We start from the raw sequence: 57,491 nt of genomic DNA on the forward strand, positions 1-57,491 counted from the left end.
CAGTCCACGTACGGCGACGGCTCATCCACGTGCAAGGTGGCCGGCAACACCCCGTGTCGCAAGGCCATCACCATCTTGATCACACCGGCCACACCCGCAGCAGCCTGCGTGTGCCCGAGGTTGGACTTCACCGAGCCGAGCCACAACGGAGGCCCATCCGTCCGCGCCTGCCCGTACGTCGCCAGCAACGCCTGCGCCTCGATCGGGTCACCCAACCGCGTGCCCGTGCCGTGCGCCTCCACCGCGTCCACCTCGGACGCCGACAACCCCGCCTGACCCAACGCCTGCCGAATCACCCGCTCCTGCGACGGGCCGTTGGGCGCGGACAGGCCGTTGCTCGCCCCGTCCTGGTTGACCGCCGAGCCACGCAGCACCGCAAGGACCCGGTGCCCGTTGCGCCGCGCGTCGGACAGCCGCTCCAACAGCACCAGGCCGACGCCCTCGGACCAGCCCGTCCCGTCCGCCGACGCGGCAAACGCCTTGCACCGGCCGTCCGGGGCCAATCCGCCCTGGCGGGAGAACTCGCCGAACATCCCGGGGGTGGCCAGCACGGTCACCCCGCCCGCCAGCGCCAGCGAGCACTCACCCTGCCGCAGCGCCTGCGCCGCCAGATGCACCGCCACCAGCGACGACGAGCACGCCGTGTCCACCGTCACCGCCGGGCCCTCAAGCCCCAGCGCGTACGAGATCCGGCCCGCCGCGACGCTCGGCGTGGTGCCCGTCAGGAGGTGGCCGTCCAGCCCGTCGGTCGGTTCGTGCATCCGGGGCCCGTAGTCCTGGGCCGTCAGCCCGACGTAGACGCCGGTGGGGCTGTGCCGCAGCGCGCCGCTCGTGACGCCGGCCCGTTCGAACGCCTCCCAGGCGCACTCCAACAGCAGCCGCTGCTGCGGGTCCATCGCCAGCGCCTCACGCGGCGAGATCCCGAAGAAGGCCGCGTCGAAGCGGTCGGCGCCGTCGAGGAATCCGCCCTTGTCCGTGTGGCTCGTGCCGGGGCCCGCGGCTGCCGGGGCGAAGAGTCGCGACAGGTCCCAGCCCCGGTCCGTCGGGAAGTCGCCGATCACGTCCCGGCCTTCGGCCACCAGGTCCCACAGCGCCTCCGGAGTCGCCGCGCCCGGGTAGCGGCAGCTCATCGCCACCACGGCCAGCGGCTCCGCGGGGTCGGCGGTGCGCAACGTCGGCTCGTCGCCTCCGACCGGCTCGGGCCCGCCCGTGATCAGCTCGCGCACCCGGTCCGCCGCGGCCCGCGGTGTCGGGTGGTCGAAGGTGAGCGTGGCGGGCAGCGCCAGCCCGGTCGCCGTGCTCAGGCGCTCACTCAGTTCGGCCGCGCCGAGCGAGTCGAAGCCCTGCTTCTTGAAGCTGGTGTCGGCGGCGACAGCGCTGGCCGACGCGTGCCCAAGGACCGCCGCGGCCTGGGAGCATACGAGTTCGAGCGCGAGGCGGGACTGCTCCCCCGGGCCCAGTTCGCAGAGCCGTCGGGCGAACGGGGAGGAGCCGGGCACCGGCCGCGTGGTGCCCGGCTCCGGCTCGGCGTGCGCGACGGGCACCGGGGCACCCGTGCCGGCGTCGGCACCGGCACCGGGGGCCTCTGCGGTGGCGTCGGCCGGGTGCTCGGGCCAGTGGCGTTCGCGCTGGAAGGCGTACGTGGGCAGGGCAACGCGCCGTCGGGGCCCGCCGCGCACCCGGCCCCAGGCCACGTCGTAGCCCCGCACCCAGAGTTCGGCGAGCGCGGTGTGCACCGTTTCGTCCTCGGAACGGCCCCGGCGCAGCGCGGCCAGTGCGGTGGGCCGCGCTCCGCGGGTTGGCCGGTCGGCTCCCGTGGTGGGCAGGCACTCGCGGACCATGGCCGCCAGCGGCCCGTCGGGGCCGAGTTCGAGGAAGGTCCGGGCGCCGGCCTCGGTCGTCGCCCGGACGCCGGCGCGGAACCGGACGGTGCCACGGGCGTGTGCCGCCCAGTAGTCGGGGTCGGCGAGCTGTCCGGGGGCGGCCGGGCGGCCGGTCACGTTGGAGATGACGGGGATGTGCGGTTCGGTGAACGCCAGGCCCGCGACGACCGCCCGCAGTTCGTCCAGGACGCCGTTCATGTGCGGGGAGTGGAAGGCGTGGCTGGTGCGCAGGACGTTGGTGCGGCGGCCCCGGGTCCGCCAGGTCGCCGCCAGGTCGTGCACGGTGTCGCGGTCGCCGGAGACGACGACGGACGACGGTCCGTTGACTGCGGCGAGGGACACGGCTGTTTCGTGCCCGGCGAGCAGTTCGGCGGCTTCGTCCTCGGTCGCCTGGAGCGCGGCCATCGCGCCGGGCGTGCGGACGGACTGCATCAGCCGGCCCCGGGCGACGACGAGGGCGCCGGCGTCGGCGAGCGGGAGTGCTCCGGCGACGTGGGCGGCGGCGATCTCGCCGACCGAGTGCCCCATGACCTGGCCGGGATGGATGCCGAAGGACTCCATCAGTCGGTGGAGCGCCACCTCGACGGCGAAGAGTGCGGGTTGCGCGTAGGCGGTGTCGTGCAGCGGCGCGTGCGGGCCGGTGCCGAAGACGACGTCGCGCAGCGGCCGGTCGAGCCAGGGGTCGACGGCGGCGAACGCCTCATCCAGGGCGGCGGCGAACACGGGTTGTGCGGCTGCCAGTTCGCGGCCCATGCCGAGTCGCTGGCTGCCCTGGCCGCTGAAGAGGAAGACCAGTTCGACCGCGCCGGGGGGCTCGTCGGGGGCCTCTGCGCTGACGATCCCGGTGCCGTGCTCGCCCCGTGCGCAGGTCGCCAGGCGGTCCGTCAGCTCGGTGGTGCCGCGGCCGACGACCACGGCGCGGTGCGAGAGCGGTTCGCGCGTGGTCGCGAGCGCGTGTCCGACGTCCGCGGGGTCGAGTGCGGGTTCGGCGGCGACGCGGGCGCGCAGTCGGTCGGCCTGGGCGTACAGGGCCGCCCGGCCGCGGCCGGACAGCGGCCAGGCGACGACCGCGGGTGCCGGGGTGTCGTCGCCGGTGGTATCGGTGCCGGGCGGGTGTTCCGTACAGCTCGGGTCGTACGCGTCGGACGGGGCTTTCGGCGGGTTCACCCAGCCCGGTGCCGTGGTTGCGGTCGCGGGGAGCACGGGGCACCAGAGGGGGCGGGCCGCGGCGGGCGGGGCCTCGGCAAGCACCAGGTGGCAGTTGGTGCCGCCCATGCCCAGGGACGTGACGCCGGCGACCTTCCGCCGTCCGGCGCCGGCGTCCGGCCAGGCCGTCAGCGCACGCGGCACGTCGAGTCCCAGCGCGTGCAGGGGTATGCGGGGGTGCGGGGTCTCGAAGTGGAGGCTCGCGGGGATGCGGTCGTGTGCCAGGCTCAGCGCCGTCTTGACCAGGCCGGTCACTCCGGCGGCGCCTTCCAGGTGTCCGACGTTGGTCTTCACCGACCCGACGAGCAGGGGGCCGGCGGTGCGGCCCGTGCCCAGTGCGGCGCCGAGCGCGGCGGCCTCGATCGGGTCCCCGACCGGCGTTCCGGTTCCGTGCAGTTCGACGTACTGCACGTCGTCCCGTTCGGTGCCGGCGCGGCGGTGCGCCAACCGGACGACCTCTTCTTGTGCCGCCGCGCTGGGGACCGTCAGGGCGCCGGACGAAGCGCCGTCCTGGTTGACGGCGCTCCCCTCGATCACGCAGTACACCGGCGATCCGTCGCGCATGGCGGCGTCCAGCGGCTTGAGGAGGACGAGCGCGCCGCCCTCGCCGCGCACGAAGCCGTTCGCCCGGGCGTCGAAGACGTAGGAGCAGCCGTCCGGGGACAGTCCGCCGAAGCCGGTGGCCGCCGCCGTGCTCTCCGGGGCGAGGATCAGGTTGACGCCGCCCGCGAGCGCGGTCTCGCAGCCGCCGCGGCGCAGTTCCTCGCAGGCCAGGTGGATCGCGGCGAGCGAGGAGGACTGGCCGGAGTCGACGGCGACGCTCGGTCCGCGCAGGTCCAGGGCGTACGAGACGCGGTGCGCCACGGTCCCGCGGTGGACGCCGGTCATGGCGTGACGGGCGCCGGCCTTCCCGGCGCGGGCCAGCACCGGTCCGAACGCGTCCCACATGGCGCCGACGAAGACGCCCACGCCGCGGCCCGCGAGTTGCCCGGGTCGGCTGCCGGCGTCCTCCAGCGCCTCCCAGGCCAGTTCCAGTACGAGCCGCTGCTGCGGGTCCATGACGGCGGCTTCGCGCGGCGGGACGCCGAAGAAGGCCGCGTCGAAGGTGTCGACGCGGTCGAGGAACCCGGCGCGCGGCGCGTCGTGGGCGTCGGCGCCCCACTCCGCGCGGCGGCCTTCCGGCAGCGGGCCCACCGCACAACGCCCGTCCGCCAGCAGGTTCCAGAGTTCGGCCGGGCCTCCCGCCCCGGGCAGCCGGCACGCCACACCCACCACCGCGATGGACATCCCCGTCGTCACCTCGACACCCCAGCTCGGGTAGGAGTCTCCTGAGTGGCCCCATCCTCAACAGGCGCCCTTAAGCCACACCAAAAACGACCCGGTGGGGGCGGGCACCGGCCATGGGAGTGTCCGATGGGCGGGCCGGCCGTCGGAGACGTCCCCGTTCAGGGGAATCATCCGGCTTCGCCGCATATTCGTACGGGGAGGGCGAAGGATCGCGGGTGGAGGGGCGTCGTGTCGCCCACGCGCCCCGAGGACCGATCCTTCAGGAGGCTTTCGTGATCACGAGGAAGGCGCGGGTGTCGACGCTGGCGGCCACGGCCGCCGTGGTGCTCGGCTGCGTCGCCGCGCCCGCGACAGTGTCGGCGCCCGCGGCCGTGGCCGCACCGGCGCGGGCCGTGCTCGCCGTACCGCCGCAGCAGACGATCCCCGAACTGGAGCCGGGCGGGCCGGCCCGGCGGGTGACGTTCCCGCCGGACGGGCGGGTGCGCCGCGGACCGGGCTACGTCGACGTGGAGGCGCCGCCGTACACCAGGATCGTCAAGCTGGACACCAACTGCGACTCGGTGGGCTGCACGTCGTCCGTCGACCCCGACGGGCTCAGCGCGAGCGGGTACTACCCGGGGAGCCGGGTCACGTTCTCCCGGCCCATCACCGTCGACGTGGCCGCGGACTACGACGCGCCGTTCGACGGCGGGTACTTCAGCGGTTCGTTCACCCTGCTGGGCGAGACGCAGCCGCTGACGGTGCGGATCCTGCCCGCGCGCTGAGCACGCGGGAGCCAGCGTCCACCGGTCGCTCAACGGCGTCGGCGCGGTGCCCGAGCGCCTTGACGGCCGCCATCAGCAGCTCGTGGGTCTCGTCGTCGGCCGCGACGACGAGCCCGCGCCCCGCCGGGCCGAGCGGTGCGCCGTCGATGCCCGTGACCACGCAACCGGCGGCGCGGCACAGCGCGATCGCGGCGGCGAAGTGCACGCTCTCCGACAGGTCGCCGCCGTCCGTGACGTACGCGGCGCGCCGACCGGCGGCCACCCAGGTCGCGGCGAGCGACGAGGAGACGACCCGGGGGCGGAAGCGGGCGGTGAACTCCGGGTGCGCCAGCAGTTCCACCGCGCGGAAGCCGGGGGCGTTCGGGAAGGGCGGGTCCAAGTTGACGTCGACCAGCCGCGAGAGGGACGACGGCTCCAGGGGTTCGGTGACGCCTGCCTGCCGTACCAGGGCGGTCGTTCCGTCCGTGTGGAAGACCTCGCCGGAGAAGGGGTCGGCCACCGCTGCGGCGCCGCCGCGCAGGGCGACGTTGACGGCCACGACCTTGGTGCCCACGGCGTAGTTCAACGTGCCGCACAGGGGGTCCACCAGCCACTGGCGAGCGGTGTCGGCGGCGCCCTGTTGTCCGCCCTCCTCGCCGAGCACCGCGTCCTCGGGCCGGGCGCTGCGGATCACGTCGAGGATCGCCTTCTCGGCGTCGACGTCGGCGGCGGTGGCGAAGTCGCCGGCGCCCTTGTCGATCCGGTCGAGCTGCTGGCCGTACAGGTCGCGCACCACGTCGGCGCCGGCGATCGCCGCGGCGATCGCGAGCTCGACGTCGTCGGAAACCCCACTCGAAGTGATCATGCGCAGCAGCGTACCGTCGGGGCCGACGTCGCCGGGCCGGGTGGCGTCGGCCCCTCGGTGTCGCCTCGCTCGGTGTCAGCCCGCGCCCACTCCGGCCCGCTCCCGCAGCCGTGCGCAGGTGCTGTTGAGGAGCCGGGAGACGTGCATCTGGGAGATCCCGAACTCCTCGGCGATGCGGCTTTGCGTCAGCCCTTGGAAGAACCGCAGGTAGAGCAGGCGTCGCTCCCGCTCGGACAGATCGCCCAGGAACGGTTTCACCGCTTCGCGGTCCACCACCGTCTGCAGCGCCGGATCGGGCCCGCCGAGCGTGTCGGCCAAGGTGGCGCCGGGGCCTTGCCGGCCGTCGAGTGCCAGTTCGGCGTCCAGGGAGAGCGCCGTGTGGGCGTGCAGGGCGGACAGCCCCTCCCGTACGTCGCACACCGCCAGTTCCGTGCGTTCGGCGATCTCGCGCACGGACGGCTCCCGGCCCGACTGGGCCAACTCCTGGTACACGGAGCGGACGCGCCCCTGGAGCTCCTGCGTACGGCGCGGCACCCGCACCGTCCAGCTGTGGTCGCGGAAGTGGCGCCGCACCTCCCCCGTGATCGTCGGTACGGCGTAGCTCTCGAAGGGCGCCCCGCGCCCGGGGTCGTAGTGGTCGACCGCCTTGACCAGGCCGATGGCCGCGACCTGGCGCAGGTCGTCCAGCGCCTCACCGCGGTGGCGGTAGCGCCCGGCGATGCGGTGAGCCATCGGCAGCCACGCCCGGACGACCTGCTCGCGCAGCACCTCGCGCTCCGGACCGTCGGGGAGGACGGCGAGACGGCGCAGCTCGGCGCTGGTGTCGGGAGCGTCGTGGTGGGGGTGTCGACCATGTCGGGGGTGCCGGCCGTATCGTTCACGAGGTGCGCTCATCACTGCTCCGGGGCTGCTCCGGGGATCGTTCGCACCGCGGAGAGCGCGGGTGCCGCTCCGGCCCGGGTGGGCCCGGCAGGCGCCGGCCCGCGTCGACGGGCGGCGGCGGATGCCTGAGCGTCGACGGCGTACGCCTGCTAACACCACCCTGACAAACTCCTCCGGCTCCCGCATCCCCGGCCACCGGTCACCCCCGCCGCCGGTGCGCCGCTGGTCAGAGGACGACGGCTTCGCCGACCAGCAGCCGGACGGCTGCGGCGATCGCCTCCGCGTCGATGCCGGCGTGCCGCAGCTGTTCCTCCGGGGTCGCCGAGCCCGGCATGGTCCGTACGGCGAGCCGCACCAGCCTCGGCTGCGGACGTCCGTCGGCGAACGCCTCGGCGACGGCGTCCCCGATGCCGCCCTCGGGCCGGTGGTCCTCCACGGTCAGCAGGCAGCCGGTGTCGTCCGCGGCCTGCTGGAGGGTCGCCGTGTCGAGCGGCTTGACGGAGTACAGGTCGACCACCCGGACCCCGATGTCCGCGGCGGCGAGTGCGTCGGCGGCGCGCAGCGCCTCGTGGACGGTGACCCCGGCGGCGACGACTGTGACCCGGTCGCGGTCCCCGGCGCGCAGCACCCGGCTGCCGCCGACGGGGAAGTCCTCGTCCGGCCCGTACAGGACCTCGGTGGCGCCGCGGCTGGTGCGCAGGTACCCGATGCCCGGCAGGTGGGCCATCCGTCCCACCAGTCGGGCGGCCTGGTTGGCGTCGCAGGGGTAGAGCACGGTGGAGCCGTGCACGGCCCGCATCATGGCCAGGTCCTCCAGGCCCATCTGCGAGGGGCCGTCCTGTCCGATGGCGACTCCGGCGTGCGATCCGCAGAGCTGGATCCCGGCCTCGCTGACGGCGGCCATCCTGATGAAGTCGTGGGCCCGGGTGAGGAAGGCGGCGAACGTCGCGGCGAACGGCAGGTATCCGCGGGCCCGCATGCCGACGGCTGCGGCCACGAGTTGCTGTTCGGCGATGTAGCACTCGAAGTAGCGCTCGGGGTGCGCCCGGGCGAAGTCCTGGGCGCGCGTGGAGTCGCCGACCTCGCCGTCGAGGACGACGACGTCGCCGCGGGCCGAACCGAGCGCGGCCAGGGCGGCGCCGAAGGCGTCCCGGGTCGCGACCTTCTCCCCCACGTGGTAGCGGGGCGGGTCCACGTCGCCCAGCGGGATGGCGGGGCGGGCCGTCACGGGCGCCGGCTGGGCGACGGCGACCCGGGCGGAGCGGACGCCGCCCAGTTCCTCGATCGCCCGGTCCGGGTGCGGCAGCGGTTTGCCGTGGAAGCCCTCCTGGTCCTCGACCTCGGCGACGCCGCGGCCCTTGTGCGTGCGGGCGACGACCGCGGTGGGCCGGCCGGTCACGGCGGCGGCCTCCTGATAGGCGGCGTCGATCGCGGCGACGTCGTGGCCGTCGATCTCGACGGTGTGCCAGCCGAAGGCGCGGAACTTGCGTGCGTGCGCTTCGAGGTCCCACTCCTCTCGGGTGGGTCCACGCTGGCCGAGCCGGTTGACGTCGACGACGAGGGTCAGGTTGTCGAGGCGTTCGTACGCGGCGTGCTCGGCGGCCTCCCAGACGGATCCCTCGGCCATCTCGCTGTCCCCGCACAGCACCCAGGTCCGGTAGGGGACCTGGTCCAGCCGCTTGCCGGCGAGCGCCATGCCGACACCGACGGGGAGTCCCTGTCCCAGGGAGCCGGTGGCCACGTCCACCCACGGCAGTCGGGGCGTGGGGTGTCCTTCGAGGGGGCTGCCGTCGTGGCGGAAGGTGAGCAGTTCGCCTTCGTCGATGACGCCGGCGGCCCGGTAGAGGGCGTACAGCAGCGGTGACGCGTGCCCCTTGGAGAGGATCAGCCGGTCGTTGCCCGGGTGGTCGGGCCGGTCGAAGTCGTAGCGCAGGTGACGGGCGAGGAGCACGGCGGCCAGGTCGGCGGCCGACATCGAGGACGTCGGGTGGCCCGACCCCGCCGCGTCGGCCGCGCGGACCGCGTCCACCCGCAGCTGCTGCCCCAGTTCCACCAGTTCCTCGTTACCCATCGTTCGCTCCTCCCGGGGCCGGACCCGGCCGGTGGTCACGGAGAGTCGCCCCGGCTCGGGCTCCTCCGGCCCGCGTCGGGTGCCCCTGGGGGCCGGGTCCAAACCCGGTGGCCCGCCCGGGCCACCGGGGTGGGGGCGTCGGGGTCAGGAGTCCGGCGCCGACCAGGTGCCCAGGGACATCTCGGCGGTGATGCCGGGGCCGAAGCCCGCCAGCATGCCCTGGTGGCCGTCGAGCGCCGACTGTTCGTCGAAGAGCCGGGACAGGGCGTCCAGGACGACGGCGCTGGCGATGTTGCCGTACTCGGTGAGCGTGGCGCGGCTGTGTCGGAACGCCCCGGGCGGCACGTCCAGGAAGCGGCACAGGTCGTCCAGGATCCGCGGCCCGCCGGCGTGGATGATGTAGAAGTCCAGCTTGCTGGCGTTCCACTGGTGGTCGTCCGCCAGGGCGCGCAGCGCCGGGCTGAGCGGCTCCATGGTGCCCGGGACCCGCTTGTCGAGCTGGAAGTGGAAGCCGGTGGAGCGCACCGCGTACGAGATCCAGTCCTCGGTGTTGGGGATGAGGTACGAGCTGTTGCGCTCCAGGCTCATCCCGTTGCCCCGGTCCCCGCGGACCACCGCGGCGGCGATCCCGTCGCCGAACAGGCCGTTGGACAGCAGCGATCCGACGCCCATGTCGATGGGCTGGTAGCACAGCGAGCAGAACTCGCAGGCCACGATGAGGACGTTGGTGCCCGGGTAGGCGGTGCAGAAGTCGTGGGCGCGGTTCACGGCCGCGCCGCCGGCCGCGCAGCCGAGTTGGGCGATCGGCAGTTGTCGGGTGTCGGTGCGAAAGCCCATCCTGTTGATGAGCCAGGCGGTGAGGGAGGGCATCATGAAGCCGGTGCAGGAGACGTAGATGATCAGGTCGATCTGGTCCGGCTCGACTTCGGCCTGTGCCAGTGCGCGGTCCACCACTGCCGGCACCCGCGCTTTCGACTCCGCCTCGTACAGGATGCTGCGCGAGTCCAGTCCGGGGTGCTTCAACACCTCGTCGATGGGCTGGATCAGATGTCGCTTGCGCACTCCCGTGTGCTCGATCAGCCGGAGGACGAGACCCAGTTGCGGGTGGTCGCCGTGCAGCTGCCGAGCCAGCTCCAGGGTCTCCTCGTTGGTGATGATGTGCTCGGGCACTGCTATGGCCGGTTTGCACAGTACTGCCATGGGATCTTCTCCTAGCGGAGGTGGGCCCCACGTAGAGCCTCGACCGGGGGTGGCGTCTGCACCGCCCGGCGGCGGCCGTAACAGACGGGAAGCCGTTGGGCTTCCCGTGACGAATGCGGCTGTCCGGCCGCCGGGATGGGGTGTGTGCCTTCGCTACCGGATTCGCCGGGCGCAAGGCGGGGGCGTTTGCCGCTCACTCAATTTACGCCAGGCAGGTGACGACCGCACCTCGATCCCCACACCCCGGCTGACCGGCCGTGATGTCCCGTCGCTTCACCAGGTGACGGGCAGCCCCAGCGGATAGCGCCAGATCGAGGTGGTGTTCCATTCCACTTCTTCGGCGGGCTTCGCGAGTGCGATGTCGGGGAACCGCTCCAGCAGCGACTTGAACGCGGTCTCGATCTCGGCCTGGGCGAGCGGTGCGCCCAGGCAGTGGTGGGCGCCCCAGCCGAAGGTCATGTGGGACGGGGTGGTGCGGTCGAAGTCCAGTTCGTCGGGGCGGTCGAACTTGAGCCCGTCGCGGTTCGCGGTCAGGTACGAGACGTGCACGATGTCGCCCGCGGGGATCGTCACCCCGCTCAGCTCCACGTCCTCGGTGGCCACCCGGGGGATGCCGACGCCCTTGCGGAACGGGATGAAGCGCATCAGCTCGTTGATGGTCTGGGAGAGCTTCTCCGGGCTCTGCCGGAGCGCTGCGCGGGCGTCGGGCCTGGTGAGCAGGGTGTAGGAGAGGTTGCCCAGCTCGTAGGTGGTGGTGTCCTGACCGGTGATCAGCAGGACCATGGCCATGACCGTGAGCTCGTTGTCGTCGAGGAGCTCGTCGCCGTCGCGGGCGGTCGCCAACACGCTGATCAGGTCGTCACCGGGGTCGGCGCGGCGGCGGGCGGTGAGGTCGGCGAAGTAGGCGCGCAGGTCGGCCTTGGCCCGTACGGCGTTGGGCCGGTTCTCCGCGGTGACGTTCATCATGGTGCGGGCGTGGGCGCGCAGTTGGTCCTTGTCGCCCTGGGGGATCTCCAGGACCTCACAGATGGTGATCAGGGGCAGCGGGTGGGCCAGGTGCGTCATCAGATCGGCTTCGGCCCGCTCCTGTTCCATCCGGTCCAGGAGCTGGTCCACGGCGCGCTGGATGTGCGGGCGCATGCGATCGATCTGCTCCGGGGCGAAGCCCTTGGACACCAGGCTGCGCAGTCTGCTGCTGGCCGGCGGGTCCATGACGTTGATCGCCTCGTCCTGGACGATCGGCTCCGGCGTCATCCGGGGGAAGTCCCGGCCGATCACGGCATGGCGGCTGAACCGTCGGTCGGTCGTCACGGTCCGCACGTCGTCGTAGCGGGTGACGAGCCACGCCTCGCCGTCCCCGTAGGGCAGTCGGATACGGGCGACGGGCTCCTCGTCCAGGAACCGTCTGAGCGTCGGATCGAAATCCAACGCCTCGGCGTAGTCGAAGGGGCAGTAATGCGCGTTGGCGTCGGTGGACATACGGATCTCCGGGTCTGGTTCACGGAACTGAGCCGGGGGCGGCCGTCGGGACGCAACATCGCTACCCGCCCCGCCGTCGGACGCCCGGTGCGTGACCCCTTTGCCCGACGACGTTCATCCGTTCCGCGCAAAGCGGCTGCTCGCAGCGATCGCCCGGACGGGTTCGACTGCGGCGGGACGGGCTGGGCGCCGAGCTGATCGGGGTCGGGAGGCCGTCAAGGTTCCGCAAGTGCGTACGGTTTCGGCCACGCGGGCGGCGGCCGATTCCCACCGCGGGGGTGCGGACCGTGCAACGAGCACGTCATGGGACCCACCGAAAGGCGACTGCAGGTGTGTCGGAAGCACACTCCCGCCCACTTGATAACTGGTGGGTAATTTAATGGGCCTACGCCCGCTTGCCGGCCGTGTCAAGACATGGCTATAGCAAGGAAATTTCGCCTAAGCGGAGCCGACCCTACCTTCGAGAGCGCGGACCGTCAACGCCTTGTCTTCCCGCTCCGCCCCGAGTATTTTCGCCCGCCATACCGGCCGGGTAATTCCCTCGCGTTGCACATGCTGAAATGGCTCAAAAGTTGGGATGGGGGATGGTGGAGCCCAAGCCTCCTGTGCTTATCTGAGGTGGAACCGAGCAAGACCCCGAGCACAGCACACCCGCACACAACGCTTTCCGTGCGTGACGCCGTATGCATTCTCGCTTTTCCGAGGGAGGGTTCGTGGTCGCTGTTCAGGTCCTTCGGCGGGCAATGCGAGTTACGCGCCTGTCCCGCTCCGCCCGTAAGCAGCGTCGAATACGGACTCCGGAAGAGGATTTCCAGAAGCGGGACGAGACCTTATTACGTGCCGCTTTCATGGTGTCCAGCACCGGGGACTGGATATTCCGGTTCGCCTTACCCGTACTGGTGCTGCAACTGACCGGCTCCGCGGTCTCGACGGCGCTGACCTACGCGGTCGAGTTCATCCCGTTCGTGGTCATCGGACTGTTCAGCGGGGTGGTGGCCGACCGGTCCGACCGACGGAAGTTGATGATCGCGTGCGACGTGGTCTCGGCACTGTTGGTGACCGGGGTCGGATTCCTGTGCCTGACCGACCCGCCCGCGTGGCTGGTGATAGTGGCGGCCTTCCTCCTGGGCTGCGTCAGACCGTTCTCCTTCCCCGCCTTCCAGGCACTCATCACCGAGCGCGTCGCACCGGAGCGACGGGCTTCGATGAACGCCTGGGTGCAGAGCGCGGACGGCACCCTCGCCCTGTTGGGTCCGGTGGCCGGCGTCGCCGTGGTCACGCTGCTCGGCCCGACCGTGGCGAGCTTCGCCAACGCTACCTCGTTCACCCTGGCCTCCCTCCTCATATGCGCGACCAGCGTCACGCGGGCGGGGCCGCGACTGCTGACGTCGCTCGGCGCGGCCTGCCGCTCGCTGGTGCCCGACTCCCTGGCAGCACTGCGGCTGATCAAGACGGACCGTTCGATGCTGTGGGCCACCGCCCTGCTCACCCTGAGCAACTTCACCTTCCCCGCGGCGGCGGCCAACCTCGTCTACATCGTGGCCGGACCGGACGGCGACGTCCCCGCGTCGCTCGCGTTCGTCTCCGCCGCACTGGGGCTCGGCGCCGTGCTCGGTGCCGTCACGGCGCCCGCCCTGTTGCGCAGGTTCTCACCGGGGGCGCTGATGGCCGGTGCGATGGCCGTCAAGGCGCTCGCCCTCGCCGTACCGGCGATCCGGCCCGGAGTCGGGTCCCTCACCGCGTGCTGGTTCGTGGTCGGGGTGACGACGTCCGTCTTCATCGTCCCCTGGCGCACCTATCGACAGGCCGCGGTGGACAACGACTTCCTGGGCCGGGTGGTCGGGCTCCAGCGCGCCATTCCCTTCGCCGCCATCCCGGTCAGCTCGCTCGTCGGCAGTTGGCTGGTCGTCGAGTTCGGACCCGCGGCGCTGTTCGGCGTCATAGCCGTCGTCCAGTTCTTCGTATGGCTCGGCACTCGGTTCTCCCCGCTCGGCAGGGCCGATTCCACCGACGCCACCAGGGGGCAACCGCCAGCAGTGCCACGGGCCAGGCCGGCGGCCGAGAAACACCCCATGAATTCCCACTGACGTCGAGTCAACCACAGTCTTTCCAACGGCACGTCCAAGGGCGAAGCCCTGCGTTCAGCGAGTCATTCCCCGTACATGGAGAGGTGTGAGGGTCGGATGCCATTATCTTTCGAGGGCAACGGCACGGTCTCGGCACAGCGTGCGCAATTCGCCGACTCCGGCTATCTCGTCCTGCCCGGTCTCTTGCCCGAGTCCCTCGTCGAGCGACTCGTCCCCGAGGTGGACCACTGGATCGACGCGGGGCTGCGCACCCGCTCCATCGCCGCCTGCGTCGATCCGGGCCCCGACGACGATCCGCCCATCATGGAACTGGAGCTGCCTGCACACGGCGAACTCCTCACCCACGAACCGCTGTTGGAGGCAGTCGGCGATCTGATGGGGGCGTCGTTCGTCTTCCACCACCTGCACAGCGCCCGGCACGACCCCGGGGCGCCCGGCAAACCCTGGCACCACGACTACGAGCCCAACGACATCGGCGACCCGAGCCTGTTGATGGTGCACGCGCTGCACTACCTCGGCGGTCTCGACGGCACGGTCGGCAACCTCACCGTGCTGCCCGGCTCGCACCGCGACGAGCTGCGCGCCCGGGCCTCGTACGCCGAACTCGGCACCGCCGAACTGCCCGGTGAGGTGGTCATCGACCGGCTGCCGCCCGGCTCGACCGTGCTGGTGAACTCCCAACTGCTGCACGCCCGCAGAGCCGCCCCGAGCCCACCGGGTGCCACCACCCGCTACTTCGTCGACGCGTCCTACTGCCAGACGGGCGCCCGCTGGCGGCCCGTGAAGCCGTACTGGCGACACATGCTCGCCACGGCCCGCGCCCTCGAACTCGACGGCGGACGGTGGCCGGAGCTGTTCGCGGAACGCCACTTCACCGAGTACGCCCGATCGGCGTGAGGAGGGAACACTGATGGAGATCCTCGCTCCGGTCGCCTTCGACGAGGTGCGCGCCGACTTCGACCGCGACCACCCCGTGGCCCGCGACCACGAGGCCAACACCAACCAGGACGCCGTGGACGCGCTCGCCCTGGCCGACCGCACCTTCGGCGGCTGGTCGAAGGTGCGGCTGGGCCACGACGAACTGCGCACGGTGATGCTGCCGTGGCACCTCAGCGAAGGCGGCGGGCGCGAGCTCGTACCGCGCTCCGGGCGCACGATCGGCCAGGCGGCGGACCTGCTGCGGGCGCACGCGGCCGAGTTCGCCGCCGCCAACCCGGTCTGCCAGGCCAAGCTCGACCGCTTCCGCACCGGCCCGTTCACCTCCGTCTACCTCAGCACCCGCGCGCTGCCGCACGACGACTACGCGGACCTCCCCGCCGACACCGCCCCGTACCACCTCGACGGGCTGCACCGCCTGCTCGCCTGGGAGCTCTCGGGACGGCTGGCGAAGGCGGGCGGGCTGACGGTCCTCATCGCCGGTGACCTCACCCCGCTCGCGCCGACGGCCGCGGGCGACGGCGCGTCGCAAGCCACCACCGGAGGCCAACGCACATGACACCAGCCACACCCGCCACATCTGCCACACCGGCGTCGGCTGTCCGTACGTCCCTGCCCGACCTGCTCGTACGCAACTGTCTGACGCATCCGCAACGGCCGGCGCTCAGCGACGGAGTCCGCGCCTTCGACCACCGTCAGCTCTCCGCCGCGGTCGACCGGATCGCGTCGCGCCTCGCCGACCTCAAGACCGGCCGGGGCGATCGAGTGGCACTGCTCGGCCCCCGGGACGCCCGGATGTGCGTCCTGCTGCACGGCGTGCTGCGCTCGGGCGCCACGGCCGTGCTGGTCGATCCCGGGTGGAGCCCCCGCGACGTGCGCCGGCGCCTCGACGCGGTCGCGGTGAGCCGCGCCCTGACGACGGCGTCGGACGTGTGCGCCCCCGAGCCGTACGAGAGCGAGTACGTCGACGTCGACGCGCTCGCCGCCGACCACCCGCCGAGCGACCCGAACGACCCGAACGACTGCGCCGTACGGTCGCAGGCTCCGCGGTGTGCGCCGGAGGACATCGCGTACCTGTCGTTCACCTCGGGGTCCAGCGGGGAGCCGAAGGCCGTGGCGGTCACGCACGCCAACGCCGTGCACTACGCGTTGGCGCTGCGCGACCGGCTGGGCCTCACCGAGGCGGACGCGCCCCGCGTCGCCCACGTCACCACGCTCGCCGCCGACCTGGGGCACACCTCCTGGCTGCTGGCCCTGGCGACCGCGGGCGCGGTGCACGTCGTCCCCGACGCGCACACGCGCGACCCGGAGGCGTTCTGGTCCGCCGTGCGCGCCGCCGGCGTGTCCGTGCTCAAGACCACCCCGTCCCATCTGACGGCGCTGCTGGCCGGACGGCCGTCGGACGCGCCGACCCTGGACACGGTCGTCCTCGGCGGCGAGGCCCTGCCCCGGTCGCTCGCCGTGGGCCTGCTCCAGGACGAGGTCGCCGCCCGGGTCGTCAACCACTACGGGCCGACGGAGACCACGGTCGGCGCCACCTGCTTCCTCGCCTCGTCGGTGGCCGAGCTGCCGGCCGACGAGCCGACGGTGCCCATCGGCACCCCGATCGGCGAGGTCGAGTTGCGGTTGCTGCCCCACGACCCCGAAGCGGGAGAGGGCGAGCTGTACATCGGCGGGAAGGGGGTGAGCGCCGGCTACTTCGGGCGGCCCGACGAGACGGCGCTGCGCTTCGTCCGCCGCGCGGGCCGGTTGGCGTACCGCACGGGTGACGTGTGCCGCCGCCGGCCGGACGGGAACCTCGTCTTCGTCGGGCGCTCGGACCGCCAGGTGAAGGTCCGCGGCTTCCGCGTCGATCCGGTCGAGATCGAGCGCGCCATCGAGGAGTTCCCCGAGGTGGCGCAGTGCGCGGTGATCGTACGGGCCACTCCCGCCGGCAGCCAGTTGCTGGCCGCGGTACGCCTCGGCGCACCGCGCGACGAGGGCGCCGCGCTCACCGCCCTCACCGGTCATCTGCACGACCGGCTGCCGAGCTACTCGGTGCCGCAGCCGATCCTCGCGCTGCCCGACTTCCCGTTCGGCGCCAACGGCAAGCTGGACCGGGAGCGGCTGGGCGCCGTGGTGTCCGAGCTGATCGCGTCGCGGGCGCGCACCGCGCGCCACGAGCCCACCGCCCCCGAGCAGTCAGTGGACCGGACCACGACGCCGCTGGGCCACGCCATCGCCGAGTTGTGGGCGGATGCGCTGGGGCTGTCGCTGGTGGATCCGCACGCCGACGTGCTGAGCCTGGGCGGGGACTCCATCCTGGCGATGCGGACGGTCGCGTTCCTGCGCAGACGCGGCCACCGCGTCGCGTTCGAGGACTTCTACGAGCACCCGACGCCCGCCGGGCTGGCGGCGGTGGCCGCCGCCTCCCTGCGGTGTCCCCAGCCGCGGGCGGACACGGCGACCGAACTCCGTCAGCTCGCCCCCGCACAGCGGTGGCTGCTGCGGCAGCCGGTGGACGACCCGCGGCACTGGAACCAGTCGGTGGTGCTGCGGTGTCGACGAGGGGTGGACGCCGCGGCGCTGGGCGTGGCGGTCACGGCCGTGCTGGAGCGGCACACGGCGCTGCGCCGGCCGCTCGGCCCGGCCGGTCCCGGCCAGTTGCGGCCGGTGGGCGAGCTGGACCCGGTCAGCCACTCCCGGCTGGGTCCCGACGACGCCCCGTCCGAGACGGTCGGGACACTCTGCACCGAGTTGCACCGCAGCCTCGACCCGGAGGCCGGGCGTCTGCTGCGGGTGCACCTGTTCTCCGGTGCGGCCGGTGTCGAGGACCGGCTGGCGCTGATCGCGCACCACCTCGTCGTCGACGGACTGTCCTGGCGGATCCTGCTGGACGACCTGGCCGCCGCCTACCGGGCCGCGCTCCTGGGCAAGGGCGCCGACCTGCCGCCGACGGCCGACTTCTACGCCTGGGCCGCGAACGCGCCGTCGACCGCCGTCGAGCACCCGGCGGTCGCGCCCCGGCTGCCGGTGGACGACGCCACCGGCGGCACCGAGCCGGCGACCCTGATCTGGTCACTCGACGAGGCGGCGACGGGCCGGCTGGTCGAGCGGCACGGCCGCGCCCAGGGGTTGGAAGCCCTGCTGCTGTCGGCGTTCGCCGACGCCACGGCGGCCTGGAGCGGCGAACGGCGGCTCGGCGTCGAGGTGGAGACCCACGGCCGGGAGCTGACCGGCGACGACGGGCAGTACCTGGACACGGTCGGCTGGTTCACCGCCGTCAAGTGGCTGGGCGTCGACGCGGCCGACGGCCCGCGGCGGCTCTCGGACGTCGAGGACCTGGTGCGACGGGCCCCCGAGCTGCCGATGGACGTCGAAGGGGTGCGGCCCGAGGCCGGCTTCAACTTCCTGGGGACCTTCCGGTTGCCCGACGAGCCGTCCCTGGAGTGGACGGTCGCCGACGAGCAGGCGGGCGCGGCCCGCTGCTCCAGCGGGGACTCGCTCTACCGGCTCCGCCTCACCGCCCGGATCGTGGCCGACCGGCTGGTGACGGACCTGGTGTACGCCTGGCCGCGGCTCTCCCACGACAGCGCGGAGCGGATCTTCGCCGCGTTCTCCCGTGCGGTGGCCGCCGCCGCGGACGCCGCGCCCGCGCGGTACGTGCGGGCGGAGGTGTCGACCTCCGGTCAACTGCTGCACGCCGGCACCCCGACCGTGCGCGGGGGGTGGCGGGTGGCGCGCGAGCCGCTGCCGGTGCTGCTGACGGGGGCGACGGGCTATCTCGGCGGGCACGTGCTCGGCGAGTTGGTCGAGCGCGGTGCGCGGGTGACGTGCCTGGTCCGTGCGGAGAGCGACGCGGCGGCGGTGCGACGGCTGGACGCCGGTGCGGCGGCGGAGGTGGTCGCCGGCGACATCACCGCGGAGGGCCTCGGCCTCTCCCCCGCCGGGCTCGCCCGGGCCCGTACCGCCCGGGTCGTCGTGCACGCCGCCGCCGACGTCCGGCTGGTGGCCTCGCCCGTCGAGTTGGAGCGGACCAACAACGCCGGTGTGCGGCGGCTGCTCGACTGGATCGACGTCCACGCGGCGGGCGCCGCCCTGCACCACGTCTCCACGCTGGCCGTCTCGGGCGGCGTCGCGGGACCGGCGCGCCGGTTCAGCGAGGCGGACCTGCACATCGGGCAGGACTTCCGCACTCCGTACGAGCGGGTGAAGTTCCGGGCCGAGGAGACGGTACGGGCCTGGGCGGCGTCGGGCCGTCAGGTCTTCGTCCACCGCAGCGGCCACATCGCGGCCCACAGCCGCACCGGCGCGTTCCAGCGCAACGTCGGGGACAACCGGATCTATCAGACCGTCCGCGGATACGTGTCGGCCGGTGCGGCGCCGAGCCGGCCGTCGACCACGTTCGAGTTCTCGTACGTGGACACGGTGGCCGCGGGCATCGCGGCGATCGCGACCCATCCGCACGCGGCGCCCGGCGTCTACCACGTCGAGACGCCGCACGCGGTGGCCCACGACGACCTGGTGACGTGGATGGTCCGGCACGGCTATCCGATCCGGCTGGTGGACGACGCCGAGTTCGCCGCGGCGCTGGCGCGGGCCGAGCAGCACCAACCGACGATGGCCGGGCTCGCCTCCACCTGGTCCCAACTCGAAGACCGTCGGGTCGTCTTCGACGGCGCCTGGACCCGGGGCGTGCTGGACCGGCTCGGAGTGCGGTTCGCCGAACCGACGGCCGAGTGGTGGTCGGCCGCGCTGACGTGGGCGACCGATGTCGGTTTCCTCCCGACCTCGGTCGCCTCCGCCACCTGAAGATGCCCCTCCCGAGAAACCCTCCGCTCCCTTGAGGAAGTCAGGAAGTGACGCCATGCCCCAGCTCTCCCCGGTGCTCAAGCAGGCCACGCCGGTGCTCGCCACCCGTGGTGCGGGGATGTACCTCTACGACGCCGACGACCGCCGCCATCTGGACTTCACCGCCGGCGTCGGCGTGACCAGCACCGGCCACTGCCATCCGCGGGTGGTCGAAGCCGTGCAGCAGCAGGCGGGGCGGCTGATCCACGGGCAGTACACGACGGTGCTGCACGACCAGTTGCTCACGCTGACCGACCGCCTCGGCGAGGTGCTGCCCGACGGCCTGGACTCGCTGTTCTACGTGAACTCGGGCAGCGAAGCGGTGGAAGCGGCGCTCCGGCTCGCCCGGCAGGCCACCGGCCGGCAGAACGTGATCGTCTTCGACGGCGCCTTCCACGGGCGGACCATGGGGGCGGCGGCGCTGACCACCGCCGGTACCCGCTTCCGCGCCGGGATCGGCCCGTTGATGCCCGGCGTCGCGGTGGCACCCTTCCCGCACGCGTTCGCGCTCGGGCTGAGCGACGAGGCCGCCGTCGAGCACGCGCTGCGCGGACTCGACCACGTGCTGGCGACCGTCAGCGCGCCCGCCGAGACGGCGGCGCTGTTCGTCGAGCCGGTGCTGGGCGAGGGGGGTTACGTGCCGGCGCCGGTCGGGTTCCTGGAGGGGCTGCGGGAGCGTGCCGACCGACACGGCATGCTGCTGGTGGTCGACGAGATCCAGACGGGCTTCGGCCGTACGGGGAAGTTCTGGGCGCACGAGCACTCGGCGAGTGTCGTCCCCGACGTGGTGATCACCGCCAAGGGCCTGGCCAGCGGCTTCCCGCTGTCCGCGATCGCGGCTCCCACGGAGCTGATGGGCCGCGCCTGGCCGGGCTCGCAGGGCGGTACGTACGGTGGGAACGCCGTGGCCTGCGCCGCTGCGCTCGCCACGCTCGACGTGATCCGCGACGAGGGTCTGGTGGCCAACGCCGCCGAGCAGGGGCACCGGCTGCTGGACGGGTTGCGCAAGGCCGCGGCGGACTCTCCCTCGATCGTCGACGTGCGCGGGCGCGGGCTGATGGCGGCCAGCGAGTTCGCGCACCCCGACGGCTCTCCCGACGCCGCCACGGCCCAGCGCGTCCAGCGCGCCTGCGCCGAGCGCGGACTGCTGCTGTTGACGTGCGGCGTGCACGGCAACGTCGTCCGGATGATTCCGGCGCTGATCGTCACGGCCGAGCAGATCGACGAGGCGCTGGCGCTGTGGTCGACGGCCCTCGCATCGGCGACCGGGTGAGCCCGCGCCCCGGCACGCGCACGTCCGCACCTGCACCACCTGTGAGAGGAGTGATCGCACCATGACCGGAGCCACCATCGGAGACGTCGGGTGGACCAGCGAGTACCTTCAGTCCACACCGGGCGTGTGGTCGATGTCGGTGTCCGACGAGGACCGGCGGCTGCTGTGGGCCGACGCGAGCGCCCGGCGCTGGGACGCGGGCGGGGCGGCGCACGCCGCCGTGCGCGGGTTCATCCGCAGCAGTCTGGACGCCGTGGGGTTCGTGAACGTACGCAACCTCATGTCCCCGGCCGCCTCCGAGGCGGAGTTGAGCTCCGCCCTGACGTACGTCCTCGCGGAGGTGGGCACCCCCGTTCCGCAGAACGCGCGGGGCGACCTGTGGACCGTGCTGCGGGACCGCGACGGTGACGGAGCCACCGCGCTCGGCTTCCACTGCGACACCTGCGACCTGCTGTGTCTGCTGTGCCTCCAGCCGGCGGCAGACGGCGGCGGCGTGACCAAGCTGGCCAGCGCGCGGCACGTGCAGGACATCATCGAGCGCGAACGGCCGGACGTGCTGGAGCTGTTGCGGCAGGACTGGACGTTCGACCGGACCGGTCGCGCCGGCGAGCAGATCGTCGTCAGCCCCATCCTGTTCACCCAGGACGACGGCACGGTGGGCTGCTACTACCAGACGCGCACGGTGCGTTCGTCCGCCGAGCTCGACCCGCGGCGGCTCGGCGCGCTCGACTTCCTCGACGAGGTGCTCTACCGGCCGGAGATCGCCTTCGGGCTGCACCTGGAGGCGGGCGATCTGCTGATGATCCGCAACAGCCGGGTGCTGCACGGGCGTTCGCCGTACGTCGACGAGCCGGGCCCGGCGGCCCGTCGGGTTCTGCGCGCCTGGATGGCCGAGCGATGAGCGAGGGGGGCAAGCAGCGGTCGAAGATCGGCCTGGTCACCGGCGGCGGGAGCGGCCTGGGCCGGGCGGCGGCCCTCGCGCTGCTCGACGACGGCTGGTCGCTGGCGCTGGCCGGGCGGCGCAAGGAGACGCTGGAGGAGACCGCGGCGCTGTCCGGCGCCGGCCCCGACCGGGTGATCGCGGTACCCGCCGACATCAGCGACCCGGCGCAGGTGACGGCGCTTTTCGAAGCCGTGCGCGGGCACTTCGGCCGGCTGGACCTGCTGTTCAACAACGCCGGTGCGGCGGTGCCGCGCAAACCGGTCCCGGAGGTGGACTTCGAGGACTGGAGCCGGGTGATGGACACCACCGTGACGGGCACGTTCCTGTGCGCGCAGGAGGCGTTCCGCACCATGCGCGACCAGTCGCCCCAGGGCGGTCGGATCATCAACAACGGCGCGCCGTCCGCCCATGCGCCGCGTCCGCACGCCATCTCCTACACCACGGCCAAGCACGCGGTGCTCGGGCTGACCCGGGGACTGTCCCTGGACGGGCGCCCGTATGGGATCGCGTGCGGGCAGATCGACGTGGGCAACGTGACTCCGGTCGACGGCAGCCCGCAGCCGGCCGCGATGCAGGCGGACGGGTCGAGGGCGGTGGAGGCGACGATCCCGGTGGCGCGCTTCACCGAGTCGCTGCTGCTGATGGCGTCCATGCCGTTGGACACCAACGTGCAGTTCCTGACGGTGCTGCCGACCACGATGCCGTACATCGGGCGGGGGTGAGTCGCGCTCCTCCTGCGGTTCGTGGGCGGTGCCGGTCCTTCCGGCACCGCCCACACGCACCTCCTGGGGTACATTGATCGAGCACTGGAACAACGTTCGAGTGACACGATCGACGTTCGGGCAGATCGTGCTGCCCCGCCGCCGTACCGCACAGGAGGAACCCGTGAAGCTGGTCATCTTCGGCGCCAACGGACCGACCGGCCGCCTGGCCACCCAACAGGCGCTCGCCGAGGGCCACTCCGTCACCGCCGTGACGCGTCAGCCCGACGCGTTCCCGCTGAGCGGCGCCCGGCTGCGGGTGGTGGAGGCGGACGTCCTGGACGCGACGGCGGTGGGCCGTGCGGTGGCCGGCCACGACGCGGTCATTTCCACCGTGGGCGCCTCGTACACGAAGGAGCCCGTGACCGTGTACTCGCAGGGCGCCGCGAACGTCATCGCGGCGATGGAGGCGCACGGCGTGCGGCGGCTGGTCTGCGTCAGCTCCATCGGGGCCAACTACGTGGACGCCCCCGGAGAGGCCCTGGTCTTCCGCAAGGTGATCGTTCCGATGCTGCTCAAGATGGGGCGCACGCTGTACGAGGACGCGGGCCGGATGGAGGACCTGGTGCGCGCCTGCGACCTGGACTGGACGATCGTGCGCCCCTCCGGGCTCTTCGACGCCGAGGAGACCACGGACTACGTCGTCTGCCACGCGCGGCACCCCGGCTGGTTCACCTCCCGCCGGGACCTTGCGGACGCCCTCGTGCGGGAGGCCGTCGACGACCGCAGCGTCCGCGCCTCCGTCGAGGTCATCACCACCGAGGGCACCCCGCGGTACATCAAGGTCTTCCTCAAGGAGGCGCTGGGGGTCGGCAGCGGTCGGTGAGCCGCGGGCAGCGGACCGCGGCGCTGACGGGATCAGGGCCCGTGTGACAAGGTGGGGCCCCGCAGTCGAGAGTCCAAGGAGCGTACGTGGACAGCAGCCAGCCGCCGGAGCCCGTGGTCGCGCACTTCGGCGACGAGGGGATGCGACGGTACTCCGAGGCGGCGCTGGCGGAAGCCGTGCTGCCGCAGGAGGAGGCGCGTGCCGCGCTGGTGGCCACCGGGGTACCGGTGGCCGTCGCCCCGTACTTCCGGGCGGTGCCGCGCGGCGAGCCCACCACTTTGCACGGCCATGCCGTGCGCAGCGGCGCACCCCTGCCGCCGGCCCAGTTGGGCCGCTGGCTGCTGTTGGGGGACGACCGGGGGGCGCAGCTGTGCGTACGACCCGACGGCGCCGTGCAGGCAGTCGTGCTGTCCGAGGTCGTCCCCGACATGTACGTCAACTCCTCGGTCGCCGCGCTGAACGGCTCCCTGCTCGCGCTGGACCGGGCGCTGCCGCGGATCGTCGCCGCGGACGGGCTGGAGCGGGCCGCGGCCGTGTTCGCCGAGCTGAACGAGCACCTGCGGGAGCTGGACGCGCCCGCCTTCGCCGACCGGGAGAGCTGGTGGCCCCGGGTCCTCGACGACCTGCGGCACACCCTGAACTTCCCCTTCTCCGCCGCGTTCGAGTTCCGCACCCCGAGCGGCGGCACCGAGATCGTCACGGACACGGCGGGACCGGGGCAGCCGCACCCCGAGGAGCAGCTCTGGCAGCGGCTGTCCACCTCCGGCGTCCGTCCGCAGCAAGTGACGCGGATCTACTGCGAGTTGGAGCCCTGTCTGATGCCGGGCCACTACTGCGCGGTGTGGATGCAGGAGCTCTTCCCGCACGCCCAGTTCACGCACAGCCACGACTACGGCGTCACGGCGCAGTCGCGCGAGGAGGGGTTCAAGGAGTTGATCGTCGCCGCCGCCCGGCAGGCGCGCGACGGTCAGTAGGGCCGCGGCCGGCCGGCTGCCCAGGGCGCAGGGGCGCCGGGTAGGGTGGGGCGCACGGGTCCGCCGAGAGGTGGCGGGCCGGCTGGTTCGTTGTTTTGGTGTGGAGGTGTGGTGTGTTGTTGAAGGGCAAGGTCCTGCGGTTCGACGAGATCCGTGGATATGGGTTCATCGCTCCCGACGACGGGGGCGACGACGTGTTCATGCACGCGAACGACCTGGTGGACGAAAAGTACCTCTACCACGACGGCAGTGTCGTGGAGTTCTTCCTGGAGCACGGTGAGAAGGGGCCCAAGGCGTCCCAGATCCGGCTCATCCACCAGTCCACGGCGCGCAAGCTCACGCGGACGGCACCCGAGTCGCGGGGTCAGGACATGTCGGCCACGTTCCGCAGCGAGTCGGACGACGAGTCCGACGACGCTGCCGAGTTCAGCGCCGAACTCACGGACGCGCTCCTCGGCTGCTCGGACACGCTGACGTCCCTGCAGATCAAGCAGGTGCGCGCGTGCGTGCTGGCGATGGCCAGAAGCCGCGGCTGGGTCGCGTCGTCGTAAGGCGGTACGGGGCGCCCGCAGCACCGCCGGACGGCGTTGCTGCGGGCGCCTACATGTTGATCATGTGGCCGGCCAGTCCGTGGATCGCCTCCTTGACCGCCTCGCCGAGCGTGGGGTGGGCGTGGACGTTGCGCGCCACCTCGTGCACGGTGAGGTCCCACTGCTGGGCCAGCGTCAACTCGGGGAGTAGTTCGGTGACTTCGGGGCCGATGAGGTGGGCGCCGAGGATCTCGCCGTAGCGGTCATCGCTGATGATCTTCACGAAGCCGACGGGGTGTCCCAGCCCGTGCGCCTTGCCGTTGGCGGTGAAGGGGAACTTGGCCACCTTGACGTCGAAGCCGCGCTCCCGGGCCTGCGCCTCCGTCCAGCCGAAGCTGGCGATCTGCGGCTGGCAGTAGGTGGCTCGCGGGATCATCACGTAGTCCAGTTCCATGGTCTCCGCGTCCGCGATGGTCTCGGCCGCCACCACGCCCATGGACTCCGCCGCGTGCGCCAGCATCAGCTTGGCCGTGACGTCGCCGATGGCGTAGATGTGCGGCACGTTGGTGCGGCAGCGGCCGTCCACGTCGACGGCGCCGCGCTCGGTGAGGCGCACGCCGGTGTTCTCCAGGCCGTAGCCCGTGACGTTCGGCGCGAAGCCGATGGCCTGGAGGACCTTCTCGGCCTCCAGCACCTGGCGTTCGCCGCCCTTGGCCACGGTGACCCGCACGCGCTCGCCGGAGTCGTCGATCGCCTCCACGGCCGTACCGGTGAGGACCTTGATGCCGAGCTTGCGGTAGTGCTTGGCGAGCTCCTTGGAGACCTCCTCGTCCTCCAGCGGGACGAGGCGGTCGAGGAACTCCACGACGGTCACGTCCACGCCGTAGCTGCGCAGGACGTACGCGAACTCGACGCCGATGGCGCCCGCGCCGGCGATGACGATGCTGGCGGGCAGCGTCTCGCTGAGGATCTGGCTCTCGAAGGTGACCACGCGCTCCGACAGGGCGGTGCCGGGCAGCAGCCGCGGGCTGGCGCCGGTCGCGACGATGCAGTGGCCGAAGGTCACCGTCTCGGTGCCGCCGTCCGTCCGGGCGATCGAGAGGGTGTGGTCGTCGACGAAGGTGCCGCGGCCGTCGAACTGGGTGATGGCGTTCTTCTTCATCAGGTAGTGGACGCCCTTGACGCGCCCGTCGGCGACCTTGCGGCTGCGCTGGAAGGCCGGTCCGTAGTCCACCGTGACCTGTCCGCCGGTGGAGATGCCGTACGCCTCGGCCTCCCCCGTGACGAACTGGACCATCTCGGCGTTGCGCAGGAGCGCCTTGGAGGGGATGCAGCCGACGTTGAGGCAGATGCCGCCCCAGTAGCGCTCCTCCACGACGGCGGTCGAGAGGCCGAGCTGCGTGGCGCGCACCGCGGCGGTGTAGCCGCCGGGGCCCGCTCCCAGGACGAGGACGTCAAAGTGTTGGCTCACACCAGCACCCTCGCCACGCCCGGGCCGGGACGCAAGCGCATCGGTACAGCACGCGCTGTGATCTCCCCCTCACCGGTCGCGCCCCTTGGCCCGGTCGGGTGACGGTCAGCCGGGGGCAGTCCGGCGGTGCGCGGACCGTTCGGTGTCGAACAGGGGCGCGAGGGGCGGTACGCAACCCCGTCGCAACGTCGCGGGCGGTTCACTGGGCGGCTCACCGCGGGGAGCGTCGGTTCCCCGTGGGGCGGCCCCGTCCTGGGCCGGCGTTGCTCGGGCGGGGACTCGGGCCGGTGACCTCCCACGACCTCCGGGGCGGCCACCGGAACGCGGACCGGGCCCCGGAGCGGAGTCGGCGCCGCTCCGCGGCCCGGTTCCGCGGGACGTCGGGCCTCACGGTTGGAGGCTGCTGACGACTTCGGCCGTGGCCGCGACGCCCTCGTGGATGGTCGGCGCCATGCTGGTGCCCGCGAGGAAGAAGCCGAGCAGCGCGCAGACCAGGGCGTGGGAGAACTTCAACCCGCCGTTGCGCAGGAAGATCACCGCCAGCACCACCAGGAGCAGCACCACCGAAATCGAAATGGCCATCGCCAACCGCCTTCGTTACGCCGGATTTGTGGCATTCGGCGGTCAGTCTGGCGCAGCGGGGCGGGGCGGGGGCGCCGTGGCGTGTCCGCCGTACGAGTGGTGTGGACGAAGCCGCCGTTTCCCTGCGGGAACGTTGGTCTCTACCGGCCGGTGGTGGGCTTGTCGCGCAGTTCCGCCCCCTACGCCCAGAGGGCGTGGGGGGACCCCCAGCGCCACCTGTTTCGCCGCCCCCGTCATTTGTCTGCGGGCTGAGACGAAGGCATTTAGGGGCGCGGGGAACTGCGCGAACAGCCCACCACCGGCCAGTGGAGACCAACGCTCCCGCAGGGAAACGGCGGCTACGTCCAAAGGCGCAGGGACGCGCGCGGGGCTTTACGGACACGACCTTGGGCCGCCCGCATGGCGGGCGTGGTGAAGGCGCCGACGGCGTCCGCGGGTTGGCGCGTCAGGAGGCGTGGTCGTGGGTGCGCAGGAAGCGCTCCAGGCCGGCGAGGTCGTCGGTGTTGAGGTGGTCCACGCCGGCGGCGAGCAGTTCGGTCCACAGGGCGTCCCGGGCCGGGCCGGGTGCGTCGGGCGTCGCCCAGAACCGTATCCGCCGGCCCTCTTGGTGCGCCGCGGTCACCAGCGCGTGCAGCCGGGCGCGCTCGGCTGGCGGACAGGGGCCGACGCCCTGCCAGCCGAAGTTCTGGTTCCAGTTGCTGGAGATCAGCGGAACGAAGGAGGCGGGGGCAGCTGCGCCGAGGTCGTCCAGGCGGCCGTCGTACGCGGCGTAGCGCACGCGTTGCGCCTCCATCGGCGCGCGGGCGGCCCGGTCGCCCGACACGACGGGGGATATCGCGCCGGGATACGTCCGACCGTTCGACCAGCGGGTCAGCATCCTCCGGTACGCCCGCAGTTGGCGGTCGAGTTCGAGGTAGCAGGCGACGCCGTCCGCCTTGATGTCGACGAGCAGTTGGACCGGGCGGCGGTGGCCCCGGTGGACGGCGCCGTGGTGGGCGCGGACCCGGGCGAGCAGGGGGTCGAGGTAGAGGGAGCGCAAGGTGCGCGCGGGATCGAGTTCGGCCGGCGTGTGCGCCACCAGCAGGTCCCCGTTCACCAGGAACACATCGGCTTCCAGGCTGGTGAAGCCGTGCGCGAGCGCATCGTGCAGTGGGCGCGGGTGGAGGTAGTCGTTGTGTGCGTGGGCGCGGCGCAGCGGGCGGGGGCGGGGGCGCTGCCCGCCGTTGCCCGGGCGTTCGGCCGCCTCGGCGACCGTCGGGACGGCGACGCTGGCGGCGAGCGCTCCGGCGAGGGTTCCGACGGCACGGCGGCGGGTGGTCGGCACGGTGGACCTCCGGTTCGATGGCGATCGACGGGCGGGAGGGACACCTGAGTATGGGCGGCGGCGGACGGCCGGCGGGAGGGGGCTCGCGCAGAGTTCGGCGGCCGGTCACCGACGGCTCATCCGCGGTCTTCCTGCCGGGCCGTGCACCGCGGCCGTCCTCACCGGGTGCCCGGCCTCAGCCCCGCGCCGGTTCCTTCGCGCCGTCGGCCACCTCGTCCCAGCGCAGCGTGCGGTCGCACCAGCGCTCCAGCAGCGTGCGGTCGTGGCCCACCGTGAGCAGCCCGGCACCGCTCTCACTGCGGTACGCCTCGACGACCGCGACCAGCGCGGCGGTGGTGGAGGCGTCCAGCATCGCGGTCATCTCGTCGCAGACCAGCCACCGCGGGCGCAGCACCAGCGCCCGCGCCAGGCAGGCGCGTTGGAGTTGGCCGTCGCTCACCTCGTGGGGGCGGCGGCGCAGCAGTTCGTCGGTGAGGCCGACCGCGGCGGTCAGCTCCGGCAGGCGCTCGCCCACCTCGGCGCGGCGGCCGGTGGCCCGCAGGGGTTCGGCGATGAGGTCGTGCAGCGAGAGCCGGGGGTCGGCGGAGAGCCGGGGCTGTTGGAAGACGACGCCGACGGCGGTGCGTAGCTCGCGCGGTGCGCGGTGGCGCCAGCCGCGGACCTCTTCGCCGTCGATGACGACCCGACCGGAGCGCGGCGGGTGCAGCAGGGCCGCGACCCTCGCGAGGGTGGACTTCCCGCAGCCGCTGGGGCCGAGGAGCCCGACGGCCTCGCCGGGGGCGACGGTCAGCGAGGCGTCGCGCACTGCGGGCGCGGCCCGGTCGTATCCGGCGGTGACGGAGTGCAGTTCAAGCACGGTTGGCCTCCTTCGTCAGCACGTCGGCCGGGTGGTGGCAGGCGAGACCGCCGGTGAAGGCGGGACGCAGGGCGCACTGCTCGGTGGCGCGATCGCAGCGGGGGGCGAAGGCGCAGCCGTCGGGAAGGGCACCCAGTTCGGGCGGCAGCCCGGGGACGGGGGCGAAGTCGCGCTCGGGGAGCGCGGCGAGCAGCCCGCGGGCGTACGGGTGCCGGGGTCCGGGCCGGCCGAAGAAGGTGTCGGCGTCGGTGAGTTCGACGATGCGGCCGGCGTACATCACGGCGACCCGGTCGGCGATGCGCTCCGCCGCGGCCAGGTCGTGGGTGATCATCAGCAGGGCGCGGCCGGAGGCGCTGTCGTCGACATGGCGGCGCAGTTCGTCGACGGTGCGGTCGACGAGGTCGCGGTCGAGTCCGGTGGTGGGTTCGTCGGCCAGCAGCAGCGGGGCTTCGCCGATGAGGGCGAGCGCGGTCGCGGCGCGCTGGGCGAGTCCGCCGGAGAGTTCGTGCGGATAGCGGTCGAGGTGGTCGGCGGGGAAGGCGGCTCGTTCGGCCGCGGCGACCGCCGCCGCCCGGGCCTGTTTGCGCGGCGTCTTCACCAGCGCCCGCAGGGTCTCCTCGATCTGGGCGCCCACGGTCCGCACCGGGGTGAGGTGGGCGGCCGGGCTCTGGGGTACGAGGCCGATGAGGCGCCCGCGTACGGTGCGGGCGAGGGTGCGTTCGTCGGCGCCGAGGAGTTCGATGTCGCCGACGGTCGCGGTGCCCGCCGTCTGGGCGTTGCCGGGCAGCAGGCCGAGGAGCGCGGACGCGAGGACGGACTTGCCGCAGCCGCTCTCCCCCACCAGCGCCAGGCACTCCCCGGCCGCGAGGTCGAAGCTCGCGGAGCTGACGGCGGCGATGTGGCGCCCGCCGCGCATCCGGAAGCGTACGGACAGGTCACGTACCGACAGCACGGTGCTCACAGCATCAGCTCCGATCGGCGGCGCGGATTGATCCGCTCCCGCCAGGCGCCGGCGAGTCCGGCGATGGCGAGGGTGGGGACGATCAGGAAGAGCCCGGGGAAGAGGGTGGGCCACCAGTCGCCGGCGAGCAGGGAGCTGCGGGCGCTCTGGACGAGGTTGCCGAGGCTCGCCTGGTGGCTGGGGAGCCCGAGGCCGAGGAAGGAGAGCGCCGACTCGTGCCACATGGCGTGCGGCACCATCAGCACCGCGGCGAGCCCGGCCTGCGGCAGCACGCCGGGCACCAGGTGGCGCACGGTGACCCGCCAGCGCGATGCACCGCCGGAGATCGCCGCGTCGACGTAGGGCCGGGAGCGCAGCGAGAGCACTTCGGAGCGGACGATGCGGGCGGTGGAGAGCCAGTGCGTGAGCGCGACGGAGGCGATCACCGGCCACACCCCGGGGCGGAACATCGCCACGATGAAGATCCCGAGCAGCAGGTGCGGCACGGAGGAGAAGGTGTCCACCAGGCGCATCACGACCCGGTCGACCCAGCCGCCGAAGGCCGCGGCGGCGGCGCCCACCAGGGTGCCGACGACGGTGGCGACGAGGGCCGCGACCAGTCCGACGAGCAGGGAGATCCGTAGGCCGTAGATGCACCGCAGCAGCAGGTCGCGGCCGACGTCGTCGGTGCCGAAGGGGTGGGCGAGCGACGGCGGTTGCAGCTTCTGGGAGAGGTCGACGGCCTGTTCGTCGAGTTGCACGATCGGGGGTACGACGAGGACGGCCAGCACCACGGCGGCGACGATCACCGCGGAGACGCTGATGCGGACGGTGCGGGTGGAGCGGCGGGTGCGTCCGTTGGAACGCCAGACGAGCTCAGCCATCGAAGCCCACTCTCGGGTCGGCCAGTCCGTACAGCAGGTCGGAGAGGAGGTTGCCGAGCAGCACGGCGGCGGTGGCCAGCACCGTGAGGGCGGCGAGCAGGGCGAAGTCGACCGAGGTGGCGGCCTCGACGGTGGCGGCGGCGATCCCCGGCCAGCTGAAGACGGTCTCGACCAGCAGGGCGCCGGTGATCAGTTCGGGGACCCGGGAGCCGATGAGGGTGAGCATGGGCAGCATCCCGGAGCGCAGGGCGTGGCCGAGGACGACGGACCGTTCGCCCAGGCCGCGGGCGCGGGCGCCGCGGACGGGGTCCTCGTCGAGTGCGTCGCCGACGCCCTGCCGCACGTACAGGTAGAACCAGGGCATCTGGGAGATCCCGAGGACGGCCGCCGGCAGCACCAGGTGGGTGGCGACCTGGTCGACGGTGACGACGTCGCTGGCGGTGTCGGTGAGCCCGCCGGAGGGCAGCACGCCGAGCTTGAGGGAGAAGAACCAGATCGCGAGGAGGCCGAGCCAGAAGGCGGGGGCGGCTTCGAGGGTGTACGCGACGGAGCTGACGGTGCGGTCGAGCCAGCCGCCGCGGTGGCGGGCGGCCAGGACGCCGAGGGCGGTGCCGAGGACCACGGCGAGCGCGAAGGCGGTGGCGGCCAGCAGCAGGGACCAGCCGACGCGTTCGCCGATCGCGTCGGCGACGGGCTGGCGCAGCACGGTGGAGTTGCCCAGGTCGCCCTGGAGGGCGGCGGTGAGCCAGTTCCACCAGCGGGAGACGAGGGGCTGGTCGACGCCGAGGTTGGCGCGTATCTGGTCCAGGTTCTCCTGGGTGGCGGTGAGTCCGGCGGTGCCGGCGTACGCCTTGACGGGGTCGAAGGGGGAGGCGGCGGCGACGGCGAAGACGCCGAAGGTGACCACCAGCAGGACCGGAACGGCGAACAGGGCCCGACGGCCCGCCATGCGGGCCATCGGACCCCAGGGGAGGCGGCGCCCCGTGCGGGGTGCCGCCTCCTCCTTGCTGAGGGCCGTGGTCACTTCTTCGGCTTCCAGTCCTCGACGTTCCACCAGGGGCCGGAGGCCAGGCCGTGCTCGTGCGGCTCGACCTGGGTGCTCAGCCCGTCCCAGGCGTCGTTGACGACGTAGACGTGGTCGATGTGGGTGAGGAAGGTGTAGCCGGGGTTCTTCTGGAGTTCGCGCTGCACGGTGTCGTACGCGGTCTTGCGCACCGCGGGGTCGCCGCTCTGCCGGCCCTGGACGAGGGCCTGGTCCACGGTCGGGTTGGCGTACCAGGCCATGTTGTTGAAGCCGTCGCCGGCGAGCGAGGAGGTCAGCAGCAGGTACTGGTCGTAGTCGGGGTCCGCGGGCGAGCCGCCGCCGGCGAGGACGGCGTCCTGCTTCATCCGGGGCTCGATGACCTCCCAGGTGCCGGCCTGGGTCTTGATCGAGATGCCGGCCTTCTTGGCGTCGGACGCGTAGGCGAGCGCGTGGTCCTGGCGGAGCTTGTCGCCGGCGGGGTACCAGAGCGGGAACTCGGCCCGTACGCCGTCCTTGACCCGGATGCCGTCACCGCCGGGCCGCCAGCCGGCGGCGTCGAGGATCTTCTTCGCCGCGTCGAGGTCGTGGGTGCGCTCGGTGCCCTTGGTGAACCACTCGCTGTCGGTGGGCACGGGCCCGTAGGCGGGCTTGCCGGCGCCTTCGAGGATCTGGTCGACCATGGCCTCGCGGTCGACGGCGACGTCCAGGGCGCGGCGCACGGCGAGGTCGCCGGTCACCTTGTTGTGGGTCGGCAGGGTCACCGTGCGGTAGTCGTACGTGGTGGCGGTGTGGGTCTTCTTGCCCTTGTCGCCCTTGAAGCCCTCGGCCAGGTTCGGCGGGAGGATGGCGCCGTCGAGGTCGCCCGCGCGCAGCCGGGTGGCGCGCACGTCGTCGTCCTTGATGACGGCCATGGTGAACTTCTTCACCTCGGGCGCGCCGCCCCAGTAGTTCGGGTTCGCCTTGAAGGAGATCTTCTCGCCGCGGGACCAGCCCGCGAGGAGGTAGGGGCCGGTGCCGACGGGCTTGGTGGTGAAGGCGCCGGTGTTGACGTCCTGGCCGGCGAGCGCGTGCTCGGGCACGATCGGGTGGACGGTCCGCTGGGCGAACGGAGCGTAGGGGTACTTGAGGGTGAAGACGACGGTGTCGTCACCGGTGGCCCGGACGTCCTTGAGCGCGTCGAGTTCCGACTTGGACGGGTTGTTCGTCTTCGGGTCGAGGACGGTCTTGTAGGTGAAGACCACGTCCTTCGCGGTGAGCGGCTTGCCGTCGCTGAAGGTGACGCCCTTGCGCAGGGTGTACGTGTAGGTGAGCCGGTCCTCGCTGACGACCGGGAGCTGCGCGGCGAGCGCCGGCTGGAGCTTCATGTCGGGGCCGAGGGCGAGCAGGCCGTCGAAGAGCTTGGAGTTGCCGTCCTTGCCGAAGCCGAGCAGCGGGCTCAGGCTCTCGGGCTCGGTGGCGATGCCGACGACGGCGGAGTCCTTGCCGCCCTTGCCCGACGAGCCGTCGTCGGGGTTGGAGCAGGCCGCGGCGCCCGCGGTGAGCGCGACGGCCAGGGCGACGGTCGTCACCCTGCGTGCACGGTTGTTGGAACGGGCCGGACGAACCGGTCGTGCTGACGGGACGGACACGGCACCCACACCCCTAATAAAGATCACCTGTTGTTGCGAACGCCTCGCAATTAAACAACATGTAAAGGGCACTGGGTACTGAGGCCCCTGACCTGGCGAAGGTCAGGGCGCGGGCAGGTCGACGAGCGCGGCCAGGGCGTCGCGGTGGGCGCCGGGCGAACCGAGTGCGAGCTGAGTGGACTTGGCTCGCTTGAGGTAGAGGTGCACGGGGTGTTCCCAGGTCATGCCGATGCCGGCGTGCAGTTGGACACACTCCTCGGCGGCGTGCACGGCGGCGTCGGAGGCGTACGCCTGGGCGACGGCGACGGCAACCGGGGCGTCGGGGCTGGCGGCGGCGAGGGCGTCGGCCGCGTTCCGGGCGGCGGCGCGGGCGGAGACCACCTCCAGCCACAGCTCGGCCATGCGGTGCTTGAGCGCCTGGAAGGAGCCGACGGGCCGGTTGAACTGGTGGCGTTCGCCGGTGTGCCGTACGGACTGGTCCAAGCACCACTCGGCGATGCCCACCTGCTCGGACGCCAGCAGCCCGGCCCCGGCGAGCAGGCCCCGGCGGACCGCTTCGGCGGCTTCGGCCGGGCCGGCGATCAGCCGCCCGCCCGCTCCCGGGGCGACGACGGCCAGCGGGCGCGTCAGATCGAGCGGGGTGAGGGCGGCGCAGTCGGCGTCGGCGGTGTCGACCGCGTAGAGGCCGTCGCTGCGGTGCACCAGCAGGACGGTGGCGGCGGGCACGTCCGCGACCCCGCGCACCGCGTCCGCTGCCGCGAGGGGCGCGGGCGGCGTCCAGGGGGAAGCGCTGAAGGGCACGGCGAGTACGGCGGTCGTACGCCCGGACGCCACGGCGGCCAGCAGCTGCGCGACCTCGTCACGGCCGGTGTCCAGGGCGAGCAGCGCCTCGGTGGCCATGACGCAGCCCGTCAGATACGGCGCCGGGGTCACCGCCCGCCCCAACTCCTCCAGCACCACCGCGGCCTCGCGGTGTCCGGCGCCCGCCCCGCCGAGGGCTTCGGGGACGAGGAGGCCGGCCGTGCCGACCTCGACGGCGAGGGTGTGCCACAGGTCCGGGTCGTACGGCTCGCCCGCCTCGGCGCGGGCGAGCAGCGTCGCCGTGCCGTCCGGGCCGACTGCGGCGGCCCGGTCGGCTCGGTCGGCAAGCACGGAGCGCACCGCGGCGCGCAGGTCGTCCTCGGCTTCGGAGTAGCGCAGGTCGCCCTCGTGGGCCGGGGGTGCGGCGGGGGCCGGCTCGCTCGTCGGCTCGGCGTCGCTCATCGGGCGAGGTCCTTCCAGGCGGTGTCCTTGTCGTCGCGCGGTTCGACGGGCAGCCCGAGGACGCGTTCGGCGACGATGTTCAGCAGCACCTCGCTGGTGCCGCCCTCTATCGAGTTGCCCTTGGCGCGCAGATAGCGGTATCCGGCGTCCCGGCCGGTGAAGTCCACCAGGTCGGGGCGGCGCAGCGTCCAGTCGTCGTACAGCAGTCCCTCGCCGGCGCGCAGCTCGACTTCCAGACCGCTGATGCGCTGGTTGAGCCGGGCGAAGGCGAGCTTGACGGCGCTGCCTTCGGGGCCGGGCCGGCCAGCGGCCAGTTGCTGGCGCAGCCGCGCGCCGGTGAGCCGGGCGACCTCGGCCTCCACCCACAGGGCGAGCAGTCGTTGATGGAGGTGGTGGGTGCGCAGTTCGGGGCGGTCGCGCCAGGTGGCGGCGGCCTTGCCGATCATGCCGCCCTCGCGGGGCAGCCGCATGCCGCCGATGGAGACGCGTTCGTTCATCAGCGTGGTGCGGGCCACCTGCCAGCCGTCGCCGACCGCGCCGATGCGATGGGCGTCGGGGATCGCCACGTCGGTGAGGAAGACCTCGTTGAACTCGGCCTCGCCGGTGATCTGGCGCAGCGGGCGCACCTCGACGCCGGGGTCGGTCATGTCGCAGATGAAGTAGGTGATCCCCCGGTGCTTGGGGACGTCGGGGTCGGTGCGGGCGACGAGGATGGCCCAGCGGGCGAGGTGGGCGCTGGAGGTCCACACCTTCTGGCCGGTCACCCGCCAGTGGTCGCCGTCGTGGACCGCGCGGGTGGCCAGCGCGGCGAGGTCGGAGCCGGCGCCCGGCTCGCTGAAGAGTTGGCACCACACCTCTTCGCCGGTCCACAGCGGACGCAGGAACCGCTGTCGCAGCGCGTCGGTGCCGTGGGCGAGGATCGTGGGGGCGGCCATGCCGAGGCCGATGCCGATGCGGCGGGGGTCGTTGTCGGGGGCGCCCGCGGCGGCGAGTTCGGCGTCGACGACGGCTTGGAGGGCGCGCGGGGCTGCGAGGCCGCCGAGCCCTTCGGGGTAGTGCACCCAGGCGAGTCCGGCGTCGAAGCGGGCCTTGAGGAAGGCTTCGCGGGTGCTGGTGGACGGCGGGTGCGCGGCGAGGAGGTCCCGGGTGCGGACGCGCAGCGCGGCGGCGTCGAGGGTGGTGCTCACCGCTCGGCCCCCTCGGGTGCGTCGGGCGCCTCCGACTTTTCGGGTACGACGGGTGCTTCGGGTACGACGACGAGACGGCCCGTGGTGGTCCCGTCGGCGACGCGTTGCACGGCGTCGGCCGCGGCCCGGAACGGGACCCGTGCGCTGACCAGGGGCGCGATGGCACCCCGGGTGGCGAGCTTCGTCAGCTCTTCGTGGCAGGCGAGGACCGCGGCGGGGTCGTGGCTGCGGTAGAGGCCCCAGTGGAGCCCGGCGATGGTGTAGTTCTTCACCAGGGCGTGGTTGAGGGCGGGGGCGGGGACCTCTCCGCTCGCGAAGCCGACGACGACGATCCGCCCTTCGAAGGCGATCGCCTTGGTGGACTGGGTGTACGCGGCGCCGCCGACCGGGTCGTAGACGACGTCGGCGCCGCGTCCGCCGGTGGCGTCCTTGACCACGGCCACGACGTCGTCCGCGCGTCGGTCGACGACCGTGTCGCACCCGAGTTCGCGGGCCGTGCGGGCCTTGTCCGCGCCGCCGACGACGCCGATGACCCGGGCTCCGGCGGCCTTGCCGAGCTGCACGGCTGCGCTGCCGACGCCGCCGGCCGCGGCGTGCACCAACAGCGTCTCCCCGGCTTGCAGGCGGGCGCGGCGGTGGAGGGCGAACCAGCCCGTCTGGTAGCCGATGTGGAGGGCGGCTGCCGCGGCGTCGTCGAGGGCTTCGGGAGCGGGCAGTACGGCGTCGGCGTCCGCGAGCACGTACTCGGCGAAGCCCCCGGCGGGCAGCGAGGGGGTGGCGATCACCCGTCGGCCGTCCGCCGCCTCGGCGCAGACCTCCACGCCGGGGGTGAACGGCAGGGGCGGGCGGACCTGGTACTGGCCGCGGCACAGGAGGGCGTCGGGGAAGTTCACGTTCGCCGCAAGCACCCGGAGCAGGACCTGCCGCTCTCCCGGGACCGGCGGCTCGACCTCGTCGAGCCGCATCACCTCGCTCGGCTCGCCGTGTCGGTGCACTCGCCATGCCTGCATCTGTCACGCTCCACGAACCGTCGGCGGTACCGGACTCCCGGGCATACTAAGCAGTTGCTTGCCGCCCCGGGAAGACCGGTGGCGAGGACGCGCCACGGCGGCGGGAACTCGGCGGCAACTCGACGGCCGGTCGGTCAGGGGCCCTTGGGGCGCGCCCTGACGTGCATCCGCTCCCCCTGCGGACCGAACAGGCTCAGGAACTCCACCGGTTCGTCGCCCTGCGCCCCGAACCAGTGCGGCACCCGGGTGTCGAACTCGGCCGCCTCCCCCGGCTCCAGCACCACGTCGTGCTCGCCGAGGACGAGGCGCAGCCGCCCGGAGAGCACGTACAGCCACTCGTACCCCTCGTGGGTGCGCGGCTCGGGCTCGCTCGCATCGGGACGCTGCATGACCTTGTACGCCTGGAGGCCGCCGGGCCTGCGGGTGAGCGGCCACAGGGTCCGCACGCCGCGGACGATGGGTTTGGAGCGCACCCTCGGGTCGGTGACCGGGGGCGCGCCGACCAGTTCGTCCAGGGGCAGCCGGTGGGCGCGGGCGATCGGCAGGAGCAGTTCGAGGCTGGGGCGGCGTCCGCCGGACTCCAGCCGGGACAGGGTGCTCACCGAGATGCCGGTGGCCTCGGAGAGCGCTTCGAGGGTGGCTCCGCGCTCCCGCCGGATGCGCCGCAGCCGTGGCCCCACCTCGTTCAACACGTCCCCGATGCCGGGCACCTGATCGCCGTCACGCTCTCCGTCAGCCATGGGGTCATTGCAAAAGCAGCAAACACCTTTTGTCAATGCGCCCGGTCGCGCCGGGTCCGTCGCGGCGGGCGGACGGGGCCGCCGCAGATCACGATCCGGTGTCGAACCCTTGCCACCCGTGAATGTAATCGATTCCAATCCTTCTTGGAATCGATTACAGGACGATTCCCGAGTCAGGAGGGGAGGTGATCCGGCCATGGCGAGCATCAAGGACGTGGCGGCGCGGGCCGGGGTTTCGTCGGCCACCGTGTCGCGGGCCCTCAACGGCCACCCGGCGGTCAGCCCCGGCGCACGGGCCAAGGTCCTGGCGGCGGTCGAGGCGCTCGGCTACCGCCCGAACGCCGTCGCGCGCTCACTGCGCACCCACCAGACGCACACCCTGGGCCTGGTCATCAGCGACGTGCTCAATCCGTACTTCACCGCCCTTGCCCGCGCGGTCGAGGAGGAGGCGCGGACGCTCGGCTACAGCGTGATCATCGGCAACGCCGACGAGCAGCCCGCGCTCCAGGACCACCACGTCCGCACGCTGCTGGACCGTCGGATCGACGGACTGCTGGTCTCCCCCACCGACGGCGGCTCGCCGCTGATGCTGGAGGCGGTGCGGGCTGGCACCCCGATGGTGTTCGTCGACCGCTGGATCCCCGGCATCGACGTCCCCGTCGTCCGGGCCGACGGCACCGGGGCGGTCCGCGCGCTCGTCGCCCATCTGCACGCCATCGGCCACCGACGGCTCGCCATCATCCAGGGCCCCGCGTCCACCACCACCGGCAGCGAACGCGTCAGCGCCTTCCGCGCCGGACTGCGCGAGTTCGGGCTGGCGCTGCCGGACGCGTACATCGGCCAGGGCGACTTCCAGGCCGCAAGCGGCCGGCGGGCCATGGAAGGCTTCCTGGCGCTGCCGCAGCCGCCCGAGGCGGTGTTCGCCGCCGACAACCTGATGGCGCTCGGCGCGCTGGACGCGATCCGCGCCCACGGGCTGACCGTGCCCGACGACATCGCCATCGCGGCCTTCGACGACATCCCGTGGTTCGTCCACACGGCGCCGCCGGTGACCGCCGTCGCCCAGCCGACGGACGAGTTGGGCCGGGCCGCCGTGCGAGCGCTGGTGGACCGGATCGAAGGCCGCTCCCCCACGTCCGTGACCCTGCCCGCCCGGCTCGTGGTGCGCCGCTCCTGCGGCGAGGGCCGCTCGGACCGGAGCGATGGAGACCAGCGCGAGGAGGCCCCCCGATGACGGCATCGACGTTCACGGCGAACGACGCCCGCGCCGACGCGCCGCGCGAACTGCTGCGCGTCGAAGGCGTCCGCAAGGAGTTCCCGGGCGTCGTCGCGCTCGACGGCGTCGACTTCGACCTGCGCGCGGGCGAGGTGCACGTGCTGCTCGGCGAGAACGGCGCCGGCAAGAGCACCCTCATCAAGGTGTTGTCCGGGGCGCACCGCCCGGACTCCGGACGGGTGCTGCTCGACGGCGCCGAAGTGCACGTCCAGGGCGCCCGGCACGCCGAACGCCTCGGCATCGCCACCATCCACCAGGAGTTCACCCTCGTTCCCGAACTCTCCGTCGCCGAGAACGTCTTCCTGGGCCGTCAGCCCCGTCGGTTCGGGCTGGTCGACCGCCGGCGGATGGAGGCGGACGCCGCCGCCCTGCTGCGGCGCGTGGGCGTCGACGTACCGCCGCGGACCAAGGTCAAGGACCTCGGGATCGCCCGCCTGCAGATGGTGGAGATAGCCAAGGCGCTCAGCCTGGACGCCCGGGTCCTGATCATGGACGAGCCGACCGCCGTCCTCACGTCGGACGAGGTGGAGCGGCTGTTCGCCATCGTGCGCAGCTTGCGCGCGGAGGGCGTCGGCGTCGTCTTCATCACCCACCACCTGGAGGAGATCGCCGCCCTCGGCGACCGGGTCACGGTGCTGCGGGACGGCCGGAGCGTGGGCCGGGTGCCCGCGTCCGCGACCGAGGAGGAGTTGGTGCGGCTGATGGTGGGCCGGGACATCGCGCAGCAGTACCCGCGCAGGTACGACGGCGCCGGCGAGGTCCTGCTCCGCGTGGCCGGGCTGACGCGCCGGGGCGCCTTCCGGGACGTCGGTTTCGAGGTGCGGGCCGGTGAGGTCGTCGGGCTCGCCGGGCTGGTCGGCGCGGGACGCACCGAGGTGGCCCGGGCGGTCTTCGGCGCCGATCCGTACGACGGCGGGACGGTGGAGGTCGCCGGGGCGCGGGTGCCGCGGCACGACGTGGTCGCGTCGATGGCCGCCGGCATCGGGCTGGTGCCGGAGGACCGCAAGGGGCAGGGGCTGGTCCTGGACGCGTCCGTGGCGGACAACCTCGCCCTGGTCACGCTGCGGTCCGCGACCCGCGCGGGGCTGGTGGACCGGGCGGCGCTGCGTGCGGCGGCGGACCGGATCGCCGGTCGGCTCGGCGTGCGGATGGCCGGGCTCGACCAGTCCGTGCGGACCCTGTCCGGGGGCAATCAGCAGAAGGTCGTGATCGGCAAGTGGCTGCTGGGCGAGGTGCGGGTGTTGATCCTCGACGAGCCGACGCGCGGCATCGACGTCGGCGCGAAGGTCGAGATCTACCGGCTCGTCAACGATCTGACGGACGCCGGCCACGCGGTGCTGATGATCTCCAGCGACCTGCCGGAGGTGTTGGGCATGAGCGATCGGGTCCTGGTCATGTCCGAGGGCCGGATCGCCGGTGAACTCGCCTCCCACGAGGCGACCCAGGACGCGGTCATGGCGCTCGCGGTCGGCGGGTCTCCCCCGCCCGGCCCGGCGGCCCCGACCACTTTGACCGTGCAGCACGAAGGCGAGGACTCCCGTGACCACTGACACCGCCCCGAGCACGACCGGCGCCAACAGCGGCCGGGCCCTCGGTCGCCTCCTACTCGACAACGGAGCGCTCACCGCACTGGTGGTGCTGGTGGTGGCGCTGTCACTGCTCTCCGGTGACTTCCTGACCACCCAGAACCTGCTGAACGTCGGCGTGCAGGCGGCGGTGACGGCGATCCTCGCCTTCGGCGTCACCTTCGTCATCGTCTCTGCCGGCATCGACCTGTCCGTGGGGTCGGTGGCGGCCCTGTCGGCGACGGTGCTGGCGTGGCTGGCGACGTCGGAGGGGGTGCCGGTGTGGATCGCGGTGCTGCTGGCCGTCGCCACCGGCATCGCCTGCGGCCTGGTCAACGGCGCCCTCGTGGCGTACGGCAAGCTGCCGCCGTTCATCGCGACGCTGGCGATGCTGTCGATCGGCCGCGGCCTGTCGCTGGTGATCTCCCAGGGCAGCCCGATCGCCTTCCCCGAATCGGTGTCGCGGATCGGCGACACCATCGGCGGCTGGCTGCCGGTGCCCGTCCTGGTGATGATCGCCATGGGGCTGCTCACCGCGCTCGTCCTCAACCGCTCCTACCTCGGCCGCTCGTTGTACGCGATCGGCGGCAACGAGGAGGCCGCCCGTCTTTCGGGGCTGCGGGTCACCCGTCACAAGGTCGTCGTGTACGCCCTGTCCGGGCTGTTCGCGGCCGTCGCCGGCGTGGTCCTCGCCTCCCGGCTGTCCTCCGCGCAGCCGCAGGCGGCCCAGGGGTACGAGTTGGACGCGATCGCCGCGGTCGTCATCGGCGGCGCGTCGCTGGCCGGCGGCGTCGGCCGGGCGTCCGGCACGCTGATCGGGGCGCTGATCCTCGCCGTCCTGCGCAACGGGCTCAACCTGCTGTCCGTCTCGGCGTTCTGGCAGCAGGTCGTCATCGGTGTGGTCATCGCGCTCGCGGTGCTGCTGGACACGGTGCGCCGCAAGGCGGGTGCGACGTCCGCGGGTGCCCCCGGCGGCGGGGGCCCGGGGCGGGGGCTGCGCAGCAAGCCGGTGACGTACGCCGTCGCCGCGGTGTGCACCGCGGCCATCGTGGGCGGCGTTTCGCTGTGGGACCGCGGCTCCGGCAGCTCCACCACCCGCATCGGCATGTCGCTGTCGACCCTGAACAACCCGTTCTTCGTGCAGATGCGGCAGGGCGCGGAGGCGGAGGCGAAGGCCCGCGGGGTGGAGCTGACCGTCACCGACGCCCAGAACGACGCTTCGCAACAGGCCAACCACCTCCAGAACTTCACCAGTTCCGGGGTGGCCGCGGTGGTCGTCAACCCGGTCGACTCCGACGCGGTCGCGCCCGCCGTGCGCGGCGCCAACGAGGCGGACATCCCGGTCGTCGCCGCGGATCGGGGCGTCAACAAGGCGGAGGCGGTGACGCTGGTGGCGTCCGACAACGTGGCCGGCGGACGGCAGGCGGCCGACGCGCTCGCCGAGAAGTTGGGCGGCCGGGGCGAGGTCGTGGTGCTCCGGGGGACGCCGGGCACCTCCGCCAGCCGTGAGCGGGGCCAGGGCTTCAGCGACGGCATCGAGCGGCACCCGGGCATCCGGGTGGTCGCCTCGCAGCCCGCCGACTTCGACCGCACCAAGGGGCTGGACGTGATGGCCAACCTCCTCCAGGCGAACCCGGGCGTCGACGGGGTCTTCGCGGAGAACGACGAGATGGCGCTGGGCGCGGTCAAGGCGCTGGGCTCGCGAGCCGGGTCGCAGGTGGCCGTCGTCGGCTTCGACGGCACCCCGGACGGACTGAAGGCTGTGGAACGGGGCACGTTGTACGCGTCCGTCGCCCAACAGCCGAAGGAGTTGGGCAAGATCGCGGTACGGAACGCGATCAAGGCCGCCGGGGACGGAGACGTGCCCGGCGAGGTCAAGGTCCCGGTGAAGGTCGTCACGGCGCGCAACGTCGCCGACTTCGACTGATCCGGACCACGGGAGGGAGAACGATGCACGTCCATGAACTGCTGGTCGTGGGGTCGGCCAACGCCGACCTGGTGATCGGTGTGGAGCGGCGGCCGAGCGCCGGGGAGACCGTGCTCGGCTCCCCGCTCGCCGTCCATCCGGGCGGCAAGGGCGCCAACCAGGCGGTGGCCGCCGCCCGCCTCGGTGCCCGTACGGCCCTGCTCGCGCGGGTCGGGGACGACGAGCACGGGCGGCTGCTGCTCGCCTCCCAGCGGGCGGCGGGCGTGGACGTCGACGGGGTGCTCGTCGGCGGGGCGCCGACCGGGGTCGCGCTGATCACCGTGGACCCCTCGGGTGACAACAGCATCGTGGTCTCCCCGGGTGCGAACGCGCTGCTCTCCCCCGCCGACGTCCGTGCCGCGGCGCCCCTGGTGCGCGGTGCGCGGGTGGTGTCGACGCAGTTGGAGATCCCGCTGGACGCCGTCGTCGAGACGGTGCGCACGCTCGGCGCCGAGGGCCGTTTCGTCCTGAACCCCTCGCCGCCCGCGGCCCTGCCCGCCGAGGTCCTGGCGGCCTGCGACCCGCTCGTCCTCAACGAGCACGAGGCACGGGTGCTGTTGGGCCCGAGCGTCAGCGGCGAACCGCGGGACTGGGTCCTCGGGCTGCTGTCGCTCGGGCCGCGGTCGGTGGTGGTCACCCTCGGGTCGGCCGGCGCGATCGTCGCCGACGGCCGTGCCGAGGTCTGCGTACGGGTCGACAGTCCGCGCGTGACGGCCGTCGACACGACCGGCGCGGGCGACGCCTTCACCGCCGCGCTGGCGTGGCGGCTCGGCCTCGGCGAGGACCTGGCCGCGGCGGCCGGCTACGCGGTGCGGGTGGGATCGGCGGCGGTGACGCGCCCCGGCGCGCAGGACTCGTACCCGACCCCGGACCAGCTGCCGGCGGCCTGACGCCGTCCCAGCCGGAGGACGGCACGGGCTTCAGCGCTGGCGCGCCCGGTCGGCGAGGACTTCTTCGATGACGCGGCGGTGGCCCTCGGCCTCGGCCGCGTCATCGGCGTCTTCGGCGTCGACGACCTTCGCGAGGCAGATCAGGGCCTTCCACAGGGCCCAGCCGCGGGCCCGGGCCCACATGGCGTCGTCCTGGGCCACGGTGTCCCGGAACGCCTCGCGGCTGGCGCCGGAGAACAGCGTCCAGGCGATCACCAGATCACAGGCCGGGTCCCCGACGCCACAGGTGCCGAAGTCGATGACGGCGGCCAGCCGGCCGTCCTTGGTCAGCAGGTTGTTCACGGCGAAGTCGCCGTGGAACCACACGGGCTGCCCCTGCCGCGACGCGTCCAGCGCCTCCTGCCAGACGCCGGCGGCCCGCTCCGTGTCGACGCGCCCGGTGAGCGCGGCGAGCGCGGCGCGGGTCTCGTCGTCGTAGAAGGCCGGGGGCGCGCCGCGGTGGAAGCTGTGCCGCCCCGCCGCGGGGCCGCCGGTCGCGTCGACGGCCTGGAGCGCGAGCAGGAACTCGCCGACGGCCACCGCGAAGTCGGGCAGGTGGTCGATGCGGCCGGGGCGGGCGACGTCGCCGTCCAGCCAGCCGCGGACCGACCAGTCGTACGGATAGCCCTCGCCCGGCGCCCCCTGGGCCACGATCGGCGGGATCGGCACGGGCAACGCCGGCGCGAGCACCGGCAGCCACGTCGTCTCCTTGGGGATCGCCAGGGCGTACTGCTCGGCCGTCGGGAGCCGTACGGTCAGCTCGTCGCCGAGTCGATACGTCCGGTTGTCCCAGCCGTCGAGCTGCACCGGCGTCACGGGCAGCGCGCTCCACTGCGGGAACTGGGCGGCGATCAACCGGCGCACGAGCGCTGCGTCGATGCCGGCGCGGCCGTCGCCGGGGAACGGGTCGGACGTACGGGAGTCAGTGACCATCCGGGTATGGTGACCGCGCCGTGCGGCCGACGACAATCGGATTTCCGCCCGGCCCCTACCCGCCCGGCCGCCCGTCGTCCGACTGGCGCGCTTTGGTCAGCGCGTGAAGAGTTCGAAGGTGACGGCGGGCCGCCCGCCGAAGCGCCGCCCGGCCTCCTCGGCGTTGCCGACGAGGAAGGCGCGGCAGTACGCCTCCGGGTCCTCGTCCGTCAGCACCTCGATGTAGGTGCGGTGCGCCAGCAACGACTCGACGGAACGCTCAAGGCCGGCCGTGGCGTCGACGGCGTGCGTGGGCGAGGTGGATCCGGCGACGGCGACCCAGCGCACCCCGTCCCACGGTTCGAGGCCCAGCTCCTCGACCAGCTCGGGGAAGATCCAGCGGTTGCCCGCGTCCGCCGCCGCGTCCAGGGTCGCCCGGCCGACCGCCCGGTGGTCGGGGGTGTTCCAGTGCGTGCCGCCCCAGGTGTCGCGGTGGTTGAGGGTGATCAGGAGCTCGGGCCGGTGGCGGCGGATCGCCGCCGCGATGTCCCGGCGCAGCGCGGTGCCGTACTCGACGACGCCGTCCCGGTGGTCCAGGAACTCGACCGTCGAGACACCGACGACGGCCGCGCTGGCACGCTGCTCGCCCTCCCGCAGCGGGGCGCACTCGGCGGGCGCGAGGGTGTCGATGCCCGCCTCGCCCCGGGTGGCGAGGAGGTAGGCGACCTCCCGCCCGCCGTCGGTCCAGCCGGCGATGGCGGCGGCGCAGCCGTACTCCAGGTCGTCGGGGTGCGCGACGACCGCGAGGGCGCGCCGCCAGTCCTCGGGCATCGGTTCGAGCTGGGCACTGGGGTCCGTGGCTTCGATCATGCCCGCAGGATACGACCCCCTGGCGCGCCGCCGGCGGGTTCTACGCCTCTCCCCTGACGAGGCCGATGAGCCGGTCCAGGACGCGCGGTCCGTCGGCCCGCTGGCCGTCGTGCTCGTACTCGTCGGTGACCCAGGTCCGCAGCCCGCGGATGGCGCGGGCGGTGCGCAGCGAGTGCTGGGTGTCGACGTACATGTCGTCGTGATAGATCGCCGCGGCCACCGGCACCTCGTTGGCGGCCAGCCGCTCCGCGTCGTACAGCGGCGTCCAGTCCGTGCGGGCGGCCAGCAGTTCGGCGGCCTCCGTCAGGGGGCGCAGGGACGGGTCGACGTCGAAGTGCCAGGGGTGGATGGTCTCGCCGGTGAACGGGACGGGTCCGTCGCCCTCCAGCGCCGCGAGGGCGTCGAACTGCGGGAACTCGGCGCGCACGCGCTCGGCCGACCAGGCGGTGGGACGCCCGTCCTGTCCGTAGATGGCCTCGTGCAGGAGGGCGTAGATGGGGTGGCCGGCGAAGGACAGCGCGGCGAGTACGGACTCCTGGAAGGCATCGGCCAGTTCGTGGCGGTCGCCGGCCCGGACGAAGGCGTTCTCCAGCAGGTGGTGCAGGCGGTGGGTACCGGTGCCGACGCCCAGCATGATGCCGAGGGACTGGAACGCCTCGGGGGTGAGCACGTAGCCGCCGGGCAGTACGGTGCGGTGCTCGGCGAGGTGCGCGGTGATGCGGCGGGCGCGCTCCACGTCCATGGGGTAGCGCTCGTAGTGGGCCGCCACCTTGCGCTCGATGCGCGGGTACGCGGCCCGGTAGACGTCGTCGGCGTGGTGGTCGAGCGAGGGCAGGCCACCCGTGATGAAGACCTCCCGCAGCCCCTCGGGGGCGGCGGACAGGTAGTGGGTGGCGCAGAAGCCGCCGAAGCTCTGGCCCAGGACGCTCCAGGGGGCGCCGCCGGTGAGCCGCTCGCGCACCAGTTCGCAGTCGCGGACGATGGAGTCGGCGCGGAAGCGGGCCAGGTGGTCGGCCTGGGCGGCGGGGGTGGGCAGATGTGCGAGGGTCTGTCGGTTCTGCGGGGTGGAGGCGCCGGTGCCGCGGTGGTCGAGCAGCAGGACGCGGTGGTCCTTGAGGGCCCGGTCCAGCCACGCCTCGCGGCCGATGCTGCGCGGGGCGCCGAAGCCGGGGCCGCCCTCCAAGTAGACCAGCCAGGGCAGGTCGTCACCAGCGTGTGCGGGTGCGACGACCTCGCGTCCGAACAGCTCCAGCGTCTCCCCGTCCGGGTCCGCGTGGTCCAGCGGAACGGTGAAGCGGTGGTCGGTGAGCCGGACTCCTGGCTGCCGGTAGGGGGTCAAGGGTGCTCCTGCCTCGCGGTTGTTCGTGCCGTTTCCATGGGCAGTCCATGGGCACGCCCGCCCATGGGATCACACGAGGTGTCCCAGGGCGGGCGCGGGTGGTGCGTGCTGTCGCCGGTCAGGAGGTCAAGAGGTCGGGAGAGATCGGGAGAGGTCGGAGGTCAGGAGGTCGGGAAGTTGTCCGGGGTCCTCATCCGGTCGCGGATCCAGACGCCGGCCTCCTTCAGCTGGGAGGTCCCGGTCCACGGTCCGTTGCTGTTGCAGGTGCCGGTCTTGAACACGGCCCCGGTGCGGTGGTCGTCGGAGAAGTTCCAGTTGACCCAGCTGATCTTCTTGCTCGCCATCAGGTCGAGGTAGCGCTGGGAGAAGGCGAAGTTGTTGGAGCCTTCGCCCGCGTAGTTCTGGGTGCCGAACTCGGTGACGAACATCGGGATCCGGTCGGCGGCGCGGGAGAGGGTGTTGAGGTACTCCTCCCGGTGCGAGTCGGCGTAGAAGTGGAAGGTGTACATGATGTTGCTCGCGTTCACCGGGTTGTTCACGACCTCGGACTCGTTCGAGCTCTCCGAGACGCCGAGGGACGACCAGGCGCGGGTGCCGACGAGGACCGGGGCGTCCGCGTCCTGTTGGCGGATCACCGGGATCAGCTGCTCGGCGTAGCTCTTGATCCGCGACCAGGAGACGCCGCTGGGCTCGTTCGCGATCTCGTAGATCACGTTCTTCTTGTTGTTGTGGCGCTGGGCGATCTCGGTGAAGAAGGTCTTGGCGCGGGCGAGGTTGACGTTGGGGTCGCCGGGGTTGAGCATGTGCCAGTCGACGATCGCGTACATGCCGCGCGCACTGGCCTGCTCGATGATCGAGTGGACCAGGTCGGTGAACTTGCGCGGGTTGGTCTCGTAGCCGCCCTCCTGGATGTACATGGAGATCCGCAGGACGTCGGCCTTCCAGTCGTTGGCCAGGGCGTCGAGGGAGCCGTTGGTCACGCACTGGGGGTACCACTGGAGGCCGTGCGTGGACATGCCGCGCAGCTGGATCGGCTTGCCCGCCTGGTTGCAGAGCTTGGTGCCGCAGACCTTGAGCTGGCCGTTGATCTCCACGGGGGTGTCGCCGCCGGGGGCCGGTCCCTCGCCGGTGTCGACGGCGAGGCTGTCGACGTTGGGGCCGCCGTTGGCCGTGGTGGCGGTGGCGCGCACCGTGTTGGCGCCGGCCTTGAGGTCCGTGGTCACGGTGGCGGTCGTCCAGCTGCGCCACGTGGCGGTGGCGGGGAACGACTGGCCGGACGCGGCGGCGGCGCCGTTGACGGCGATGCTCATCGGCCGGTTGGTGCTGGTGCCGTTGGCGTACCGGAAGGTGAGCTTGGCGCTGCCGGCCTTGGCGGCGTTCACCGTCCACTCGACGTAACTGCCGCTGACGTTGTTGTAGTTGACGAATCCGCTGCCGGTGAAGCCCGGGTGGTTGGATTCCACCGCACCCTGCGAGACGGTCGCACTCTCGGCTTCGTGGACCACCGGGGCGACCGCCGGTCCCTGTCGTGTCGCAGCCGCCGCGGCGGGCGCGGGCTCGGCGGCGGGCGCCGCGGAGCTGGTCGGGGCGGCGGTGAGGCCGAGGAGGAGGGCGGCGGTGACGACTCCGGCGCCCCCCAGGGATCGCACCCAATGACGTGGGGGTTTCATGGCGTCTCCATGTGTGACGGTTCGTGGGGATACCGAGACTGAAAGGAAACTTTCCTAACCCGGATGGAAGCAGTCGCCGCGCCGAGTCGCAAGGGTCATGACAAGAAATGATCGGCGGTCCGCACGCATGAGCGCTCCGGCGGGCACCGTCCGACCCGCTAGGAGCGGCCACGGACGGTCCCGGCCCGTGTGCGTCCGTCCACGCCCGCTCCTAGCGTGGGGGCATGATCCGGTTCGAGCAGGTCAGCAAGGTCTATCCGGACGGCACGACGGCGGTCGACGAGCTCTCCTTCGAAGTCGCCGAGGGTGAACTCGTCACCCTGGTGGGCCCCTCCGGCTGCGGCAAGACGACCACGATGATGATGGTCAACCGGCTGATCGAACCGACCTCGGGCCGCATCGAGGTCGCCGGCGAGGACGTCTCCGCCGTGGACCCGGTCGCCCTGCGCCGCCGCATCGGCTACGTCATCCAACAGGCCGGGCTCTTCCCGCACCGCACCGTCCTCGACAACACCGCCACCGTCCCCGCGCTCCTCGGCTGGAAGAGGGCGAAGGCGCGCGCGAGGGCTGCCGAACTCCTCGACCTGGTGGGCCTGGACCCCAAGACGTACGGCCCCCGCTACCCGGCCCAGCTCTCCGGCGGCCAGCGCCAGCGGGTCGGCGTGGCCCGCGCCCTGGCCGCCGACCCGCCCGTGCTCCTGATGGACGAGCCCTTCGGCGCGGTCGACCCGGTGGTCCGCGAGCACCTGCAGAACGAGTTCCTGAGCCTCCAGGCCACCGTCCACAAGACGGTGCTGCTGGTCACCCACGACATCGAGGAGGCCGTGCGGATGGGCGACCGGATCGCCGTGTACGGACAGGGCCGCATCGAGCAGTACGACACCCCGGCGACCGTGCTCGGGGCGCCCGCGACGGAGTACGTGGCGCGGTTCGTCGGCGCCGACCGGGGCCTGAAGCGGCTGTCGGTGACCACGATCGAGGAGGACGACCTCGAACAGCCGCCGATCGCCCGCCTCGACGAGTCCGCCCGCTCGGCCGCGACCCGGATGCGCGCCCAGGGCGCCCGCTGGGCCGTCGTTCTGGGCGCGGACGGCGATCTGCACGGCTGGGTCTCCGCGGAGGCCCTCGCCATCGCGGGCGAACAGGGCGCCGTCGGCGACCTGGCCCGCCGCATGGAGGCGTGGGTTCCCCTCGGCGCCTCCCTCAAGCGTGCGTTCAGCGAGATGCTCCAGCACGACGCGGGCTGGGTGGCGGTGGTCGACGGCGACCGCTTCGTGGGCGTGCTGACACCCGCGAAGCTCCACGAGGCCCTGCGCAGATCGGTGGACGCGGACGCCCAGGGAGTGGCGCGGAGTACGGTCGACTTCACCTCGGTGTCCGACGCCTGACGTCCGGCACGATAATCGTCCGGTGATCGAAGAGACTTCCGAGCAGGTCGCCCTGCGCGTGGTCGCCGACGAGGAGTGGCCGCTGTGGCGGGACCTGCGTCGGACGGCCGTCGCCGACGCACCCCACGCCTTCTGCTCCCGCGTCGACGACTGGGACCGCGGCGAGGAGGCCCGCTGGCGCGCGATGTCGACGGGCCCGGACTCGTACAACCTGGTCGCGGACGTGAACGCACGCCCCGTCGGCATGGCCCGTGGCGTGCGCCTGCGGACCGGGACGGAGTCGGCGTACGAACTCCGCTCGGTCTGGGTGGCGCCCGAGGCCCGGGGCCGGGGGGTGGCCGACCGCCTCGTGGCGGCCGTGGAGGAATGGGCCCTACGTCAGGGCGCCCGCTCGCTGCGGCTGTTGGTCGCCCCCGGCAACCCGTCGGCCGACGCCCTGTATCGACGCCACGGCTACCTGCCGACCGGGGAGCTCGGCGGTCCCGCCCCGGACGGCGTCGGCCGGCAGTACGCGATGGCGAAGGACTTGAGGGCCGACCGCCCCGCGCCCGAGGCCCGGCCGTCTTGACACGACGACCCGTCACACCCCGGGTACCGCCGTCGAACCGGGGTGCGGGGCCGTCACCGTCTCCGGATTCGGCTAACGTGCTGGGTGTGCAGATCAGGGGAGGGGACGCCACCGTGTCGGGAACCGCGCTGCTCATCGCAGCCGCGCCGGTCGGCAAGGGGCGTCTGGTCGATGCCAGTTCCGTGTTGCCCGCGCTCGCCGCGGTGCCGCCGAGTGCGCTGACGGGCACCGCAGCGGCGACCGTCGTCGAGTTGGCCGATCCGTTGGACCCGCAGACGGTCCTGACGCGGATCCGGGCGGCAGCGGCGTCCGAGGGACCTCTGTTCCTGTACGTCGCCGGGCAGCTCCAACTCGACCGCAAGCAGCAGTTGCCGCACCTGGCGCTCGCCCGCACCACGGCGACGACCCTGCGCTACACCGCCCTGCCGTGGCACTGGCTCGCCTCCGAGCTGACCATCCGCCGCCCGGGGACGACGACGGTGGTGGTGGACCTGGTCACCGCGCCCGAGGTGTGGCAGCGCATCACGTCCGAGGGCCCCAAGCTGCTGGCGCTCGGCTCCGCGATCCGGTTGTACGGGCGCGTCGCACCGCCGCCGCAGCGGCGCGAGCCCTCGGTCCCGGCGTACCTCGCCGCCTGCGCCTCGATCTGGCGCAGCGGGGCGCGGCCCGACCCCGCGGCGCTGCACGAGCAGGCGGCGCTCCAAGCGGGCACCGGGGGCGCGCTGTTGCTGGCACCGCCGCCGGCCACCGCGGTGCCGCCGGTCGGCTACGCACCGGCGGGCGCCCCCGGCCCCAAGGCCCCGGAGCCCGCCCCCACCCCCGAGGACCCGCATCCCGCGATACTGGCCGCCGCGCAGGCGGGGCGGCACGAGGAGGCCGCCGTCGTCGCCTCGGCCTGGGAGCAGCACGAGGTGCGGACGTACGGCCCCGGCTCGCCGCAGGCCGTGCACTGGCTGGAGGTACGGGCGGACCTGGCCCGGCTCGCCGGCGATCCCGCCCTCAGCTGCGAGCTGTGGATGGGCGCGGCGGACGCCCGGCTGGCCCGGCACCAGACTGTCGACGACCCCGACGTGGAAGGGGCGGTGGACCGCGCGCACCACCAGTGGGAGCAGATCCGGGACCGGGAGGGGGCCAGACGGCTCGCACCGCGCCTGGTCGCGCTGCGCCGCCGGGTGCCGGGCCGTCAGCGCGGGGCCCTGCGGGTCCTCCAGCGGCGTCTGGAGCAGTTGCACACCGCTCCCCCGCAGGTGTCGGGCGAGCTGGGGCACGCCTGAGGCGTCGTCCCTCCCCGGCTCACAGCAGGCCCTTCGACGTCAGATAGGTGCGGGCGACGTCCTCCGGCAGCCGTCGCCAGCTGTCGACCTCTTCGTTCATCGCCGCCAGGTCCTCGGTCGTCAGCACGGTGTTCAGGCGCCCGAGCGCCGTGGTGACCCCGCTGGAGCCCGCGCGCGCCCGGTTGACCACGGGCACGATGTAGTCGGCGTTCTGCAGGTGCTTGTCGTCGGCGAGCAGCACCAGGTCGAACTGGTCCAGCGTCGCGTCGGTCGTGGTGGTGAGCACCATCTGGTCCCGGCCGCTCTGCACGGCCTGCTTGGCCTGGGTCGTCCCCACTCCTTTGGGGTCGACTCCGGTGATGTCGATGCCGTACGTCTTCTTCAGACCGGGCTCGCAGTACGGCCGCTGAACGCATTCGTCACCGGCCGCGAGCCGCACCGGGAGACCGGAGCGGCCGAGGTCGCTGAGGGTCTTGAGGTCGTGTTCGGCTGCGTACGAACGGGCGACGGCGAAGGCGTTCTGGTCGACGGCCCGGCCGGGGTCGAGGACGGTGAGGCCGCGGGGGGCGGCCAGCCGCCGCAGCGCGGTCATGGTGGCGGTGAGGTCGGGCGAGCCGACCGGAGGCGCGTCGGCCCCGTTCACCTTGGCGTTCAACCAGTCCGCGAAGGTCGCGGCGTACTCGGGGACGACGTCGATTCGGCCGCTCTCCAGGGCGGGCTCGTAGATCTCCCGGTTGGTGACGGACAGGATCCGGGTGCCGTACCCGGCCCGGTCCAGGAGCAGTGCGTACATCTGGGCGAGCAGATCGCTCTCGGTGAAGCCCGCTGAGCCGATCGTCAGGTGCTTGCTGTCCCCCGGCGGTGCGCTGATCTCGCTGCGGTTCTCCAGCGAGGGCCCGGTCGAGCAGCCGGCGATCACCGTCAGAGCGAGCAGGACGAGCTGGAGCACGGGACGGCGGCGGGTCGTGGGCGGGGGTCGGCGGCGGCCCATCAGGAGCCGCCCGTGCGGACGCCCCGGCTCGGCGCCAGCCGTTGCGCCAGGACGAACAGCCCCTCGATGGCCAGTGCGAGGGCCGCGACGAGGACGGCGCCCGCGACCACCTGCGGCGTGGAGGCGAGGTTGAACCCGGCGGTGATGATGCGGCCGAGCCCGCCGCCGCCGGCCAGCGCCGCGATCGTCGCGGTCGCCACCAGTTGCACCGCGGCGATCCGTACCCCGGTGAGGATCAGCGGCGTCGCCAGCGGGACCTCGACGCCCCGCAGGACCTGCATCCCGGTCATGCCCATGCCTCGCGCGGCGCGTACGACGTCCTGGTCCACGCCGCGCATCCCGGTGTACGCGTTGGTCAGCAGCGGCGGCACGGCGAACAGCACCAGCGCGATGACGGTGGGCCAGGAGCCGAAGTCGCCGAGCGGGCTGAGCAGGAGCAGCACCAGTACCGCGAAGGTGGGCACCGCTCGGCCGGCGTTGGAGATGTTGACGGCGAGCGCCCCTCCCTTGCCGAGGTGGCCGAGGACCAGTGCGGTCGGGAGGGCGATCAGACAGCTCAGCCCGAGGCAGACGGCAGTGAGGTACAGGTGCTCGACGAGCCGTTCGGCGATGCCGCCGTCTCCGCTCCAGTTCGCTCCGTCGGTCAGCCAGTCCCAGGCCGCTGCGAGGGTGTTCACGCCGGCGCCCCCTTCTGCGGCCTCGCCCACGGCGTGGCGCAGCGCTGCACCAGCAGCAGGGCGAGGTCGGCGGCGACGGCGATCACCACGCACAGCACGGACGCGGTGAGCACCTGGGCCTTGAAGTAGGTGTTCATGCCCGAGTAGATGAGGTTGCCGAGACCCCCGTGGCCGACGATCGCGCCGATCGTGGCCAGGGAGACCGCAGAGACGGTCGCGATCCTCAACCCCGCCATGGACGCCGGCAGCGCGAGCGGCAGTTCGACGGCGAGCAGCAGGCGCACCGGGCCGTACCCCATGCCGCGGGCGGCCTGTCGGGTCTCCTCGGGGACGGCCCGGAGCCCGGCGAGGACGTTGCGCACCAGCAGGGTCAGGGAGTAGAGCACGAGCCCGGCGATGACCAGTGCGGCGGACAGTCCGTAGAGCGGCAGCAGCAGCGAGAACATGGCGAGGGAGGGAATGGTGTAGAGGACCGTGGTCACGCCCAGCACCGGCCCGGTCGCGAGCTTCCAGCGGCGGGCGGCGACGGCCAGCGGGACGGCGATGACGAGCGCGAGGCCGACGGAGACGAAGGTGAGTTGGAGGTGCTGGAGGGTGGCGTCCCACAGGATCTCCCGGCGGGAGGACAGATAGGCGCCGCAGATCCACTCGTTGCGTGCCAGGCAGTCGTCGGGAGGCGCCGTCATCACCCCATTCGAGCCCGCGGGGGTGCGGGGACGCGCGTTGTGTTCACCCGAACGGGCAGGTCTGGGCGCAGCGGGGTGGCGCCGGCCGGGGTGTCCGTGCGGGGACGGCCGGTCACCGGCCGACGGGGCGCCATCGGGCCCCGTACCGCCCCGGACCTGCGGCGGAACCGGACGTGCGGGTATCCGTCCGTAGGTGCTGACGGTAGGTTCTGCACCGGGGCCGGCCGTCGGGCGGGCCGGGAAACGGGAGTGGGCGGCATGACCCAGAGCGGGCGCGCCGGGCGCGCGGCACGCGGCGGTCCGGCCGGAGCCGTCGAGGACAGCCACGGCCGGGCGCCCGTGCGCGCCCGGCGGCCCAAGGACCGCCGGGCGATCATCGCGCGGGTCGCGGCCGAGTTGTTCGCCGAACGGGGGTACGCCGCCACCGGTGTCGGGGACATCGCCGAACGCGTCGGCGTCACCCCCGGGGCGATCTACCGGCACTTCAGTGGCAAGGAGGACCTCCTGCGGTCCGTGCTCCAGGACGCGCTGGCCCGCTTCGACCAGGCCGCCCGACCGGCCCTGCCGGGGCCGGGCGGAGTCGGGGGCGGTCCCGAGGAGCGGCTGCGCGAGGTGGTCCGGAGCACGGTGGACGTCACTCTGGCCCACCCGACGCTCGTCGTTGCGTACGTGCGCGACCGGGCTTCGCTGTCGCAGGAGGCGGCCGGGGAGCTGAGCGCCGGGGAGGCGGAGGTCGCCCGGCTGTGGGAGCGGGCCGTGCACGAGGCCCGACCGGCGGTCTCGCCCGCCGAGGCCAGGGTCCGCAAACGGGCCGTCAACGGGGTGCTGGCGCTGCTCGCCCGCAGGGCGCACCACCCGCCGAACCCGCGCGTCGCCGAGCGCGTCACCGACTCGCTGTGGGCCCTGCTGGTGGCGCCGGCCGGGCCGGGCCCGGCGGCCGGCGACCGGCCGCGGCGGCGGAAGTGGACCCCGCCGCGCTCGCGCCGCGAGGAGATCCGGGACGTCGCGGCGACGCTGTTCCGCCAGTACGGCTATCACGGCGTGGGCATCGACCAGATCGGGCGGGCGGCCGGGATTTCGGGACCGACGGTGTACGGCACGTACGACAGCAAGGCGGAGATCCTGGTGGACGCCTGCGACCACGCCGCGGCCAAGCTGGAGACCTCCGTGGAGCGGGCCCTTCAGGAGGCGGGGTCGGCCCGGGAGGCGCTGCGGTTGATCTCGCGCTCGTACGCGGACACGGTGTTCGCGGATGCCGACGTGATCGCCGTGGGCACCCGGGAGGGCGACGCGCTCCCCGCGTACGACGGCACCCGCATCCAGCGGCGGCTGCGGGACGTGCGGCAGGTGTGCTCGGCGGTGCTGCTGGAGGTGCGCCCCGACTTGGAGGAGACGGAGGCGCGGGTGCTGACGGCGGCGGCGAACGCGGCCGTCCAGGAAGTGGCGCTGATGCGGCACGGCCGCCCGACGCCGCTCGCGGCCAGCGCGCTGTCCCTACGGTTCCTGCTGCCGGACGACGCACCCTGAAGCCGGGCGGGCCGGCGAGGGGGACGGGGCACGGGGGGCGTACGAGTGCATTGAGGGGTCGATAGGGGTGGTTCGCCCGTCGGGGCCGCGAATATCGTTCGGAAGGCTCATGTCCGAAACAGACCCGGACCAAGTGGCGGCTTCGAGGAAGGATCGGCCCCTGTCGTGACCGGCAAGGATGAGGAAAACAAACTGTGGGTCAGGCGGTTCAACCCCCGCGACGACAGTGGGCTCAGACTCGTCTGTCTGCCCCACGCGGGCGGCTCCGCGTCCTTCTACCTCCCCGTGGCCCACGCCGCGCCGAGCCCCATCGACGTACTGGCGATCCAGTACCCGGGCCGTCAGGACCGCCGCAGGGAACCGAGCGTCGCCACCATCCCGGAGTTGGCCGACGAGGTCGCCCGGGTGCTTGAACCCTGGCTCGACCAGCCCCTGGCGCTGTTCGGGCACAGCATGGGCGCGACACTCGCCTTCGAGGTGGCCCGACGGCTGGAGGCCCGGCACGGCGTCGTGCTGGAGGCGCTGTTCGCCTCGGGCCGCCGCGCGCCGTCCCGGCACCGCGAGGAGAACGTGCACCGCCTGGGCGACGACGGCGTCATCGCCGAGTTGAAGCGCCTGAGCGGCACCGACTCCCAGGTGCTGGGCGACGAGGACCTGCTGAGGATGGTGCTGCCCGCGATCCGGGCGGACTACCGGGCGGTGGAGACGTACGTCTACGAACCGGGTGAGCGGCTGCGCTGCCCGGTGATCGGCCTGGTCGGCGACGACGACCCCAAGGTCACGGTGGACGAGGCGGACTCCTGGCGCGACCACACCGAGGGCGTGTTCGATCTGCACGTCTTCACCGGCGGTCACTTCTACCTGACCAACCACCAGGCCGCGATCATGAAGGTGATCTCGGACAACCTGCTGCCCGCGCGCACCGGCTGACGCCGCAGGACGCCCTTCGAAACGGCCTGTCCGGCGGGATGCCGGGCGGGTGGCGGACCCACCGAGGTCCACCACCCGCCCGCAGCGCCCGGCCGCACGGTCGGAGCACGGGCCCGGGTCAGATCGCGGGCACGTAGAGGCGGTCGTCGGCGGCGAGGATGTCGCGTTGTAGGTCCCGCAGCGATCGGCACGGTTCCACGCCCAGCTCTTCCCGGAGCATCTGACGCGCGTTCTGGTACGTCTTCAGCGCGTCGCCCTGTCGTTCCGAGCGGTACAGCGCCAGCATCAGCTGCCGGTAGAACGCCTCCCGCAACGGGTTCTCCGCGATCAGGCGGTACAGCTGTCCCACTACTTCGCGGTGTCGGCCCAGCGCGAGCTGTGACTCGACGAGGCGTTCGAGGCACTCCAGCCGCTCCTCCGTGAGCCAGGTGACGAAGCCGCTGATCGCCGGGCCCTTGTAGAGCTCGCCGGGGAAGGGGCCGCGCCACAGGCGCAGCGCCTTGTCGAACCGCCGGGCCGCCTGCTCGTGGCGACCCTCACGCGCCAGCTCCCGCCCTCCGTCCATCAGGGTCAGGAAGTCGTTGAGATCCAGTTCGTCCTCGCCCAGGCGTAGCAGATAGCCGGAGGGCTGCGTGACGACCGGGTTGTCCTTCCGGCCGGGCCGCTGGAGGAACTTGCGCAGCTGGGATATGTAGACGTGCAGACACGCGGTCACGCGACGGGGCAGTTCGTCTCCCCAGATCTCGTTCATCAAGGTGTCCGAGGCGACGACGCGGTCGGCCCTGAGCAAGAGGACCATCAACACGGTCTCGATCTTTCGTGCGCTAATCGTCGCTCCGGTGTCGTCGCGCACCACTCTCAACGGTCCAAGGATCTCGTATCTCACCAAGCAGTCCTCTCGATGAAGGCGTCTTTCGCCGGAGCGGAGATACGGAAACCATCGCGAACGTCGAAGACGGTCCAAATTTCGCCCCGAAAATGCGCCTTCCAGTACCCAAGCGGTCTTTGATTACGCCCAAAAAGCGAAACTGACGCCATGTGAACTGAACGGATATCAAACTGGAGGTGAATCGGGCGTGCCACCCGGCTGCCCCGGGATTCACTGCACGCTACAGCCGTACATATATTCACTCGAACCGTCAGCGGGTGTCTACCCTAGAGATTTCGCCAAACCGTCGCACGTCGAGAGCACGTGTCGACGCCGTTTAGATAAGCGCAGGGCGCTTTGGATCTCGACG

General features: G+C 72.8%; 47 protein-coding genes (1 of these 47 running past the window's edge). 20 read left to right on the forward strand and 27 right to left on the reverse strand.

Annotated elements, in window-relative coordinates; all coding sequences use genetic code 11:
• The coding region (locus ABZ842_RS34640) for a beta-ketoacyl synthase N-terminal-like domain-containing protein (protein ID WP_361546257.1) at positions 1-4,376 on the reverse strand (4,376 nt) is incomplete at its 3' end.
• Positions 4,377-4,648: 272 nt separating this feature from the next.
• Between ABZ842_RS34640 and ABZ842_RS34645 the strand changes: the two genes are divergently transcribed.
• The gene (locus ABZ842_RS34645) at positions 4,649-5,140 is read left to right on the forward strand and encodes a hypothetical protein (RefSeq protein ID WP_361546260.1); all 492 of its coding nucleotides are present in this window, start codon (positions 4,649-4,651) and stop codon (positions 5,138-5,140) included.
• Here the strand turns inward: ABZ842_RS34645 and ABZ842_RS34650 are convergent.
• The 5 genes from ABZ842_RS34650 to ABZ842_RS34670 form a co-directional block, all read right to left on the reverse strand.
• The gene (locus ABZ842_RS34650; RefSeq protein WP_361546263.1) at positions 5,085-5,984 is read right to left on the reverse strand and encodes an inositol monophosphatase family protein; all 900 of its coding nucleotides are present in this window, start codon (positions 5,982-5,984) and stop codon (positions 5,085-5,087) included. The genes ABZ842_RS34645 and ABZ842_RS34650 overlap by 56 nt on opposite strands.
• A gap of 75 nt (positions 5,985-6,059) precedes the next feature.
• On the reverse strand, positions 6,060-6,878 hold the full coding sequence (locus ABZ842_RS34655; protein ID WP_361546266.1) for a SigB/SigF/SigG family RNA polymerase sigma factor: 819 nt from the start codon (positions 6,876-6,878) through the stop codon (positions 6,060-6,062).
• Positions 6,879-7,092: 214 nt separating this feature from the next.
• The gene (locus ABZ842_RS34660) at positions 7,093-8,937 is read right to left on the reverse strand and encodes a transketolase (RefSeq protein ID WP_361546269.1); all 1,845 of its coding nucleotides are present in this window, start codon (positions 8,935-8,937) and stop codon (positions 7,093-7,095) included.
• A 144-nt stretch (positions 8,938-9,081) separates the two neighbouring features.
• Positions 9,082-10,137, reverse strand: a complete 1,056-nt coding sequence (locus ABZ842_RS34665) for a type III polyketide synthase (protein WP_361546272.1) — start codon at positions 10,135-10,137, stop codon at positions 9,082-9,084.
• A gap of 273 nt (positions 10,138-10,410) precedes the next feature.
• The gene (locus ABZ842_RS34670; protein WP_361546275.1) at positions 10,411-11,616 is read right to left on the reverse strand and encodes a cytochrome P450; all 1,206 of its coding nucleotides are present in this window, start codon (positions 11,614-11,616) and stop codon (positions 10,411-10,413) included.
• Between the two features lie 848 nt (positions 11,617-12,464).
• Between ABZ842_RS34670 and ABZ842_RS34675 the strand changes: the two genes are divergently transcribed.
• The 10 genes from ABZ842_RS34675 (at position 12,465) to ABZ842_RS34720 (ending at position 24,797) form a co-directional block, all read left to right on the forward strand.
• On the forward strand, positions 12,465-13,703 hold the full coding sequence (locus ABZ842_RS34675; RefSeq protein ID WP_361546278.1) for an MFS transporter: 1,239 nt from the start codon (positions 12,465-12,467) through the stop codon (positions 13,701-13,703).
• A 96-nt stretch (positions 13,704-13,799) separates the two neighbouring features.
• Positions 13,800-14,600, forward strand: a complete 801-nt coding sequence (locus ABZ842_RS34680) for a phytanoyl-CoA dioxygenase family protein (protein ID WP_361546281.1) — start codon at positions 13,800-13,802, stop codon at positions 14,598-14,600.
• 13 nt (positions 14,601-14,613) lie between these two features.
• Complete coding sequence (locus ABZ842_RS34685; protein WP_361546284.1) at positions 14,614-15,198, forward strand: DUF6309 family protein; 585 nt, start codon at positions 14,614-14,616, stop codon at positions 15,196-15,198.
• The gene (locus ABZ842_RS34690) at positions 15,195-19,430 is read left to right on the forward strand and encodes an AMP-binding protein (RefSeq protein WP_361546287.1); all 4,236 of its coding nucleotides are present in this window, start codon (positions 15,195-15,197) and stop codon (positions 19,428-19,430) included. Before ABZ842_RS34685 ends, ABZ842_RS34690 begins: the two co-directional genes overlap by 4 nt.
• A 55-nt stretch (positions 19,431-19,485) precedes the next feature.
• Entirely contained in the window at positions 19,486-20,742 is a 1,257-nt protein-coding gene (locus tag ABZ842_RS34695) for an aminotransferase class III-fold pyridoxal phosphate-dependent enzyme (protein WP_361546290.1), read from the forward strand.
• Between the two features lie 61 nt (positions 20,743-20,803).
• Entirely contained in the window at positions 20,804-21,643 is an 840-nt protein-coding gene (locus tag ABZ842_RS34700) for a TauD/TfdA family dioxygenase (RefSeq protein WP_361546293.1), read from the forward strand.
• Positions 21,640-22,407: an SDR family oxidoreductase gene (locus ABZ842_RS34705; RefSeq protein WP_361546296.1), complete on the forward strand. Its 768-nt coding sequence runs from the start codon at positions 21,640-21,642 to the stop codon at positions 22,405-22,407. Before ABZ842_RS34700 ends, ABZ842_RS34705 begins: the two co-directional genes overlap by 4 nt.
• Before the next feature lie 100 nt (positions 22,408-22,507).
• A complete protein-coding gene (locus tag ABZ842_RS34710) occupies positions 22,508-23,272 on the forward strand; it encodes an SDR family oxidoreductase (RefSeq protein ID WP_361546299.1) in 765 nt (254 codons plus the stop codon).
• 86 nt (positions 23,273-23,358) lie between these two features.
• A complete protein-coding gene (locus ABZ842_RS34715) occupies positions 23,359-24,246 on the forward strand; it encodes a nucleic acid/nucleotide deaminase domain-containing protein (protein ID WP_361546302.1) in 888 nt (295 codons plus the stop codon).
• A gap of 113 nt (positions 24,247-24,359) precedes the next feature.
• Entirely contained in the window at positions 24,360-24,797 is a 438-nt protein-coding gene (locus ABZ842_RS34720; RefSeq protein ID WP_361546305.1) for a cold shock domain-containing protein, read from the forward strand.
• Between the two features lie 49 nt (positions 24,798-24,846).
• Here ABZ842_RS34720 and lpdA read toward each other — a convergent pair whose 3' ends face one another.
• From lpdA to ABZ842_RS34780, 12 genes are all read right to left on the reverse strand, one after another.
• Positions 24,847-26,247: a dihydrolipoyl dehydrogenase gene (gene lpdA / locus ABZ842_RS34725; RefSeq protein WP_361546308.1), complete on the reverse strand. Its 1,401-nt coding sequence runs from the start codon at positions 26,245-26,247 to the stop codon at positions 24,847-24,849.
• Between the two features lie 387 nt (positions 26,248-26,634).
• Complete coding sequence (locus ABZ842_RS34730; protein WP_361546311.1) at positions 26,635-26,829, reverse strand: hypothetical protein; 195 nt, start codon at positions 26,827-26,829, stop codon at positions 26,635-26,637.
• Between the two features lie 445 nt (positions 26,830-27,274).
• Positions 27,275-28,153: a phosphatidylinositol-specific phospholipase C/glycerophosphodiester phosphodiesterase family protein gene (locus tag ABZ842_RS34735; RefSeq protein ID WP_361546314.1), complete on the reverse strand. Its 879-nt coding sequence runs from the start codon at positions 28,151-28,153 to the stop codon at positions 27,275-27,277.
• A 175-nt stretch (positions 28,154-28,328) separates the two neighbouring features.
• Complete coding sequence (locus ABZ842_RS34740; RefSeq protein ID WP_361546317.1) at positions 28,329-29,009, reverse strand: ATP-binding cassette domain-containing protein; 681 nt, start codon at positions 29,007-29,009, stop codon at positions 28,329-28,331.
• On the reverse strand, positions 29,002-29,925 hold the full coding sequence (locus ABZ842_RS34745; RefSeq protein WP_361546392.1) for an ABC transporter ATP-binding protein: 924 nt from the start codon (positions 29,923-29,925) through the stop codon (positions 29,002-29,004). The genes ABZ842_RS34740 and ABZ842_RS34745 overlap by 8 nt, the downstream gene beginning before the upstream one ends.
• A 41-nt stretch (positions 29,926-29,966) precedes the next feature.
• A complete protein-coding gene (locus tag ABZ842_RS34750) occupies positions 29,967-30,833 on the reverse strand; it encodes an ABC transporter permease (RefSeq protein ID WP_361546320.1) in 867 nt (288 codons plus the stop codon).
• Complete coding sequence (locus ABZ842_RS34755) at positions 30,826-31,791, reverse strand: ABC transporter permease (protein WP_361546395.1); 966 nt, start codon at positions 31,789-31,791, stop codon at positions 30,826-30,828. The genes ABZ842_RS34750 and ABZ842_RS34755 overlap by 8 nt, the downstream gene beginning before the upstream one ends.
• A 62-nt stretch (positions 31,792-31,853) precedes the next feature.
• Positions 31,854-33,425, reverse strand: a complete 1,572-nt coding sequence (locus ABZ842_RS34760) for an ABC transporter substrate-binding protein (RefSeq protein ID WP_361546323.1) — start codon at positions 33,423-33,425, stop codon at positions 31,854-31,856.
• A 162-nt stretch (positions 33,426-33,587) separates the two neighbouring features.
• Complete coding sequence (locus ABZ842_RS34765) at positions 33,588-34,748, reverse strand: acyl-CoA dehydrogenase family protein (RefSeq protein WP_361546326.1); 1,161 nt, start codon at positions 34,746-34,748, stop codon at positions 33,588-33,590.
• Positions 34,745-35,935 carry an acyl-CoA dehydrogenase family protein gene (locus ABZ842_RS34770; protein ID WP_361546329.1) on the reverse strand — a complete coding sequence of 397 codons (1,191 nt, stop codon included), beginning with the start codon at positions 35,933-35,935 and terminating at the stop codon, positions 34,745-34,747. Before ABZ842_RS34770 ends, ABZ842_RS34765 begins: the two co-directional genes overlap by 4 nt.
• Positions 35,932-36,945 (reverse strand): NADPH:quinone oxidoreductase family protein, encoded by a 1,014-nt coding sequence (locus ABZ842_RS34775; RefSeq protein ID WP_361546332.1) that lies wholly within the window; start codon positions 36,943-36,945, stop codon positions 35,932-35,934. Before ABZ842_RS34775 ends, ABZ842_RS34770 begins: the two co-directional genes overlap by 4 nt.
• 134 nt (positions 36,946-37,079) lie before the next feature.
• Complete coding sequence (locus tag ABZ842_RS34780; protein WP_361546335.1) at positions 37,080-37,685, reverse strand: XRE family transcriptional regulator; 606 nt, start codon at positions 37,683-37,685, stop codon at positions 37,080-37,082.
• 196 nt (positions 37,686-37,881) lie between these two features.
• Between ABZ842_RS34780 and ABZ842_RS34785 the strand changes: the two genes are divergently transcribed.
• From ABZ842_RS34785 to ABZ842_RS34800, 4 genes are read left to right on the forward strand one after another with little or no spacing between them, the layout of a single operon-like run.
• The gene (locus ABZ842_RS34785; RefSeq protein WP_361546337.1) at positions 37,882-38,919 is read left to right on the forward strand and encodes a LacI family DNA-binding transcriptional regulator; all 1,038 of its coding nucleotides are present in this window, start codon (positions 37,882-37,884) and stop codon (positions 38,917-38,919) included.
• Positions 38,916-40,511, forward strand: coding sequence for a sugar ABC transporter ATP-binding protein (locus tag ABZ842_RS34790; RefSeq protein WP_361546339.1), 1,596 nt, complete (start codon positions 38,916-38,918; stop codon positions 40,509-40,511). Before ABZ842_RS34785 ends, ABZ842_RS34790 begins: the two co-directional genes overlap by 4 nt.
• The gene (locus tag ABZ842_RS34795) at positions 40,501-42,453 is read left to right on the forward strand and encodes a substrate-binding domain-containing protein (protein ID WP_361546341.1); all 1,953 of its coding nucleotides are present in this window, start codon (positions 40,501-40,503) and stop codon (positions 42,451-42,453) included. Before ABZ842_RS34790 ends, ABZ842_RS34795 begins: the two co-directional genes overlap by 11 nt.
• 23 nt (positions 42,454-42,476) lie before the next feature.
• Positions 42,477-43,382: a ribokinase gene (locus tag ABZ842_RS34800; RefSeq protein WP_361546344.1), complete on the forward strand. Its 906-nt coding sequence runs from the start codon at positions 42,477-42,479 to the stop codon at positions 43,380-43,382.
• 30 nt (positions 43,383-43,412) lie between these two features.
• Here the strand turns inward: ABZ842_RS34800 and ABZ842_RS34805 are convergent, their stop codons facing one another.
• The 4 genes from ABZ842_RS34805 to ABZ842_RS34820 form a co-directional block, all read right to left on the reverse strand.
• The gene (locus tag ABZ842_RS34805) at positions 43,413-44,354 is read right to left on the reverse strand and encodes an aminoglycoside phosphotransferase family protein (RefSeq protein WP_361546347.1); all 942 of its coding nucleotides are present in this window, start codon (positions 44,352-44,354) and stop codon (positions 43,413-43,415) included.
• Positions 44,355-44,450: 96 nt separating this feature from the next.
• Entirely contained in the window at positions 44,451-45,203 is a 753-nt protein-coding gene (locus ABZ842_RS34810) for a PIG-L deacetylase family protein (protein ID WP_361546350.1), read from the reverse strand.
• Between the two features lie 40 nt (positions 45,204-45,243).
• Positions 45,244-46,542 (reverse strand): alpha/beta fold hydrolase, encoded by a 1,299-nt coding sequence (locus ABZ842_RS34815; protein ID WP_361546353.1) that lies wholly within the window; start codon positions 46,540-46,542, stop codon positions 45,244-45,246.
• A gap of 161 nt (positions 46,543-46,703) precedes the next feature.
• Complete coding sequence (locus ABZ842_RS34820; protein ID WP_361546356.1) at positions 46,704-48,212, reverse strand: cellulase family glycosylhydrolase; 1,509 nt, start codon at positions 48,210-48,212, stop codon at positions 46,704-46,706.
• Between the two features lie 224 nt (positions 48,213-48,436).
• Here ABZ842_RS34820 and ABZ842_RS34825 point away from each other — a divergent pair, with 224 nt between their 5' ends.
• The 3 genes from ABZ842_RS34825 (at position 48,437) to ABZ842_RS34835 (ending at position 51,442) form a co-directional block, all read left to right on the forward strand.
• Entirely contained in the window at positions 48,437-49,600 is a 1,164-nt protein-coding gene (locus ABZ842_RS34825; RefSeq protein WP_361546359.1) for a betaine/proline/choline family ABC transporter ATP-binding protein, read from the forward strand.
• A 22-nt stretch (positions 49,601-49,622) separates the two neighbouring features.
• The gene (locus ABZ842_RS34830) at positions 49,623-50,168 is read left to right on the forward strand and encodes a GNAT family N-acetyltransferase (RefSeq protein ID WP_361546362.1); all 546 of its coding nucleotides are present in this window, start codon (positions 49,623-49,625) and stop codon (positions 50,166-50,168) included.
• A 77-nt stretch (positions 50,169-50,245) separates the two neighbouring features.
• A complete protein-coding gene (locus tag ABZ842_RS34835) occupies positions 50,246-51,442 on the forward strand; it encodes a hypothetical protein (protein WP_361546365.1) in 1,197 nt (398 codons plus the stop codon).
• A 19-nt stretch (positions 51,443-51,461) separates the two neighbouring features.
• On the opposite strand, the gene ABZ842_RS34840 is transcribed toward ABZ842_RS34835, so the two are convergent.
• Genes ABZ842_RS34840 through ABZ842_RS34850 form a run of 3 tightly spaced genes read right to left on the reverse strand, consistent with a single transcriptional unit; the run spans position 51,462 to position 53,796 of the window.
• Complete coding sequence (locus ABZ842_RS34840; protein ID WP_361546368.1) at positions 51,462-52,433, reverse strand: ABC transporter substrate-binding protein; 972 nt, start codon at positions 52,431-52,433, stop codon at positions 51,462-51,464.
• Positions 52,433-53,110, reverse strand: coding sequence for an ABC transporter permease subunit (locus tag ABZ842_RS34845; RefSeq protein ID WP_361546371.1), 678 nt, complete (start codon positions 53,108-53,110; stop codon positions 52,433-52,435). The genes ABZ842_RS34840 and ABZ842_RS34845 overlap by 1 nt, the downstream gene beginning before the upstream one ends.
• Positions 53,107-53,796, reverse strand: coding sequence for an ABC transporter permease (locus ABZ842_RS34850; protein ID WP_361546374.1), 690 nt, complete (start codon positions 53,794-53,796; stop codon positions 53,107-53,109). Before ABZ842_RS34850 ends, ABZ842_RS34845 begins: the two co-directional genes overlap by 4 nt.
• A gap of 258 nt (positions 53,797-54,054) precedes the next feature.
• Between ABZ842_RS34850 and ABZ842_RS34855 the strand changes: the two genes are divergently transcribed.
• Positions 54,055-55,323 (forward strand): TetR family transcriptional regulator, encoded by a 1,269-nt coding sequence (locus ABZ842_RS34855; protein WP_361546377.1) that lies wholly within the window; start codon positions 54,055-54,057, stop codon positions 55,321-55,323.
• 165 nt (positions 55,324-55,488) lie between these two features.
• Complete coding sequence (locus ABZ842_RS34860; protein WP_361546380.1) at positions 55,489-56,253, forward strand: alpha/beta fold hydrolase; 765 nt, start codon at positions 55,489-55,491, stop codon at positions 56,251-56,253.
• A gap of 118 nt (positions 56,254-56,371) precedes the next feature.
• Here the strand turns inward: ABZ842_RS34860 and ABZ842_RS34865 are convergent, their stop codons facing one another.
• Together ABZ842_RS34865 and ABZ842_RS34870 are read right to left on the reverse strand one after the other, a co-directional pair.
• Positions 56,372-57,139, reverse strand: a complete 768-nt coding sequence (locus tag ABZ842_RS34865; RefSeq protein ID WP_361546383.1) for an AfsR/SARP family transcriptional regulator — start codon at positions 57,137-57,139, stop codon at positions 56,372-56,374.
• 264 nt (positions 57,140-57,403) lie between these two features.
• On the reverse strand, positions 57,404-57,491 hold the end of the coding sequence (locus ABZ842_RS34870; protein ID WP_361546386.1) for a transposase domain-containing protein. Its footprint extends 1,115 nt past the window's final position; 88 of the gene's 1,203 nt are visible here — the last part of the coding sequence; its start codon lies off the right edge, out of view — the gene reads right to left on this strand; it ends in the stop codon at positions 57,404-57,406.

Origin of the sequence: Streptomyces sp. NPDC047315 (genome assembly GCF_040643215.1) — a bacterium.
Classification (GTDB): Bacteria; Actinomycetota; Actinomycetes; order Streptomycetales; family Streptomycetaceae; genus Streptomyces.

Bases quoted from the DNA above. Each gene is read 5' to 3' on its own strand.
- ABZ842_RS34785 (WP_361546337.1), top strand. From the start codon at position 37,882: ATGGCGAGCATCAAGGACGTGGCGGCGCGGGCCGGGGTTTCGTCGGCC.
- ABZ842_RS34700 (WP_361546293.1), top strand. From the start codon at position 20,804: ATGACCGGAGCCACCATCGGAGACGTCGGGTGGACCAGCGAGTACCTT.
- ABZ842_RS34680 (WP_361546281.1), top strand. From the start codon at position 13,800: ATGCCATTATCTTTCGAGGGCAACGGCACGGTCTCGGCACAGCGTGCG.
- ABZ842_RS34825 (WP_361546359.1), top strand. From the start codon at position 48,437: ATGATCCGGTTCGAGCAGGTCAGCAAGGTCTATCCGGACGGCACGACG.
- ABZ842_RS34810 (WP_361546350.1), bottom strand. From the start codon at position 45,203: ATGATCGAAGCCACGGACCCCAGTGCCCAGCTCGAACCGATGCCCGAG.
- ABZ842_RS34775 (WP_361546332.1), bottom strand. From the start codon at position 36,945: ATGCAGGCATGGCGAGTGCACCGACACGGCGAGCCGAGCGAGGTGATG.
- ABZ842_RS34665 (WP_361546272.1), bottom strand. From the start codon at position 10,137: ATGGCAGTACTGTGCAAACCGGCCATAGCAGTGCCCGAGCACATCATC.
- ABZ842_RS34695 (WP_361546290.1), top strand. From the start codon at position 19,486: ATGCCCCAGCTCTCCCCGGTGCTCAAGCAGGCCACGCCGGTGCTCGCC.
- ABZ842_RS34675 (WP_361546278.1), top strand. From the start codon at position 12,465: ATGGTGTCCAGCACCGGGGACTGGATATTCCGGTTCGCCTTACCCGTA.
- ABZ842_RS34805 (WP_361546347.1), bottom strand. From the start codon at position 44,354: ATGGTCACTGACTCCCGTACGTCCGACCCGTTCCCCGGCGACGGCCGC.
- ABZ842_RS34850 (WP_361546374.1), bottom strand. From the start codon at position 53,796: ATGACGGCGCCTCCCGACGACTGCCTGGCACGCAACGAGTGGATCTGC.
- ABZ842_RS34685 (WP_361546284.1), top strand. From the start codon at position 14,614: ATGGAGATCCTCGCTCCGGTCGCCTTCGACGAGGTGCGCGCCGACTTC.
- ABZ842_RS34840 (WP_361546368.1), bottom strand. From the start codon at position 52,433: ATGGGCCGCCGCCGACCCCCGCCCACGACCCGCCGCCGTCCCGTGCTC.
- ABZ842_RS34750 (WP_361546320.1), bottom strand. From the start codon at position 30,833: ATGGCTGAGCTCGTCTGGCGTTCCAACGGACGCACCCGCCGCTCCACC.
- ABZ842_RS34690 (WP_361546287.1), top strand. From the start codon at position 15,195: ATGACACCAGCCACACCCGCCACATCTGCCACACCGGCGTCGGCTGTC.
- ABZ842_RS34800 (WP_361546344.1), top strand. From the start codon at position 42,477: ATGCACGTCCATGAACTGCTGGTCGTGGGGTCGGCCAACGCCGACCTG.
- ABZ842_RS34755 (WP_361546395.1), bottom strand. From the start codon at position 31,791: ATGGCCCGCATGGCGGGCCGTCGGGCCCTGTTCGCCGTTCCGGTCCTG.
- ABZ842_RS34745 (WP_361546392.1), bottom strand. From the start codon at position 29,925: ATGCGCGGCGGGCGCCACATCGCCGCCGTCAGCTCCGCGAGCTTCGAC.
- ABZ842_RS34660 (WP_361546269.1), bottom strand. From the start codon at position 8,937: ATGGGTAACGAGGAACTGGTGGAACTGGGGCAGCAGCTGCGGGTGGAC.
- ABZ842_RS34650 (WP_361546263.1), bottom strand. From the start codon at position 5,984: ATGATCACTTCGAGTGGGGTTTCCGACGACGTCGAGCTCGCGATCGCC.
- ABZ842_RS34790 (WP_361546339.1), top strand. From the start codon at position 38,916: ATGACGGCATCGACGTTCACGGCGAACGACGCCCGCGCCGACGCGCCG.
- ABZ842_RS34820 (WP_361546356.1), bottom strand. From the start codon at position 48,212: ATGAAACCCCCACGTCATTGGGTGCGATCCCTGGGGGGCGCCGGAGTC.
- ABZ842_RS34730 (WP_361546311.1), bottom strand. From the start codon at position 26,829: ATGGCCATTTCGATTTCGGTGGTGCTGCTCCTGGTGGTGCTGGCGGTG.
- ABZ842_RS34670 (WP_361546275.1), bottom strand. From the start codon at position 11,616: ATGTCCACCGACGCCAACGCGCATTACTGCCCCTTCGACTACGCCGAG.
- ABZ842_RS34655 (WP_361546266.1), bottom strand. From the start codon at position 6,878: ATGAGCGCACCTCGTGAACGATACGGCCGGCACCCCCGACATGGTCGA.
- ABZ842_RS34780 (WP_361546335.1), bottom strand. From the start codon at position 37,685: ATGGCTGACGGAGAGCGTGACGGCGATCAGGTGCCCGGCATCGGGGAC.
- ABZ842_RS34765 (WP_361546326.1), bottom strand. From the start codon at position 34,748: ATGAGCGACGCCGAGCCGACGAGCGAGCCGGCCCCCGCCGCACCCCCG.
- ABZ842_RS34705 (WP_361546296.1), top strand. From the start codon at position 21,640: ATGAGCGAGGGGGGCAAGCAGCGGTCGAAGATCGGCCTGGTCACCGGC.
- ABZ842_RS34855 (WP_361546377.1), top strand. From the start codon at position 54,055: ATGACCCAGAGCGGGCGCGCCGGGCGCGCGGCACGCGGCGGTCCGGCC.